Annotated in this window: 54 protein-coding genes and 4 pseudogenes (1 of these 58 running past the window's edge); 28 read left to right on the forward strand and 30 right to left on the reverse strand. The window is 66.1% G+C overall.

Features of this window, described 5'->3' with window-relative positions; translation table 11 throughout:
- Positions 1-48: 48 nt before the first annotated feature.
- Positions 49-234 carry a hypothetical protein gene (locus NS3_RS30575; protein WP_157101340.1) on the forward strand — a complete coding sequence of 62 codons (186 nt, stop codon included), beginning with the start codon at positions 49-51 and terminating at the stop codon, positions 232-234.
- Between the two features lie 38 nt (positions 235-272).
- Here the strand turns inward: NS3_RS30575 and NS3_RS14640 are convergent, their stop codons facing one another.
- Positions 273-1,319: a restriction endonuclease gene (locus NS3_RS14640; protein WP_157101341.1), complete on the reverse strand. Its 1,047-nt coding sequence runs from the start codon at positions 1,317-1,319 to the stop codon at positions 273-275.
- 324 nt (positions 1,320-1,643) lie between these two features.
- Here NS3_RS14640 and NS3_RS30350 point away from each other — a divergent pair, with 324 nt between their 5' ends.
- The 4 genes from NS3_RS30350 to NS3_RS29115 all read left to right on the forward strand — a co-directional run bounded on the left by NS3_RS30350 (position 1,644) and on the right by NS3_RS29115 (position 5,172).
- Positions 1,644-2,504, forward strand: coding sequence for an ISAs1 family transposase (locus tag NS3_RS30350; protein WP_281205608.1), 861 nt, complete (start codon positions 1,644-1,646; stop codon positions 2,502-2,504).
- Positions 2,501-2,902: an ISAs1 family transposase gene (locus NS3_RS30665; RefSeq protein ID WP_280491294.1), complete on the forward strand. Its 402-nt coding sequence runs from the start codon at positions 2,501-2,503 to the stop codon at positions 2,900-2,902. Before NS3_RS30350 ends, NS3_RS30665 begins: the two co-directional genes overlap by 4 nt.
- Before the next feature lie 213 nt (positions 2,903-3,115).
- Positions 3,116-4,288 (forward strand): hypothetical protein, encoded by a 1,173-nt coding sequence (locus NS3_RS29110; protein ID WP_157101342.1) that lies wholly within the window; start codon positions 3,116-3,118, stop codon positions 4,286-4,288.
- Positions 4,289-4,389: 101 nt separating this feature from the next.
- On the forward strand, positions 4,390-5,172 hold the full coding sequence (locus NS3_RS29115; protein ID WP_157101343.1) for a hypothetical protein: 783 nt from the start codon (positions 4,390-4,392) through the stop codon (positions 5,170-5,172).
- Positions 5,173-5,696: 524 nt separating this feature from the next.
- Here NS3_RS29115 and NS3_RS14655 read toward each other — a convergent pair.
- From NS3_RS14655 to NS3_RS14670, 5 genes are all read right to left on the reverse strand, one after another.
- Positions 5,697-6,128: an IS110 family transposase gene (locus NS3_RS14655; protein ID WP_084495534.1), complete on the reverse strand. Its 432-nt coding sequence runs from the start codon at positions 6,126-6,128 to the stop codon at positions 5,697-5,699.
- A gap of 509 nt (positions 6,129-6,637) precedes the next feature.
- Complete coding sequence (locus NS3_RS28485; RefSeq protein WP_084495536.1) at positions 6,638-7,189, reverse strand: hypothetical protein; 552 nt, start codon at positions 7,187-7,189, stop codon at positions 6,638-6,640.
- Between the two features lie 96 nt (positions 7,190-7,285).
- Positions 7,286-8,233, reverse strand: a complete 948-nt coding sequence (locus NS3_RS14660) for a BsuBI/PstI family type II restriction endonuclease (protein ID WP_218018238.1) — start codon at positions 8,231-8,233, stop codon at positions 7,286-7,288.
- Positions 8,230-9,729: an Eco57I restriction-modification methylase domain-containing protein gene (locus tag NS3_RS14665; protein ID WP_067859772.1), complete on the reverse strand. Its 1,500-nt coding sequence runs from the start codon at positions 9,727-9,729 to the stop codon at positions 8,230-8,232. The genes NS3_RS14660 and NS3_RS14665 overlap by 4 nt, the downstream gene beginning before the upstream one ends.
- A gap of 229 nt (positions 9,730-9,958) precedes the next feature.
- A protein-coding gene (locus tag NS3_RS14670) for an IS3 family transposase (protein ID WP_157101344.1) occupies positions 9,959-11,124 on the reverse strand; the annotation gives its coding sequence in 2 pieces (ribosomal slippage) (positions 9,959-10,837 and positions 10,840-11,124; 1,164 coding nt in all).
- Between the two features lie 204 nt (positions 11,125-11,328).
- Here NS3_RS14670 and NS3_RS29120 point away from each other — a divergent pair.
- Positions 11,329-11,937 carry a hypothetical protein gene (locus NS3_RS29120; protein ID WP_157101345.1) on the forward strand — a complete coding sequence of 203 codons (609 nt, stop codon included), beginning with the start codon at positions 11,329-11,331 and terminating at the stop codon, positions 11,935-11,937.
- 165 nt (positions 11,938-12,102) lie between these two features.
- Positions 12,103-12,297, forward strand: a complete 195-nt coding sequence (locus NS3_RS14680; RefSeq protein ID WP_067859779.1) for a hypothetical protein — start codon at positions 12,103-12,105, stop codon at positions 12,295-12,297.
- A 68-nt stretch (positions 12,298-12,365) separates the two neighbouring features.
- On the opposite strand, the gene NS3_RS14685 is transcribed toward NS3_RS14680, so the two are convergent.
- Positions 12,366-12,758, reverse strand: coding sequence for a hypothetical protein (locus NS3_RS14685; RefSeq protein WP_067859781.1), 393 nt, complete (start codon positions 12,756-12,758; stop codon positions 12,366-12,368).
- Positions 12,759-13,065: 307 nt separating this feature from the next.
- Between NS3_RS14685 and NS3_RS30070 the strand changes: the two genes are divergently transcribed.
- The 5 genes from NS3_RS30070 (at position 13,066) to NS3_RS14710 (ending at position 17,707) form a co-directional block, all read left to right on the forward strand.
- Positions 13,066-14,274 (forward strand): amidoligase family protein, encoded by a 1,209-nt coding sequence (locus NS3_RS30070; protein ID WP_245649626.1) that lies wholly within the window; start codon positions 13,066-13,068, stop codon positions 14,272-14,274.
- Positions 14,262-15,056, forward strand: coding sequence for a class II glutamine amidotransferase (locus tag NS3_RS14695; RefSeq protein WP_157101346.1), 795 nt, complete (start codon positions 14,262-14,264; stop codon positions 15,054-15,056). The genes NS3_RS30070 and NS3_RS14695 overlap by 13 nt, the downstream gene beginning before the upstream one ends.
- Positions 15,057-15,146: 90 nt before the next feature.
- Positions 15,147-16,376 (forward strand): hypothetical protein, encoded by a 1,230-nt coding sequence (locus NS3_RS14700; protein WP_245649627.1) that lies wholly within the window; start codon positions 15,147-15,149, stop codon positions 16,374-16,376.
- The gene (locus tag NS3_RS14705) at positions 16,364-17,137 is read left to right on the forward strand and encodes a class II glutamine amidotransferase domain-containing protein (RefSeq protein ID WP_067859783.1); all 774 of its coding nucleotides are present in this window, start codon (positions 16,364-16,366) and stop codon (positions 17,135-17,137) included. The genes NS3_RS14700 and NS3_RS14705 overlap by 13 nt, the downstream gene beginning before the upstream one ends.
- A gap of 156 nt (positions 17,138-17,293) precedes the next feature.
- Positions 17,294-17,707 carry a hypothetical protein gene (locus tag NS3_RS14710; protein WP_067859785.1) on the forward strand — a complete coding sequence of 138 codons (414 nt, stop codon included), beginning with the start codon at positions 17,294-17,296 and terminating at the stop codon, positions 17,705-17,707.
- An 86-nt stretch (positions 17,708-17,793) separates the two neighbouring features.
- On the opposite strand, the gene NS3_RS30360 is transcribed toward NS3_RS14710, so the two are convergent.
- On the reverse strand, positions 17,794-17,919 hold the full coding sequence (locus tag NS3_RS30360) for a hypothetical protein (protein ID WP_281205616.1): 126 nt from the start codon (positions 17,917-17,919) through the stop codon (positions 17,794-17,796).
- A 43-nt stretch (positions 17,920-17,962) separates the two neighbouring features.
- Between NS3_RS30360 and NS3_RS14720 the strand changes: the two genes are divergently transcribed.
- From NS3_RS14720 to NS3_RS14755, 8 genes and pseudogenes are all read left to right on the forward strand, one after another.
- Positions 17,963-18,469 carry a hypothetical protein gene (locus NS3_RS14720; RefSeq protein WP_157101347.1) on the forward strand — a complete coding sequence of 169 codons (507 nt, stop codon included), beginning with the start codon at positions 17,963-17,965 and terminating at the stop codon, positions 18,467-18,469.
- A gap of 125 nt (positions 18,470-18,594) precedes the next feature.
- On the forward strand, positions 18,595-19,272 hold the full coding sequence (locus tag NS3_RS14725) for a hypothetical protein (protein WP_067859793.1): 678 nt from the start codon (positions 18,595-18,597) through the stop codon (positions 19,270-19,272).
- A gap of 158 nt (positions 19,273-19,430) precedes the next feature.
- Entirely contained in the window at positions 19,431-20,447 is a 1,017-nt protein-coding gene (locus NS3_RS14730) for a DUF4192 family protein (RefSeq protein ID WP_067859796.1), read from the forward strand.
- A gap of 37 nt (positions 20,448-20,484) precedes the next feature.
- Complete coding sequence (gene dprA / locus NS3_RS14735; RefSeq protein ID WP_067859798.1) at positions 20,485-21,414, forward strand: DNA-processing protein DprA; 930 nt, start codon at positions 20,485-20,487, stop codon at positions 21,412-21,414.
- 83 nt (positions 21,415-21,497) lie between these two features.
- Entirely contained in the window at positions 21,498-21,731 is a 234-nt protein-coding gene (locus tag NS3_RS14740) for a hypothetical protein (protein ID WP_157101348.1), read from the forward strand.
- A 100-nt stretch (positions 21,732-21,831) separates the two neighbouring features.
- Positions 21,832-23,502, forward strand: a complete 1,671-nt coding sequence (locus NS3_RS14745) for a ParB/RepB/Spo0J family partition protein (protein ID WP_067859803.1) — start codon at positions 21,832-21,834, stop codon at positions 23,500-23,502.
- A 94-nt stretch (positions 23,503-23,596) separates the two neighbouring features.
- Positions 23,597-23,809 (forward strand): annotated as a pseudogene (locus NS3_RS14750) (single-stranded DNA-binding protein); the annotation flags it as partial.
- 146 nt (positions 23,810-23,955) lie between these two features.
- Complete coding sequence (locus NS3_RS14755; RefSeq protein WP_067859805.1) at positions 23,956-24,465, forward strand: single-stranded DNA-binding protein; 510 nt, start codon at positions 23,956-23,958, stop codon at positions 24,463-24,465.
- Positions 24,466-24,505: 40 nt separating this feature from the next.
- Here the strand turns inward: NS3_RS14755 and NS3_RS28490 are convergent, their stop codons facing one another.
- The 4 genes from NS3_RS28490 to NS3_RS14770 all read right to left on the reverse strand — a co-directional run bounded on the left by NS3_RS28490 (position 24,506) and on the right by NS3_RS14770 (position 29,001).
- The gene (locus tag NS3_RS28490; RefSeq protein ID WP_084495540.1) at positions 24,506-24,892 is read right to left on the reverse strand and encodes a DUF6262 family protein; all 387 of its coding nucleotides are present in this window, start codon (positions 24,890-24,892) and stop codon (positions 24,506-24,508) included.
- Entirely contained in the window at positions 24,879-27,155 is a 2,277-nt protein-coding gene (locus tag NS3_RS14760) for a tyrosine-type recombinase/integrase (RefSeq protein ID WP_218018239.1), read from the reverse strand. The genes NS3_RS28490 and NS3_RS14760 overlap by 14 nt, the downstream gene beginning before the upstream one ends.
- A complete protein-coding gene (locus tag NS3_RS14765) occupies positions 27,152-28,270 on the reverse strand; it encodes a tyrosine-type recombinase/integrase (protein WP_218018240.1) in 1,119 nt (372 codons plus the stop codon). Before NS3_RS14765 ends, NS3_RS14760 begins: the two co-directional genes overlap by 4 nt.
- A gap of 137 nt (positions 28,271-28,407) precedes the next feature.
- On the reverse strand, positions 28,408-29,001 hold the full coding sequence (locus tag NS3_RS14770; protein WP_169811645.1) for a TetR family transcriptional regulator: 594 nt from the start codon (positions 28,999-29,001) through the stop codon (positions 28,408-28,410).
- 122 nt (positions 29,002-29,123) lie between these two features.
- On the opposite strand from NS3_RS14770, the gene NS3_RS14775 reads away from it, so the two are divergent.
- From NS3_RS14775 to NS3_RS14795, 6 genes and pseudogenes are all read left to right on the forward strand, one after another.
- Complete coding sequence (locus NS3_RS14775; RefSeq protein WP_281205645.1) at positions 29,124-30,533, forward strand: DHA2 family efflux MFS transporter permease subunit; 1,410 nt, start codon at positions 29,124-29,126, stop codon at positions 30,531-30,533.
- Between the two features lie 246 nt (positions 30,534-30,779).
- A pseudogene (locus NS3_RS28495) lies at positions 30,780-30,983 on the forward strand (single-stranded DNA-binding protein); the annotation flags it as partial.
- A gap of 558 nt (positions 30,984-31,541) precedes the next feature.
- The gene (locus NS3_RS14780; protein WP_067859814.1) at positions 31,542-33,131 is read left to right on the forward strand and encodes a hypothetical protein; all 1,590 of its coding nucleotides are present in this window, start codon (positions 31,542-31,544) and stop codon (positions 33,129-33,131) included.
- Between the two features lie 106 nt (positions 33,132-33,237).
- Positions 33,238-33,438, forward strand: a complete 201-nt coding sequence (locus NS3_RS14785) for a hypothetical protein (protein WP_067859817.1) — start codon at positions 33,238-33,240, stop codon at positions 33,436-33,438.
- A gap of 601 nt (positions 33,439-34,039) precedes the next feature.
- Positions 34,040-40,072, forward strand: coding sequence for a MobF family relaxase (gene mobF / locus NS3_RS14790; protein ID WP_067859820.1), 6,033 nt, complete (start codon positions 34,040-34,042; stop codon positions 40,070-40,072).
- Between the two features lie 574 nt (positions 40,073-40,646).
- Positions 40,647-41,597, forward strand: a complete 951-nt coding sequence (locus NS3_RS14795) for a hypothetical protein (protein ID WP_157101349.1) — start codon at positions 40,647-40,649, stop codon at positions 41,595-41,597.
- 44 nt (positions 41,598-41,641) lie between these two features.
- Here NS3_RS14795 and NS3_RS14800 read toward each other — a convergent pair whose 3' ends face one another.
- The 3 genes from NS3_RS14800 to NS3_RS14810 all read right to left on the reverse strand — a co-directional run bounded on the left by NS3_RS14800 (position 41,642) and on the right by NS3_RS14810 (position 44,964).
- Positions 41,642-43,312 (reverse strand): DUF885 domain-containing protein, encoded by a 1,671-nt coding sequence (locus tag NS3_RS14800; protein WP_245649628.1) that lies wholly within the window; start codon positions 43,310-43,312, stop codon positions 41,642-41,644.
- Between the two features lie 28 nt (positions 43,313-43,340).
- Entirely contained in the window at positions 43,341-43,676 is a 336-nt protein-coding gene (locus NS3_RS14805; protein WP_067859827.1) for a hypothetical protein, read from the reverse strand.
- Between the two features lie 214 nt (positions 43,677-43,890).
- Positions 43,891-44,964, reverse strand: a complete 1,074-nt coding sequence (locus NS3_RS14810) for a DUF459 domain-containing protein (protein WP_067859829.1) — start codon at positions 44,962-44,964, stop codon at positions 43,891-43,893.
- A 33-nt stretch (positions 44,965-44,997) separates the two neighbouring features.
- Here NS3_RS14810 and NS3_RS14815 point away from each other — a divergent pair, with 33 nt between their 5' ends.
- Positions 44,998-45,282: a hypothetical protein gene (locus tag NS3_RS14815; protein WP_157101350.1), complete on the forward strand. Its 285-nt coding sequence runs from the start codon at positions 44,998-45,000 to the stop codon at positions 45,280-45,282.
- Here NS3_RS14815 and NS3_RS14820 read toward each other — a convergent pair.
- The 15 genes and pseudogenes from NS3_RS14820 to NS3_RS14880 form a co-directional block, all read right to left on the reverse strand.
- Positions 45,272-45,478, reverse strand: coding sequence for a hypothetical protein (locus NS3_RS14820; RefSeq protein WP_067859833.1), 207 nt, complete (start codon positions 45,476-45,478; stop codon positions 45,272-45,274). The two genes, NS3_RS14815 and NS3_RS14820, sit on opposite strands and share 11 nt — an antisense overlap.
- Before the next feature lie 129 nt (positions 45,479-45,607).
- Positions 45,608-46,462, reverse strand: coding sequence for a class I SAM-dependent methyltransferase (locus NS3_RS14825; RefSeq protein ID WP_067859835.1), 855 nt, complete (start codon positions 46,460-46,462; stop codon positions 45,608-45,610).
- 67 nt (positions 46,463-46,529) lie between these two features.
- Entirely contained in the window at positions 46,530-47,654 is a 1,125-nt protein-coding gene (locus NS3_RS14830) for a hypothetical protein (protein ID WP_067859837.1), read from the reverse strand.
- 16 nt (positions 47,655-47,670) lie between these two features.
- Complete coding sequence (locus NS3_RS14835) at positions 47,671-48,630, reverse strand: radical SAM protein (protein WP_067859839.1); 960 nt, start codon at positions 48,628-48,630, stop codon at positions 47,671-47,673.
- Complete coding sequence (locus NS3_RS14840) at positions 48,627-49,445, reverse strand: class I SAM-dependent methyltransferase (protein WP_067859842.1); 819 nt, start codon at positions 49,443-49,445, stop codon at positions 48,627-48,629. Before NS3_RS14840 ends, NS3_RS14835 begins: the two co-directional genes overlap by 4 nt.
- Positions 49,446-51,572, reverse strand: coding sequence for a phosphoketolase (locus NS3_RS14845; protein WP_067859845.1), 2,127 nt, complete (start codon positions 51,570-51,572; stop codon positions 49,446-49,448).
- Positions 51,569-52,036, reverse strand: a complete 468-nt coding sequence (locus tag NS3_RS14850; protein WP_067859848.1) for a hypothetical protein — start codon at positions 52,034-52,036, stop codon at positions 51,569-51,571. The genes NS3_RS14845 and NS3_RS14850 overlap by 4 nt, the downstream gene beginning before the upstream one ends.
- On the reverse strand, positions 52,026-52,652 hold the full coding sequence (locus NS3_RS14855) for a nucleotidyl cyclase domain-containing protein (RefSeq protein ID WP_067859850.1): 627 nt from the start codon (positions 52,650-52,652) through the stop codon (positions 52,026-52,028). Before NS3_RS14855 ends, NS3_RS14850 begins: the two co-directional genes overlap by 11 nt.
- A 12-nt stretch (positions 52,653-52,664) precedes the next feature.
- On the reverse strand, positions 52,665-53,315 hold the full coding sequence (locus NS3_RS14860; protein WP_067859853.1) for an HAD family hydrolase: 651 nt from the start codon (positions 53,313-53,315) through the stop codon (positions 52,665-52,667).
- Positions 53,302-54,435: a mandelate racemase/muconate lactonizing enzyme family protein gene (locus NS3_RS14865; protein WP_067859856.1), complete on the reverse strand. Its 1,134-nt coding sequence runs from the start codon at positions 54,433-54,435 to the stop codon at positions 53,302-53,304. The genes NS3_RS14860 and NS3_RS14865 overlap by 14 nt, the downstream gene beginning before the upstream one ends.
- Positions 54,436-54,437: 2 nt before the next feature.
- The gene (locus tag NS3_RS14870) at positions 54,438-55,502 is read right to left on the reverse strand and encodes a hypothetical protein (RefSeq protein ID WP_067859859.1); all 1,065 of its coding nucleotides are present in this window, start codon (positions 55,500-55,502) and stop codon (positions 54,438-54,440) included.
- Positions 55,503-55,733: 231 nt separating this feature from the next.
- Positions 55,734-55,862 (reverse strand): annotated as a pseudogene (locus NS3_RS30445) (SAM-dependent methyltransferase); the annotation flags it as partial.
- Positions 55,863-55,905: 43 nt separating this feature from the next.
- Positions 55,906-55,977, reverse strand: a pseudogene (locus NS3_RS30080) (hypothetical protein); the annotation flags it as partial.
- A gap of 86 nt (positions 55,978-56,063) precedes the next feature.
- The gene (locus NS3_RS14875; protein WP_067859862.1) at positions 56,064-56,267 is read right to left on the reverse strand and encodes a cold-shock protein; all 204 of its coding nucleotides are present in this window, start codon (positions 56,265-56,267) and stop codon (positions 56,064-56,066) included.
- Between the two features lie 105 nt (positions 56,268-56,372).
- A complete protein-coding gene (locus tag NS3_RS14880; protein ID WP_067859864.1) occupies positions 56,373-56,594 on the reverse strand; it encodes a hypothetical protein in 222 nt (73 codons plus the stop codon).
- A 406-nt stretch (positions 56,595-57,000) separates the two neighbouring features.
- On the opposite strand from NS3_RS14880, the gene NS3_RS14885 reads away from it, so the two are divergent.
- Positions 57,001-57,283 carry the 5' end (the start) of a GntR family transcriptional regulator gene (locus tag NS3_RS14885; protein WP_218018241.1) on the forward strand. 491 nt of this gene lie beyond the right edge of the window, so the window shows 283 of its 774 coding nt (coding positions 1-283); it begins with the start codon at positions 57,001-57,003; its stop codon lies beyond the right edge, outside the window.

A 57,283-nucleotide genomic window follows, 5' to 3' on the forward strand; every position in this document is an offset into this window, starting at 1 on the left:
CCGCGTTCACGAACTGCGGTAGCGTCGCATCACCGGCCACATTCCCCGATGCGGCACCCGCGACAAGGTGACAGTCGGCGGTGGATCGTCGAGCGGGCCTTCGCCCTGTTGCATCAGTACCGGTGTCTGGCCGTGCGCTGCGAGCGCCGCACCGACATCCACCTGGGATTCCTCGACCTCGCCGCAGCACTCATCTGCTCGCGAAGACTCGGCAACCTACCCGGTAGGAGCTGATAGGCGCACAGTCGAGCTGAAGTTCCGACCTTCGTCGGCTACGACCAGACCGATCCCTCTTCATACTCCAGCTTGAGTTTGCGGATAGCGTTCTGGTGACTTTCAGACAGCTGAACGAACTCCACCCCAACCTCCCTGCTTGACGGACTGAAGACGAAGGCGATCATCTGGCCTGGCCGCTCGCCCGGCGAAACCAGCGCCCCAGCGAATGCCTCACCATCTGACACCCGCTCGATAACGTAGGCGGGCGGCGTCTCGCCGAGTTCCCATCGCAGAAATCCGTTGATCGTCACCGTATCTATGCGACAGACGGCGTCGCCATTCTGAAAGTAGATCTCGTCGGCGGCAACATCGAGCGTATGTGTATGCGGCCACCGCGGGCCGCTGCGCACAGGACCGTTCGGAGCGTCGAGGGATGTCAGAGGAAACGTCCGCAAGACGGTGTTGGCAGGTTCGAGCTGATACAGAACCTCTGTTGACCGAAGAAGCAGCTCATCCCAGTAATCCGTGAATCTCCTATATTTCTTGTGCGATTTACCATTCTGATCCAACACTGCACCGCTGTCGTCGACCGCGAATGCAGTACGAGCCGCCGACGACACGAGGGCCAATTTGTAATCATTCCAGGTCAACAGCCTTTTCTGCCTCGGAAAACATTCGGCGACAGTGCCCGTCATCTCCAGCAGCGGAAACTGTTCTTGCAGCGGTCGTGTCCACTCCTTAAGCTGATACAGCTCGACGCCGTGGCGTGCCGCCTTCTTCTGCGCCGTCGGCGAGAATCCCGATGTCGAGACGATCGCACGGTGCGTGATCGACGGCATATCGTTCAGCTTCAGACAGAGGGCCTCCACCTTCCCAACATCCAGCGCCGGACCTTCATGCTTCACCTCGTAGGCCATGAACGCATCGGTCACTGAGTCAAAATCCTGAATCGTCACCGTCACGTCGACGTCGCGCGTTGACTCCGATGCCTCGTCCTCGACCATCTCACCGATGGTGATGTCGACCGCGTTGGGATTCCGCCTCAGACAACACAGTGCGGTCAGATACTGCACCAGCATGGGAGTTAGCGGGATCTTGGACACCCTGTCCTCCTGGTTCGAGTGGATCGTACAACGGCATCTCACCGAGAAGCCCTATGTCACCGCTTATTGACATTGAACTAGCGTCTGAAGCGTAAAGCATGTGTGGGGCTTTGAAGTAGCTGCGGACGTGGTCGGGAAACTTCTGGACGGCGCTGGAAGAACGACCGCACCTCCAGTTTCATCTGGTCTCGGGTGAGGATAGTTTTAGTCGGCGAGGGTACGTTTGAGGTCGGCGTTGACCAGTTCGTCGGGGTTTGAGATGGGAGCAGGCCCAGGGTGCCGTCAAAGTCATGAAATGACCGCTTGACCTGGCGACCTCGGGGTGTGTCGCTGGCGCGGACACAGCATCGCCTCGGTGATGATCATGGTTCCTACACTGATCGCCGAAAGCTGTTGCTGTGCCCGCATTGTCATCATCGCTGGCTGCGGCCGCCGACGCCACCCCGGGGTCCGCTCACCGCGGATCCGGCCGCCGATGCCGCCACGTCCATCGTTGCTTTCGGTTCGCTGGAAGTCCTGGCCGCCGTGCCCGATCCACGTCACAAACGCGGAGTCCGGCACCCGCTCGCCACGGTTCTGGCCGTCGCGGTCACAGCGACGATCGCCGGAGCCCGTTCCTACGCCGCGATCACGGACTGGGCCCACGGCGCCGGCACGGCAATGATGTCGCGCCTCGGCCATCACGACCCGGCACCGTCGGAGCCGACGATCCGACGGGTGTTGCAGCAGATCAGCGCCGATGGTCTCGACGAGCTCGTCGGCGCGTGGATGTGGTTATCGACCAGCATGATCGATGGCCGTCGCGTCATCGCTTTCGACGGCAAAACCCTGCGCGGAGCCCGCGACACCACCGGTGACCTGCCGCACCTACTCGCCGCGCTGTGTCAACGCACCGGTGTCGTTGTGGCCCAGATCGCGGTCGGTGCGAAAACCAACAAGATCTGCTGCCTGCGGAGACTGCTCACCGTTCTCGACCGGGCCGACGCCGTCGTCACCGCCGACGCCATGCACTGCCAGCGAGAAACCGCCGAATCGATCCGGGCAGGCGGCGGCCACTTCATCCTCACGATCAAAGGCAACCAAGCCCGGCTCCGGCAACGGGTGAAGCCTTGCCCTGGAAAGACATTCCCGCACTGGCCACCACGACCACGACCGCGCACGGCCGCCGCGACACCCGCACCATGAAGATCGCCGCCATCGGTGACGGCATCGGATTCCCCGGCGCCGAACAAGTCCTGCGGCTGCACCGCACCCGCACCCGCACCCACCGCAGCGGGAAACACACCCGGGAAACTGACTACGCGGTCACCAGCCTCACCGCACTGGATGCCACCGCCGAACAGATCGCCGGATGGTTGCAAGGCCACTGGCTGATCGAGAATCAACTGCACTGGGTCCGCGACGTTACCTATGACGAGGACCGCTGCCGGATCCGGACCGGCTCGGGCCCACAGGTCATGGCGACCCTCCGCAACACCGCCATCAGCCTGCCGCGCCTCGCCGGCCACACGAACATCGTCGCAGCGACTCGCCACTACGCTCGCGACATCAACCGGCCCGCCGAACTATTACCGACCTGCTAAAATCCGACTTTGACGGCACCCTGGGGCAGGCCAGGGCGGCGTCAAAGTCTTGAAGTGACTGTGTGAGCAGCGGTCTCGTGTGTCGTTGAGGGCGGGCACGGCCGCTTTCAGTGATGATCTTGGTTACCACACACAGGACCATCCGAAGCACACCTGCAACGTTTAGTTCTATGTCAATAGCTCCTTGTCGGCCCCCGGCGCTACAGTCGGCCCATGACGCCTCGACCGGGTGGGTTCCCAGAGGAAGAAGCTTTCGGCACGGACCAGGTGTGGCTTCCCGAGCAAGCCACTGGCAGACACGGAACAATTCGGTCCTCTCTGCCGCCAGGGCCTGAACGAGAAGCCCTGCTGCAAGAGATCATGGCATCCCTCAGAGAAAAGGCCAGCGACACGACTTCGCTGGTAGCCGAGCTTCGAGATCTTCTGGCGGGTAAGGATCTAACACAGCTGATCAATGCCGTAGCGGTGCCTGCAACTATGTCTCTCATCCCTGATGTGGGCTCTGGTGCACTCGATGACGGCCCCCATACGTGGAACTGGGCTGCCAAGATCGAATACCTTGTGGGTATTGCGCTGTCCGTGGATAGTTCGGGGACCGAAAATTCTCCCCACGCTGTCGTCGAGCAGGTCGTAACACTAGTTGGCGCCATCTTCGAGGCGGAAGAGGCTCGAATCTTTATAAATTCGATAGATGAAGCCGATCACGGTGAAGCCGAACTCGGGTTCGCTCGTATGCAGCTGCAAATGGAGCACCTGTCCGATCGAATGCCCGGGTACGCGATCCACATGGAGAAGATCGACACCGAGGTTTTCAGTCGGCACCGTCAGTATTATATCGATGCCTGGGGATTCAACCCGGCCGACGTAATGCGGATTACTAGACAGCATTCACAAGCAGTACGAGAGCGGTTTTCCACCGCGATAGCCACTCTTCGAGCAAGTATTGATGCGGGCGATGATGCGGATTTCTCGGCCATCGTTGATGGCTTGAACGCGGCAAGCATTTGGACGGCCGAAGCGATTGCAGAGACGACTGATTCTGAAATCGGCGAGATGCAGGCCGTGCTGGAATTCTTCTCCACAACCTACGGATGCCAGCCAGACTTCCGTTTGCCAGGTGATGACAATATCGTACGGAAGCGACCGTGCATCACCCTCGGCAACGGACAGTATCTGGTCCCAGATCCGTGGGCATTACCTACAGCACTCCATGACCGTTTGGCGACGGAGACCAAGACGGCAACCTATGATCCCGCCAAATACCATAAACATCGACAAGATGCGCATGAGCGGCTGGTGGAAGCTACGCTTACGCGCATTTTTGGTAGGGGAATGTCCATGCAGGTCAGCACTACACTTCAAAGACTCGCGGCGAAGGTGAGATAGATGTACTCGTCTCAGCCGAATGGCCGCTAGTCGTAGAAGCCAAAGCTCACAGTCTGACTGAGGCTGGTCGGCGAGGCAGGCGCGACAGGGTTATCTCGCGGGTGGATGACATGCTCGGGAAGGCCCTTGATCAAACCGACCGAGCGGCCACCTATATCCTTGATGAGGATGGTCGAGCATTTTCTTTGAAACAGCGTGGCAAAATGCGTGAGATTTTGCCAGCGGACGTTTCTGGCGTGACGTCAATCGTCGTGACGTTCGAGCGCATGGATCCAATCGCGACGTATGGTGCAGCTATTGCGGGTTCAGTCAAGCGTCCAACATGGGTTCTGGGGATAAGCGATCTTCTTATGGTCGCCGATCTCTTGCCGAATCCGGCAGCTTTTCATCATTATGCACGGCTACGAGCCGCGATGTCTGACGATGGCGTGATCGCGGCCTGTGAGTCGGATGTGCTTGGCAGCTACTTCTATGACCGCGTGCAACCCGTGCTCGCCCAGGAGAGTGACGGACAAGTCGTGCGTATAGTCGGTTATTCCAGCGGGCGAATAAATCGATACTATTCGAATCGCGAAATGGAAATAGCAGCCGCCGAAGCTCCGACAACTGGCGTGCCTTCCAATGTCGCCGTCGCATTGCGCGCAACCAGTGATAGCGCCGGTTGGGCTCAATGCGCAGAGGTGGTTATGTTGCTGGAACCAGCTACCTGGACCAAGTGGAAACGCTTCGCGCGCCGACACAAAGGCAAAGGAGAATTCAAAGCCAATGAAAGACTTACCATTATAGCCTGTGACGGCCAACCATTTATTGAGTCGGTCGATGGTGTCTCCCGGTTGGGAGTGAATCGGGCGGGTGAGTCGAGCGTAAAGGCGCAGCACGGGTGAACGGAACAGCTGCATGAGTAGGTGACGTCTTGACCTGATGCTCCTATTCGTGTCAACCGGCGGTGAGCCAGCGGCGATAGCGTGCTGCAAGGAGGGAGTCGGGCCGTTTGCCTCACCCGAGTTCGCTGAGCCTGGCGGGCTCGGCGCCGATACTCATAGCAGCATGGACGAGGGACGCCCCACGTTGATGTCGCAGCGCCCTGAGATCGGTTGCGCCGGGGACCGGTTGCGGGTGCGCGATGAGGTGGAACGCTTCTCTCGCGATCGCTCTCTTCAGACACCGCAGGATGTCCTTCTTCGATTTGCCAGTCGCGCGTAGCCGTTCGGCGTAGTCGCGGGTGCGGGGGGTCGTTGGACAGGCGGACGAGCGCGATCTGGTGCAGCGTCCAGTTCGCTTGGCGGTCGCCACCGCGGTTGAGCCGATAGCGGCGGGTTCTCCCCCCGATGATGCTGGGATCGGCGAGGTTCCGCAGAGAGCAGCGAACGACGCTTTAGAACGGAGCCGCTGCGGGTTCGCCCAGCGGTCACCAGCATTGTATGTCGTCGTCGAGTTCGGCGATTTCCATGCCGAGGTAGTGGTGACGACGGGCGAGCCGGCGAAGTGTTCGAGCGGTGGCGGCCGCGACGGAATCGGTCGCGGCTCTTGGGCGGGTTGCTGCCAGTGATGCGAGCAGTTCCCTATCCGGCAGGTGTGCCCAGCGCTGCTTGCGCGGCTCCGGGGCGGTGATCAGCAACGACTTGATCTGACGGATTGCAGCGACTCGCGCCTTGATCGCCCTGCGGCGGACCGTGAGCAGCACTCGGATCTGCTCGACCATTCCGTCGCCGGATTTGGCGATGGGCAAGCCGTCGGGATCGGCCAGGACCTGCTCGGCGGCCGCGTAGGCGTCGAGTGGGTCGGACTTTCCCTGGCGGCGCTGTCTCCGCCGTGGCCGGATGACCTCGCGGAATTCGATCGCTTGGCGTCGTCAGGAACCGGGCGCGCCCGGCGCCGTAGGAGCTGGTGCCCTCGACGCCGATCATCTGCACGACCCCCGAAGGTGGCGACGAAGTCGACGAGCGCTCGACACCCGGCCGGACTCGCGGGAATCTCGATGTCTCCCAGTCTGGTTCCGGTCAGTGAACACACCCGGGACCGCTGCACGAGTTGATGACCTTGTGGCCTCCGTTGTCTCCCTTACGATGCACTGCCAAGGTCAGAGGCCGTCGTCCCAGGAGCGCCGAGGAAGCCGGAACTCCGCGGTCGGCAGCCTGGCGCTCCCGCCCATCGCTACCGGCCTGGCGTGTACGCCGCGGTGCGCGGGGGGGCGGCCCAGCAACGCGCATCCATCGACCGCATTCCGCAGGCGATGGCGACTGCGTCCACCCGAGTAGGCGGACGCAGCCTGGCCTCACCACCTGAGCAATTATTACGCGGTCAGAGTAGCCCGATGGGAGTCAGGATTTCGATCTGAGTAACAACAATTCAGGCCGGTCTACCGAGAGAGGACAACCATACTCGCGGTGGGGTTAGCTTGCCTATTTCTATATTGTATATCTCATGCCCTTCGCGCACAGTGTAGTTCTCGTGCACTCTATCTCCCGCTGGATGATATTTCGCATGTAGCAGAAATTCATCTTTGGCGATTCCACCGAGGAGAAAGAGTCGTTGCAGCGGGAATTCATAGGAGGCGAAGAAGTAGTGTTCCACAGGCTCTTCGGCGTGCTTGGCGGTGATCTGAGCCGTATATCCCATCCGAGGAGGACCCTTCCGCTTCACAGTCTTCATACCAATCGGGGTATTGCCGATCAAGAAGTCTGCATTTCCAGCGACTCCTTCTTGTATCCACTCGATCGGGAGGGTCGTATTCCTTATAGCCCAGCCATAGAAGCACAGTTCCCCAACTTCTCCAACCCACCTGAGGTCACTGGCTCTCTCGCTGTATATGTTCCCGTAAAGCCTATCCCGTTCCGCTCGGATACTCTTAGCCCTGGAAATAAACTCTTCACTAACATCGCCGACCACAAATCGATCCACCTGCCGACTCCGACTCCAATTCAGCTACCGAGTTGCGGGCCGCCCTTATGAATACCCATCTCGACTCATACGCACATTGAGACGTGCGATCGAAACTTACGCGTACGGCCCCAGGAAGCGCTCACCGTTGAAATGGATCAGGTGGGTCGGATCCTCTGCACACCAAACTTCCGTTTCCCATGCGATCTGAGTCAGATACTTCCTCATCTCTTTGCGGTCAGGGAAGCAGGAAACAAAGACCAAGCCGGGGGTTGCGGAGCAGAACAGGGCAGCTAGCTCAGCGTGCCGCTTGGAGTCGACTGGCCCGTGCGAATTAGCGGCCTCCATCAAAACAAGCCATTGCTTGTCCGCTAGATAGACGACCAGATCCGGCATTTTGCCGTGCGCATCGAAAGTTACGCCGAGTTCAGCGAACCGATCCTTCTCGAAGACGACGAATTTGTCACCAGAGTCCCCGACGTACAGCAGTTCCGCCCCGGGGGTAAAGAGCGAACAGAATTCTTCCGTCATCAGCTTGATGAGCGGATTCTGGCCACCCGGCGTCAAAAAGAATTCCCTACCATCCGTGCTAACAACCGGGATCCGGTTCATCTCTCGGGCCGCTGCGTATTGCTTCTTCAGCCCAGGGACTTGCTGACGGTAGGCGTCGAGACAAGAATCAAACTCCGGGGTTCCGAAGGCCCAGATCACCTTGAGCGCTTCGGTGGTTACCTGATAATTCCATTTTGGCGAGTTGATCGGCCTGTCAGGCCGGTCTGCGTTCTCCACCACAAGCAGCGCCTGTACAAACTGGTGAAGCGTTTGTCGACGGACCGTTTCCCTGGTGTTTGCCGCATAGTCACGGTCGTACTCATCGCGCATCCAGTCCATGATTGCTCGGGTACCGAGCATCGGGTTACTGGCCGCGTGCCACGGATCGGAGGCCCGAAGACGGAGTAATGCCAGCAAAGTCAGTGCTGACCGCTCATTAGAACGCTCGTCATCCATACCAAGGGCATCGAGGAGCATCCTTGCTTCACTGACCCTGTCAGAGATGCTGTTCACACAGCACTGTGTACCACATCGAGGGCCTTCTGGACGAGCGCATCGATTTCACCTTGCTCTGGGAGCCGTTGCGGGGCAAGGGAACCCAGCCATGACAGCACCTCGCAGTCCGGAAACCTAAGAGTTCGCAGGTCAGTTGCGTTCACCTGCGTGTGTCCAGAGAAGGTTCGAAAGAACTTGTCGACGAGCGAGGAGTTGAGCCACATGGAAAGGCCGAATGCCGTGTCTCGGTCCACGCCCGCGCCGTCACGGTGGAAGACGTTGACGTGGTTCTCAAACGCAACCGGGCCAGGGTTCTGTTCCGGCGACCACACCGCAGCCACGATGCGGCGGCGCTCTTCCTTGGAGGAGAACCGCTTGACGATGCAGTACCAACCCTCCGGGACCAATAATCTTTCATCCTTGTCGGTCATCGGCGAGAACCACTGAGGCTTCCGGATCTCACGCGGCCAGCTGACCATTCCGTCACGGATGTTGCCTGGGTAGATCAGAGGAGTCGCTGACTCGCACGGTTCGGTGCGCAAACATTCCTTTGAGCGAAAATCGACAACACGACCAGTCGACACAGTCATCCCGAGGGTGCTCAAACTATCAGGAAATGACAACATCTGCTCAGCGACTTCGGTGTCTTCGTCGTTGGCGGCAATGCGAATAAAGCGATGGGGGTCGCTGGGATGCACGACTTCCGAGTATGAAACATCGCGGTGCGCAGCGTCGTCTTCATGTCCGTTGCTGGTAGACAGCGTCACGCGGCCACGAGAGCCACCCTTTGTGCCGGAGAAGATAACATTCTCCTGCAGAACACCTGTATCTGCGAAAACAGTCGATCGAGACTCGAAGACATGAACTCTATTAAGCGCGAGCTCATCAAGGAGAAACCTGCGAAAATCGCCGAAATACGGGCCGTTACAGAACGATCGCGGAGTAATCGCGACAAGCTGGCCCCTTGGGTTGAGTGCGGCAGTTGCGAGCGCTAGGAACGCTGCGTACAAATTGGGTGCGTCCACACCCACACTCCGCACGGCAGCACGAGCCGATGATGATGCGGCCAGCTTCGCGTACGGCGGGTTTTGTATCACTAAGTCAAATCCGGTGAGCCTTTGGTCAGCATCCAGTCCGGTGGATTCTGCGATGTAGTCACCGACAATGAAGTCGGCGCTGACTCGGCCACGGCCAGCGTCCCTGCAAATATCAAGCGTGTTCGCCAGGTAGGGTGCCACTGTGGAGTCACGCTCAACTGCAACAATATGGACCGATAAACCCGGACATTCTTGAAGTATCCGTGCCACAAGCGCAGCGGTCAGCATTCCCGAGCCAGCACCGGGATCAAGGACACGGATGTGTCCACTGCCCGGCAGTGCGGGCATCTTTGCGATCAACGATGCTGCCCGAGACGGGGTGAAGAACTGACCGAGCGCCTCCTGACTCTTCGGGTCCAGCCCGGAGAGCGCGGCTACTCGGTTCCGTTCAGCGATGGCCAGGATGTCGCGGGACATCCGCTCATCATGCCCGACCCTAGACGATGGGTCCAAGCCCAGGGCATCGGGCACACCCCCAAAGACAATTGCATCAGTCCGAGGGCCGGGACCGATCCGAGGTCGGTTAACTCCTGATCTCAGACTGTCAGGTCCGCTCTGCGAGAAGATGCACCACCGCGCCCAGCCGCCACGGCCCCGTCCCGGGTGCGGGGAACGACGGGGCTGCTGCACGATGAGGTGACAGTGGTTACGCAGCCTGTCGGGCTGCTGTGGTCATGATCGTTTCGAACTCCACCGGGGTCAACCGGCCGAGTCGGGTTTGACGTCGGCGGCGGTGGTAGGTGCGTTCGATCCAGGTCACGATCGCGATCCGGAGTTGTTCGCGGGTGTTCCAGCTGCAGCGGTCCAGGACGTTGCGTTGCAGCAGGCTGAAGAAGCTTTCCATCGCCGCGTTGTCCCCGGCCGCACCGACCCGGCCCATCGATCCGACCAGGTCGTGCCGGTTCAACGCGTGGACGAAGCGCCGGGAACGAAATTGCGACCCGCGGTCGGTGTGGACGATGCAGCCGGCGACCTCACCACGACGGGCGACAGCATTGTTCAACGCCGTCACCGCCAGCCTGGACTTCATGCGCGAGTCGATCGAGTAGCCCACGATCCGCCCGGAAAACACGTCCTTGACCGCGCAAATATAGAGCTTGCCTTCGCTCGTCCGATGCTCGCTGATGTCGCTGAGCCACAACGCATTCGGCCGGTCTGCGGTGAAGTTGCGGTTGACGAGGTCATCGTGGACCGGCGGTCCCGGTCTTGTGGTTTTGCTGCGGCGGGGTTTGCCGAACACGCTCCACCACCGGTTGGCCGAGCAGATCCGCCAGGCGGTCCGCCCGGTCATCGATTCCCCCGCCTCGGCGGCTTCATCGGCCAGGAATCGGTATCCGAACTCGGGGTCGTCGCGGTGAGCGTCGAACAAGGCGTTGGATCGATAGGCCTCGGTCAGTTCGCTGTCGGTGATCGGCGCGGCCAGCCAGCGGTAATAGGGTTGGCGAGCCAGTTTCAACACCCGGCACGTGACCGCCACCGCAACACCCTCGGCGGCAAGTTCTTTCACGAGCGGGTAGAGCCTTTTCCCGGCAGGTTCGCCTGCGACAGATACGCTGCCGCCCGGCGCAAAACCTCGTTCTCCTGCTCGAGCAACCGGATCCGGCGCCGGGCCTCACGCAGTTCAGCGGACTCGCTGGTGGTGGTCCCGGGCTTCACGCCGTCGTCGATGTCGGCTTGACGCAACCATTTGGTCAACGTCATCGGATGGACTCCGAAATCGGCCGCGATCTGTTCCAGGGTCACGCCGTCTTCACGGTTACGGGCGACGCGAACCACGTCGTCACGGAACTCACGCGGGTAGGGCTTGGGCACGATGACATCCTTCCAGGCATACCCTCCGGTAAGCCAGATCGATGTCACCTATCAGTGCAGCAGCCCCGACGGATGACATCCACTGAGGCTGGCGATAAACCCGCTCGACAACGCGCGGCAGACGGTGTTGGATATTCTGCGGAGTTCTCTGCACGCACCAGCACAAGCACGCCGTAAGAGCGACTTTGGGAGGCGGATCCCAGCGTGACCATCGACATCAACTGCCCCGATTGTGGTCTGCTCGACTGCGTCCAGAGCGTGCCCGCATTATGTGCGGGTGGTACCTCGACCTCTCTCGCGGCGGGCTCGTACTCGGGTGTCGCTTTTTCGTCGGCTGGGTTCATGCCGGCCGTCGGGACCATGACCGTCGACCGCACGCACACGTCCTCCCTGGCGGCCAGCTTCGCCCTCGCTCCGGCCATGCGTGCGACGAGTCGGTTGACGCGGGTGGGTTGGTTGTTGATGATTCCGGCGGTGCTGGCGTTGCCGCCGTCGATCGGGTCTGTGGTCATGGAGGACCCTGATGTTCCTCGCTGGGCAGCGGTAGTCGTTGCACTGTTCTTCGTAGGTGCGCTCGCCTGCCCCGGACTGCTGACATTGGCCGTAGCCAGCGGTCGACGTCGCATCAATCGTCGGATCGCGCGCGGCCGCGGGCGTGCGCGCCCGGTGTGGCAGGCCGGGTTCTATTGCCATCGATGCGGCTCCGGATTCTGGCCGCACTCGCCCGCTCCGGGTATCCCTGCCCGTCAGGCGCTCACGCCTCAGCACTTTCGGTGGCATGTGTGGCAGGCCGGTGGCTACGCCGCGTACTGATCTCCTCGTTCCGCCGTTGGCTTACTCACGCTGATCAGCGGGTGGGGCACCCCTGAACTTCAGGCACATGGCCGACCGCGTATTGCCCGTCGTAGCCGCCGCGATACTTGCAGCTCACCGATAGCAAATACATACCGACCGGTGTGATCGGCTAGTGTTCAACAGGTGCATTTCGAGGTCGGGTCGTTGATCAAGGTCGTCGCTGGCGGCGTCAGCGTGTTCCGGGTACTCGAGATCGGTGTCGACGGCAACCCGGATATGGCGTTGGTGCAGTCCGTGGAAGATCAGCCCGGCGTCTACCCGTGGCGAACCGATTTGTCTCTGGCGGTGCCCGCCGATCTTCCACCCTCTCCGAGATAGTCCGGCGAGCCGCCAGCGAAACCGCTGGGAACGAGTCAACCTTGTCCGCCGCCGTCCGTGTGTGTGGGTCACTCGCTGTTCTGCTGGGGTACTCCTGGTTCGTCGGGCAGGTCCTCGCGATCGGATACTGCGATCGCTGTTCGAGGGTGCGCTGCCGGTGACTGCGACGGCTCGGTCCGCGCGAGGGTGAGGAGTTGTCGGGCCTGCTTGGGGGTGATTTCGAGCAGGTTGGCGACATCGTCGTCGGTGTGGCCGGGTTGGTCTCGAATGGTTCTGGCCGCGGCGGCTTGCTCTGCGCGCAGCGCCGCGATGCGCGCGTCGGCCTCGTCTTGGACGACGCCGATGCGGCGGCGTAGCTCCGCGGTCTCGTCATCGCGTTCGGTCTCGCACAGGGTGATCGATTGCCACGCCGCGAGATAGCGCCGCACCGCGGCCGTGGTGGCGCGTTCTCGCTCGCGCATTTGCTCACGGCGCTGGCGCACGCGCGCTCGTGATCGTTCCAGTCGTTGAAGGAGTTCTGGTGATCGATCGGCTCGTGGTCGTGATGTGCGTGGCGGGCGGCGTGAAGTCATAGCTGACCTCCAAGGGCGTTCGGCCAGCCCGCTCGATCCTCCCTCGGCGATCTTACCCCGCTCGATGCTTGAGCACCGCCCCTTGATTGCCGTCCCCGCTACCTCGTCTACCTCGTCCTGCTTCCTCGTCCCCTTCGAACGCCGGCCCGGAGTCCTGCTCCGGGTCGGCGTTCTGTCATTTCTGGAAGGTGCTGTCATGCCTCATCCCGTTCTCGTGGTGAATCCGACATGCGTGGTGTGTCGCCGCGCCCGCGCCGGCGACTTGTACGTGCTCGACGAAATCGCTGGTCAGTGGCTGTGCCCGAGTTGTGTGTTCGAGGTGCCGCGCTGTGATCGCTGCCGCGGATTGACGCGCGAGCCGATCACCACCTCGGAGGATCAGCGGCTGTGCCGGTCGTGCGCGGCGGGGCTGGTGGGGTGTGTGTCGTGCCGGGCGTTGACCGCCCCGTCGTTGCGCACCGACACCGGCGAGTTCGTGTGCGCCCGGTGCGCGATGGTCTTCTTCGATCGCTGCTTCAGCTGCGCGCGCTACAGCGACGCCAGCCGCTACCTCTCCGGTGGCCAGCGGGTGTGCCGACGGTGCGTGACCGGGTTCGAGTCCTGCCCGGACTGCCGAACCTTGCTTCGTGCTGGCCGGGCGTGTGATTTGTGCGCGCGCCCGGATCGGGTGTGGAACTACAGCTTCAAGCCAGATCCCCGCTTCCACGGCGACGGGCCGCTGTTCCTGGGGTTGGAGCTCGAGATCATCGTGCCAGAGCACTCCTACGCCGAGTGCGTTGCCCTGGCGGCCGAAGAGCTGGGTGGTCTGGGCTATTTGAAGCAGGATTCCTCGATCCGGCCCACCGGGTTCGAGCTGGTCACCCATCCGATGTCCTACGGGTACGCGATCGAGCGTTTCCCGTGGTCGCTGCTGGACGCTCTGGCCGAGCGCGGGTGTGAGACCGACTCCACGGTCGGGTTGCACGTGCATGCCAGCCGCGCCGGGTTCGCCTCACCTGCCCATATCTATCGCTGGTTGAAGCTGTTGTACCGCAACGAATCCGCTGTCGCCCGGCTGGCCCGGCGGCGTTCGCATTACGCGCCGTTCGACGTGCTCGCCCGGGCGAAGGCCCGCGATACCGCCAAGAGCCATCAGCATGCACTGGGGTTGGACCGGTATCAGGCGATCAACCCCTACCCCCGTCACACCCTCGAGCTGCGGGTGTTCGCCAGCTCGCTGGACGTGCAGTGCGTGCAGGCAGCGCTGGCGTTCACGACCGCCTCGATCCACTACACCCGCGATCTGCGGGTCACCGATGTGCGTGCCGGGGCCTGGGAGTGGACGCGGTTCGCCGCCTGGGCCGCCGCGCAACCCGCCTATCGGCCGCTGGTCGCGGAGATGGAGGACTTGGCATGTGCCTGCTGACCTACTACCCGCCCACCGTCGTCCCGGATCCGATCGCCTTGTTCTACGGCGCGGGCGCGAACCCGCACGGGCACGGCTACGCCGTCCTCACCGGCACCGAGATCATCGTCGGTCACGGTATGGCAGCCGAGTCGGTGATCGAGGAGTTCGTCGCCGTGCGGGCACGTCACCGCCACGGTGCGGCGTTGTTCCATTCCCGCTACGCCACCCAAGGCGCCCGGGAGCTCGGCAACTGTCACCCCTTCCCGCTCGGCGGGGATCGGCGGACAGTGTTGGCGCACAACGGGACGCTGCCCAAGCGGGTGCATCCCCGGGCCTACGATCCGCGCTCGGATACCCGGATCGCGGCCGAGGATTATCTGCCTGGTTCCCCGTTCGGGTCGATCGACACCCGACGTGGGGCGCGGGGGCTGTCGCAATGGCTGGGCCGCAGCAAGCTGGTGATCCTGACCGTCGATCCCGCCTACCAGCAACAGGCATACGTGTTCGGTGAGCAGGCCGGCATCTGGGAGGACGGGATCTGGTACTCCAACACCAGTTACCTCCCGCCGGCCCGGCGCTGGCCGGGAAAGTACCGATACCTGTGCGGATACTGCTGGCGTTTCGACGTCTACCGCACCAGCCGGTACTGCGGTGACTGCGGCTGGTGCTTCGCCTGCCGCACCCCGGTCCCCGACTGCTCCTGTCGTCCGCCGCGGCCCTGCGAACCCGGCGCAGACATCTCCGGCCCGACTGTCGGACGGCATCGTCACGCAGCTGTCTCCTCACTGACCCGCCCCTGATTCTGCCAATTCCCGCAGAGCCCCGCACCAGCTGATTCCCGTCGGTGCGGGGCTTTTCTGTCCCCTTTGTCCGAAAGGTCGTGATCATTCATGCCTGCTGCCATCCTGGCCGACACCGCATGTGAGGAGTGCTCCCTTCCCGTTGCGGCGATCGCGCTGACCGAGACGGTCGAAGGCGACCGATTGTGCGTGTCCTGCCTGTCCGAGGTCGCGTGCTGTGACGAGTGCGCCACTCCTGCCCGGGAGCGGCGTCTGACAGTGGACGGCACGTGGTTGTGCGGTGAATGCCGTATCGGCTGGCACCGCTGTCAGGACTGCGACCACCACACCCGCGACATCACCGCGATCATCAGCGGCAACGACGTGTGCGAGGACTGCCGCGACCGCTACAGCACCTGCGACGACTGCGGCGCCTACGCCGCGAACACGGTCTACGTCGATGACGGCGACCAGGTGTGCTCGACCTGCGAATACGACAACTACCACGAGTGCGCCGACTGCACCACGCTCATTCTTCGCACCGATTCCTACTGCAGCTCGTGCGAGCACTCCTCCAGCGGACATCCCCATATCCACGACTACGACTACAAGCCCGCCCCCGTCTTCCATGGGGATGGCCCGCTGTTCCTGGGGCTCGAGCTGGAACTGCAGGCCCCCCGCCATGTTCTCGACGAGGCCGCCGACACCGCCGTCGAGCACCTCCGAGGGCTCGGCTACCTGAAGGAAGACGGATCGATCCGGCCGTGCGGGTTCGAACTCGTCACCCACCCGATGTCGTATGCCTTCGCTCGCGAGCAGTTCCCGTGGTCGCTGCTGACCCGGCTGCGGCTGCTCGGCGCTTACACCGACGACGGTGTCGGCATCCACATCCACCTCTCCCGAGCGGGGTTCACCTCGCCCGGGCACATCTATCGGTGGCTGAAGTTCGTTTACCGCAACGAAACGCCTGTCACCGCCTTGGCTCGGCGCAGTTCCAGCCAGTGGGCCGAGTTCAGTCCCGACGCCCGGGCACGTGCGGCCGACGACGCGAAACGCACCTATCGACGCGATATCTACATTCCGCGCTACGAGGCGGTCAACGTCCGCCCCACCACCACTTTCGAGCTGCGGATATTCGCCAGCTCGCTCAAACCACAGCAGGTCAAGGCCGCGCTCGCCTTCGCCGCCGCGTCGGTGGAGTACACCCGCCACCTCACCGCAGCTCAGATCGCGCGGCGTCGCGGCTGGGAATGGCCCGCGTTCTGCGCCTGGGTCGCCAACCGACGTCCTGCCTACGCCCCGCTGCTCGCCGAAATGGAGGCCCTGCGTTGTGCATCCTGACCTTCCTCAAACCCGGCCACGCCCCTGACCTCGACGCCCTGCACCAGGGAGCGCTGGCCAACCCGCACGGCCACGGCTACGCCGTCATCACCGGCGCAACCATCACCGTCGGACGCGGTATGGACGCCGCCAGCGTGCTCACCGAATTCGCCGCCGTCCGTGAGCATTTCCCAGAGGGCCCGGCATTGTTCCACTCGCGGCTGGCCACCCACGGCGTGCGCACGATCGACAACTGCCACCCGTTCACAGTCGGTGGTGATGCGCGAACCGTGCTCGCCCACAACGGGATCCTGCCGGCCCACGTGCACCCGGCCCCGGGAGACGACCGCTCCGATACCCGGATCACCGCCGAGGACTATCTGCCGGGCCGGCCGTTCGGGTCGCTGGACTCCTGGGCCGGACGCGAACGGCTCGAACGCTGGCTGGGCAGCGACAAGATGGTGCTGCTCACCACCGATCCCGCCTACAAGCACTCGGCGTACATCTTCAACGAACACGCCGGCATCTGGGACCAGGGCTCCTGGTACTCCAACACCAGCTACCTGCCCTACCAGCACGATGGCTGGTACGACCTCGCGGGCTACTGCCTCAACTGCGGAGAACCCACCGACATCGCAGAGGACGACTCGGAGATCACCGGCCCGCACTGCCCCTGGTGCGGATTCTGCGCCGACTGCAGCCTCATCTTCCCCCGATGCGTCTGCCCCGCCGTCGACGGCACCCACCGCTACGCCGACATCCTCGACCTCGAACACACCTGATCTCCTTCCTGGCCACCACGCACGAGACAGCCATGGCTGGATAGCGCCGCCACCGGATGCGTACTTCGCTGCTTGGTGTGCCCCGCCTCGCGCCCCGCCAGCCGTTCGCTATCCGGCCGCCAGGTTCTCTCGTTTCCCCGACTCCAGGAGTAGACGATGACCGACCCCCTTCAGCCTGATCCCACAGTCGTTGCGGAGGGCCCCGAACAGCGGTTCCTGCAGCAGGTTCTGCATCACCTCGACCGCGAGTTCGGCGACGACACCCACCTCGAGCACCTCGGACACGCCCGCGACCTGCTGCGCCGAAGGAACACCGTCCTGGCCGAGACCGATGCCGACACCGTGCGGGAGTCGCCGATGGCGGTCCTCGGGGCCGAACTGCATCGCGCGCGACGCACCGGCGCACTGATTTCGATCCGCACACGCGGCGGCCACCGCTACCGGGCGGTGCGGGTCGAGGCCGTGCACCGCCACCACGCCCGTCTGACCAGCCACACCCATCAGGGTGTGTTGCTGCCGCTGGCGTTCATCGAGTCCCTCCATCACCTCGACCAGGAACTCCCGCAGTGAACGCGGGTCCGCAGGATGGCGCTGCACCCCTGCCCCGAGCGGAAGTCCCGACCGTGCTGCTGGAAAGCCTCACCGGCTATTTCGCGTCAGTGCAGCAGCTGCTGGGCGCCGGACAGGTGATGGCTCGCCTCCTCGGCGGCGACCACCTGGTCGTGTTCGCGCAGATGCTGGCCGAGCACGAACGCCACGACCGCGCTGTGCGGCTCACTCACCGCGCTCTGCTCCAGCACGCCGAGCCCAGGAACAGGGGCGACGGTGAACACTGACGCCGACCGCTACCTCGCCCGGGTAACACTCGCCCCGGCCTACGCCCGCTACACGCCCGAAACCGCCGCGCCGAGTAGGCCGGTCATGATCGTCGGCTACCACGCCGCGTTCGCCTTCCACCCCGCCCCAGGCACCGCTCTGGCCGCCTTTCCCGGCATCGACCTCGCCGGCATGACCGCGAGCAGGTTGGCGCTGATGGGGCTGGTGCGCATCGAACACGCCACCGAAATCCTCACAGTGCACCGCGACGGCAGTACCTCCACCGAATGGAACGACACCCTGTTCAACCGGCTGCCGCACGGAATCACCTGGTATCTGACGCCCGCCGAACCCGACCCGATCACCGGACGGCCCCGCACAACGGCCCGACGCTGGGCCGCCGGAAGGCACCGAGCATTGCTGCCGCGCTCGGTCACCACCCAGGTCCCCGGAGCACCCGCCACCGTGACCATCCATGACCACGACCCCCACACCGGCCGCCGCTGGTCACCCTGACCCTCACCTGCGTCCCGCTCGCGGTCCCCGGCACCTGAGCGGCGCCCGCCGGTTCCGGCGACCGGCCGGTTGTGACGCACAGCCGTCGCCGTCATCCCTTCAGGCTCTATCGATTCGAGGTGGTCATGACCGATCCGAACACCCGAGCACACCGCATCGACCGGATGCCGATTCCGATCCGGCTGGTCGATGCTCCTACCTCCCAGGGCATGGTCGTGCCGTTCGTGACCTTGGCCCACCGTGACCGGTCCCGCCCGGTCTGGGGCAAGCTCGACCCGACCCGGCTGCGGGAAGTGTGGCAGCACAAGCTGTGCCAGATCTGCGGGGAGCCGCTCACCGACCCGGCCGTGCTGTACCTGCGGCCCGCGGACTATCTGCGGGGCATCGCGGTGGAGCCGGGCCTGCACCCCGAATGCGGTCTCTATTCCAGGCGGGTCTGTCCGATGTTGTCCGGGGCAGTGGACCGCTACAACCCCCACCCCACCTATCACCGCTGCACCGATCCCGCCTGCACATGTGCCCGCTGGATCGAACCCGAACCTGCGCCCGGTGAAGCTGTACGCGACGGACAACCCGCCGAAGCCTGGTACGAGGCATGGATCGCCCTCGCTGATTACGCGATCGTCTCCGACCCCGGCACCGAGAACACCGCACCGGCCACCGGCATCGATCTGCAGCCCTCGTCGCGGATCCGCCGATTACGCCGCATCCGCGATGCCGCCCCCGGTGCGCACACCCTCGACCTGCTCGCCGCGCTCATCGCCACCCGAGCCCTGTTCACGAGCGTGGATGAACCGGAATGAACACCGCCGGGCAATGGCTACCGGCGGTTCAGTGGCAGTCGTCGAATCGGCACGGCACCGCCTCGCGCGCTTCCCCACCCTCCGTGCACCGATGCGTCGGGTCTGCCCGGATTCCGCGTCTTCTTGTCGTGCCCTTGTCCCCCTTCGAGGAGGCTTTCATGCCGCTGTTGCATGCCCCGGGCCGGTTCATCGCCGAAACACTGACCTGGCTGCCGACGCCGCCGTACCGATCGCTGGTGTTGCTGCGACTCCACGAGATCGATTGCCAGCCGGACCCGTATGTCGCTGTCGAGGCGATCCGCCGCCACGACCTGTATCTGGTGCTGGACTACCCGGCCACGGTCGCGATCGTGACCAGCGCATTGCAGATCAGCGACCGGTATCGGCCCGACGCGATGGCCGCGATCGTCATCGACGACGACCGAGACGACGACCGTACCGATCCCGTCGCGGTGCATCGTGAGCTGACCGGGCTGCTGCGCGGCAGGCTCGCCGAGAACGGAACCGACCTCATCGCAGCGTGGTCGGTCTTCGGCACCGCCCCGGGCAGCGCCTGGATCAGCTTGTTCGATAACGACCACGGCACACTGCCTTCCCTTCCCCCGACCGCTACCTCCAGCGACATCCCAGCGTCGACCGGCGGGATCCGCCCTCACAGCGCGACCGCCGAACAAGTCGAAGCCGAACTCGCCCGCCACGCGCCGCCACCGAGCTACACACTCGAGCCGGACGGGGATCGCGATCGTTCACAACACCGGGTGCGACTGATGCTGGGCTGGGCGCGTCAGGTTCACAACGGCGCGACAGTGACCATTCCCGGGCTGGTAGCGATGGCAGAAGCGTTGCAGGACAGCGATGTCCGCGATGTCTTGTTCGCGTTCGCCTGCGGCCCGCACGGCGAGGCGGCGAGCCCGTTGTGGACGGTGCTGGCGCGGAGTCTGCCCGCGAGCCATCGCGGGCGTCCCGCGTTGCTGCTCGCGGTCACCACCTACCTGTCGGGCCGACGCGACCGCGCGATGACCGAACTGCGCTACGGGCTCGCCGACACCCCCGACGATCCCACGCTGCTGGCGATGGCACGCGCCTTCGCCGACCGCATTCCCGCCGAGGTCCTGCACGCGGTGGCTCGCAGTGGCCGCGCCACCGCCGCCGATCTCGGCATCGACCTCGATTGACCACCCCCGACACGTCCGTCTCCACTAGGGAGGATCCATGCCCACTGACGCCGGCCCGCTCACTCCCGTCTGCTCGAGTCCGGATCGCCGCCTCGCGTGGGCGGTCCTGGCCCGCGCCGCGTTGACCGCCCCGACCGCTGTGGAGCGATTGTTGGCCACCACCGACGTCGAGGACGCCGCCCACCAACTGGTCGACGGGTACGAGACGTTCTCGGTCTCCGCCGACCTGCGTGAGCGCGCGGTTCGCGATCTCGACCGGGCCGACGCTGTGGCTGCCCGTCTGTTGACTCGGGAGGAGTTCGAGTGGCCCGCCGCGCGGCTGGCCGGACTGGGCACACCGGGAGTCGGTGGCAGGATGCCGGTGGCGTTGTGGCTGCGCGGCCCCGCCCGGCTCAACGCATTCTCCGGCCACAGTGTCGCGGTCATCGGGGCACGCGCGTCCACCCAGTACGGCAATACCGTCGCCCACGACTTCGCCGGGCACTTCGCGCAACGCGGATGGACCGTGCTCAGTGGTGGCGCGTTCGGCATCGACGCCGCCGCCCACCACGCCGCCCTCGCCCAGGACGGCGCCACGGTGGCGGTGATGGCGACCGGCATCGACCGCTACTACCCGGCCGGCAATCAGAAGTTGTTGACCCGCATCGCCGAACACGGTCTGCTCGTCTCGGAATACCCGCCCGGCGAAACGGCGAGCCGGGACCGGTTCCTGGAACGCAATCGTCTCGTCGCCGCACTCGCCGCCGGCGTGGTCGTCATCGAGGCCGGACGCCGCAGCGGCACCCTCGACACCGCCCGGTGGGCCCACCGGCTCACCCGGCCGGTGTTCGCCACTCCCGGTTCCATCTATTCCGCCGCCTCGGACGGCGTCCACGACCTGCTACGGCAGCACAAGGCGACGGCGGTCACCCATCCCGACCATGTCATCGACGCCATCACCCGCCCCGAGCCGACCGACCATCACTGACCTGCGCGGTCCCTGCGCGATTCCTGCCCGCTTTGGTTCGCGCAGCCCGCGCCATATCCCCCTGCTGCGAAGGAGATTTCGTCGTGTCCCCATCCATTCCCACCGTGCAGAGCCTGACCCGCGTCGAGTTCGACCAGCTCGAACGCCGCGGCGCCGCCGGCGCCACCCCCGCCCTCGCCGAAGCGACGGTGCTCGACCGGTGGCGCACCGAATACCGCGGGTGGCGCGGTCGTCACTGGGCGTTTCTCGATGACGTCCACGGTGTGCTGCGCCTGCATCCGGTCAACGTCACCCGCACCCAGACCGTCGCCGCCTGACCACCGGCCCCACCCACAAACCCGCCAAACATGGCTGGCGCGGCCGCATTGCCCTTGCTGGTGATCCGGCCGCGCCGCTGTCCGCCACGAGGAGGCACCAATGACCGCCACCACACTGAGCGTCGTCACCGACAACACCGATCCCCCGACCGATTCCATCGTCGTCTGCTCCGAGACCGATGCGGGCGAGTTCTCGACCGACAACGCGGACGAGTCGGAGACCGCCACGGCGCGGCCGGCGAAGGCCCGCGCACAGTATCTGGATCCGAACGACCTCGTGATTGGTGAGAACGTGCGCGTCAGCTTCGCCCTCGACGACCACCCCGCAGAAGCCGAGTCGATCCGCCGGTTCGGGGTGCGTAACCCGATCCTGGCCGAACGCCACCCCGACGGGAGCATCGAGGTCGTCGACGGGCAGGTCCGCGCTCTCATCGCCCGGGCGGTCGGCGCCACCCAGGTCCCGGTGTGGGTCACCGATGCCCCTACCGGTGTCGCCGACAACGAACGCCGCATCGCGCGGACGTTGGATCAGATCAATCTCAACGACCGCCGCATCCCCCTGTCGGAGGCCGACCGCGCCGCCGGTGTGGCGCTGATGCTCGACCTCGGCGCGTCGGCCACCCGCGTCGCGAACGGGCTGCAGCGCACCCGCTCCGAGATCCGTCAGGCCGCCACGATCGGCCGCTCCGCCACCGCCAAGCAGTTGCTCGACGACGGCCAGTACACCCTCGAGCAGTTGGCGGTCATCGCCGACTACGAAGCCGCCGGCGACACCGACGCCGTCCAGGAATTGACCCGCGCCACCCGCTACCAATTCGGCTACGTCGCCCGCCGCATCGCCGCCGACCGCACCGAAACCCGCGACCGCCTCCACGCCGCCCTCCCCTACGCCGCCACCGGCTTCGGGACCCTCACCCACGAACCCGACCTCAGCAGCGAGCCGACGGCGTTCATCCCAGCCGCCGACCTCACCACCACCGACGGCAGCCCGGTCGGTGAACATCAGATCTACGCCGACCCCGCCCGCTGGGTGGTGTTCCTCGAGGTCGAGGAGAACGCCGAACTCGTCGACGCCAGCAGTGGGGAACTCGTCGACCCCGGCACCGTCAGCTGGGACACCGACCCTGATGCCGCGCCGGGCGAGGGACTGCGCCATGCCGACACCGTGCGGTGGCGGGACCGGTGGACACCGACCTACTACCTGCTCGCCGAGCACTTGTCCGACAGCGGCCTCACCCTGGTGACCTCGCCCGACATCAACGACGAGCAGGCACGTGCGTCGATCGCTGCCGAAGCCGCCGCGCGCGAGACCTCCCGCCAGGAGTACCGGCGGGTGCGGGAGCTGAACAAGCGAGGCGTGGCGGCCAAGCAGCGACGCGAGGAATTCCTCACCGAATACCTCACCCGACGCAAACCCCCCGCCCAGGCCGCCGGGTTCATCGCCACCTACCTGGCGGGTCAGCTCGACGCCTCGACGGTGCAGCTGGTGACCAAGATCCTCGGCATCGGCCACTCGCGGCAGGAGTTGCAGACCGCGATCACCGAGTCCCCGGTGAACCGGGTGTGGGTCATCGTGCTGGCAATGGTGCTCGCGACGTATGAAGCACCGATCGACAAGAGCTTCTGGCGAGCCCGGTCGAGCGCGACGACCGACTACCTGCATCTGCTCGCCGAACTCGCCGCCGACTCCGGATCGGACTTCGCACTCGTCGACGTCGAACACGCTGCCGCCGGCGACATCGACCACCACGACATCGACCTCGCCGCCTGACATCAGTATCTCAGCCCGTGCCGCCCACCGGCTTCCCTTGGGCGGCACGGCTATCCACATCTGTTATCCACAATCTGTGAAAGGAGGGCGAATCATGGCCGGGGACACCGTCGTTACCGTCACGGGGAACGTGACGGACTCGCTCGACCTGAGATTCACCCCCGCAGGCGTCGCGGTGGCCAACTTCACCGTCGCCTCGACCCCGCGGTACTTCGATCAGCAGTCCAACGAATGGAAGGACGCCGACCCTCTGTTCCTGCCCTGCACCCTGTGGCGCGAACATGCCGAAAACGCCGCCGAATCGCTGATTATCTAGATGCGGGCTGACGGAATGCCTTTGCAACAGGGATTTTGCGGCGTGGACATGTCCAGGTCGAGTGGGTTCGACGCACCGATTAACCGGTGGCGATCCTTTAGCAACCAATCATCGATCGCATCAAGAAGGAGTCCGTCATGACTGGAGAGCCGGTCATCACCGTCATCGGAAATCTGACCTCCGACCCGGAGTTGAGGTTCACCCCGGCAGGTGTTGCCGTTGCGAACATCACTGTCGCCTCGACGCCTCGCGTGTTCGACCGCAACAGCAATGAATGGAAGGACAGCGACGCACTGTTCCTGCGCTGCAATATTTGGAGAGAGGCCGCCGAGAACGTCGCCGAGAGCCTGACCAGGGGCTCGCGTGTCATAGTGAGTGGGCGTTTGAAGCAGCGTTCGTATGAGGCGCGCGACGGCGAGAAGCGGGTGGTCTTTGAGCTCGACGTCGAGGAGATGGGCCCTTCGCTGCGCTTTGCAAAGGCGAAAGTCACGCGGGTCGGTCGCAACGGTAGCGGCAACGTCATCGTGAGTGCCCGCAGCAACAGACCCGGCGGCGGCAGCGCTGGTGATCCTTGGGGATCCGCAGAGACAGCCTCAGCGTTCGTGGGTGCCGAGGCAGGGGTGGGCGGCGGCGAGCCCGGGTTCTGACGCCAGCGGGGTGTCGCGCGCGGTCTTCGATCGGATCAAGTCATGGTCGCTGCGCTGTGCGTAGAGCGCGAATCTCACCGTAGGCGATTTCGAGTCGTTCGGTCAGCTGGGTGATCTGCTGGCGCAGTTGCTTGTTGCGCTTGTCGGCCGCTTCGAGCCGGGTTCGCAGCGATTCTTCCGATGCGCGCCCTTGGTATCTGGGTCCTGTATTCCGTGGTCGGAGGGTGTCTATGGCCCCGACGAGGTCGGGTTGGGTGTAGATCCATGATCGTGAAACGCCAGCAGTCCTGGCGATGCCTGCAACTGTTGCGGTCCCATCGTTGCGGCGTGCGGCGGAGGTGATCGCAGCTTTGGTGCGGCGGCGGGCGTCTTCGTGGCGGCGGCGGGTCGCTTCCAGGAGGTATCGGGTGTTGTCAGCCGGCGGCATCGAGGTCTTGGACCTTTCCGCCGGCCAGGATCTGGCCGGTCTCGACGGATTTGAGCGCGCCGATGATGGCGTCGAGTTTGCTCAGGGTGCGGGTGTTCTTCTCCACCACTCGAGCGAGGCCAGCGGACTGGGCGTCGCCGATCATGCGTTGGGTGTCGTGGCGTTGACGACGGTGCTGTTCCAAGAACTCGGTGGTGGTGATGAAGAACCGGCAGTCCAGACAGGGGTTGGCGTATTCGCAGTCGGTTTGGACCGGGGCACCGCAATATCCGTTTGGCAGAGTTACTTTCGCGCGCACCATGCTCAGCTTTGCCCATGCCGCCTCGGCGAGCGGGTGATCGGAGGCTATGGTCGCGGGTCGGCCTTGGGCGTCGATCTTGACGGCTTTGAGCCAGTGCTCGCGCAGTGTGTCGTTGTGCAGTCGGGCATAGACCGCGGTCATGGTCGGTGACATGTGATCGAGCAGCGCCTGGACTACCGGTTGGGGGACGTCGGCGTTGATCAACCTGGTGCCCAGGGTGTGTCGGAACTGGTGGAAGGTCACCCGGACCGGTCGCTGGTGTTCATCGACGAGTGCCAACTGTTGCAACCAGCGTTCCAGCTGTTGGCGTAGTCGGGTGCTGCTGGCGTGGCGGCTGCCGTCGATGTTGCGGTGGACCGCGGGGAACAACCACGGAGACCCGCCCGGGAACCGGTCGAGTACCGCCCGCTGCTGCGCGAGGATCTTTCCCGCGAGTTCCTCGGAGAGGGGGAAGAAGGCGGGCCGATCCGACATCTTGCGGTTAAGCCAGGCCAGGTAGGGGTTGTTGTCCTCGTCGCGGACAATACACTCGAATGGCAGGGTGCGCACGTCCTTGAGCCGGAGCCCGCAGTTGATGAGGATCTCCACGATCAGACGGCCGTCCGGTGAGGGGAACTGAGCCAGGGACTGCGGGGATTCGATCTGGCGCATGAGGTGCTCGGCGATGAATCGTGGCTTGGCGTGGGGGCGTTCGGGCAGGTCGTCGTAGATGACCGCATTGCGCGGCAGCTCCGTCTGCCATTCGTGGCGGTGGACGTCGGTGAGGAAGGTGCTGATGGAGACGATCATCGCTTTGCGTGTCACCGGATCGGGGACACTTGTCTGCAGTTGGGCCAGCCAGCCCTCGATGCGGACACGTGTGAGTTGCGCCGGTGCTGCCTCGGTCCCGATCGTCGCGGCGAGGTATTCCGATAGCAGTTGGCACGCTCGGATGTTGATCGCGACCGTCGCGGGGTTCAGCTCACGGCTCAGCCGCCATCGGCACCAGCGGCGAACCAGTTCGTTGAGCCAGGGCTGGGTGATGCCGCCGAAGCGAAGGCGCCGGACGGCCTCGGTGTTCAAGCCAAGGTGCTTGAGGTCCCAGAGCTGGCGGGGGTACTGATCGGCCCATGGGTCAGCCTCGATCAGCAACGCTCGCAACTCGAATCGGGTATCGGTGATGAACGCCAGCGACAAGGTGTCGTAGTTGGCCGGCTTCGGGCGGCAGAACGCCTTCCACTGCGCATCATCCCAGTCCAGCAGGCTGTGCACGCCAGCCGACCGGATCCAGGTCACCGCTTTGGTCACGACTCGCGGTGCTGTGTGCTGGTGGCCTTGCTCATGTCGACGCTGCAGCCCGTAGCCGATCTCGAGCCGCAGCGCTCCGTTCAGATCGTGCAGACGGACATGCGGGTGACGGCTTCGCTCGATGTGGACGAACCACTCGTGCAATGGCATGCGCCCGCCGTAGCGCCAGCTCTCGTAGTGAGCACGACAGAGTTCCATGCTCGGGCCGTCGGTCCATCGCTCACAGCCCGGGAACCGGCATTCCGACTCGATCGACGCCCGCGGCGGCGAGTAGAGCGTGTGTGCAACCCATGCTTGCAGATCGGGGCTGCCGTGACGCATCCACGTCTCGGCATGTCGGTGGCACAGACCTTTCGACTTCGCCGCCCGGTTGCACTGCCCGATCAGGCAGTCGGGCACGATTCGCCGCGCCCGGGTGGCCAGATCCTCGCCGCCTACCCACTGCTCGATCTCAGGGGAGCCGTCCTTCTTCCACCGCTGATAGTGCCCCTGACACAACCGGCGAGACGCGAAGCTCAGCGCGATGCCGCACGACGGGATCCGGCAGACCCCCTGGACGAAGACCAGGCTTTCAGGTGGCGGGTAGAACACTTCCCCGCGAAACGGTGGCGTGACCGTTTGCATCAGCCGCTCGAGCAACCCCGCAGCGGTATCGGACCTCAGCGGTGTGGTCACTCCTGGTTCGTTCCTTCCCGCAGCACCCCTGCCCCGACGAGGGCGGTGCGATGGTCTTCGGCACTCAGATGTGAATATGTCATCTCGGTGGTCTGCGAATTCGTATGCCCCAGCAGTTCCGCCACGATCTCCACACGCATCCCCGCTCGCAGCAACCGGGTCGCGTAGGTGTGGCGTGCGATGTGCGGGGTGAAGAACTTCACTCCCGACCGGGCACGCAGTCGCGCCGCCAATTTCTCAACGTTGGCATCGGTCATCGGAGATCCGATCGGCGGCCGGAACAGGTTGACGAACACGTAGTCACTGTCCAGGGCACCGTATTCGACCTCCATGTACTCCGCGTAGAGATCGAACACTGTGTCCGCGGCCGGTACCATCCGCGGCTTGAGTCGTTTGACCCGCGCGTCGTTGGCGTTGTCCTCACGGGCCACGACGTGGACCTCACCGGAGCGCAGTTTCAGATCATGATGGCGCAGCCCCAGCGCCTCACCGAGCCGCAGTCCCGTCTCGAACAGCAACACGATCAAGAAGCGGTCCCGCAGCCGCGAGCACGCATCCTGCACCGCCCTCTGCTGCTCGGCGGTGACCGTCTTGGGCACCGTGCGATGCGCATGGATCCGGATCGGGCTGAACTCCTTTCCGCCGCGACGCCTGGTATGCACGAGCAGTGGTACGTAGCCGCCAGTAGGGCGCGGACCCATCAACTCCCCGAGCAACGCCGGCACCGAATCGTCCCGCCGAGAATGGAATCGATAGAACGAGGCCACCGCAGCACGCTTACGCACCAGAGTTGTTCGCTCCACCGCTGACGGGCCGCCCGGGAGAACGAGGATCCCCGGACGTCGAGCATCCTTCGGCCGCTGTAGCCAGTTGAAGAACTCCGACAGCTGCTCCACACTCAGCTCCCGATAGTCCCACTCGCGCTGGCCGAGCCACTCGAACAGATCCCGCAGATCGTAGGCGTACCCCTCCACGGTGTTCGGAGCCTTACCCACCGCCACCAGGTGCGACAAGAACTCCTCGACCGGCCACACCGGCACCCCGGCCCCATCGACCACCGTGAACGAACGCCGCCCCGTACCCGGCGACCGCAACCGCTGTACCCGAAGCAGCAACCCTCCCCCTCTCCCCCGAACGACACCATATTGATGAGATGACTATGTAGCAGAGACCGCCGTGTCACTCCAAACTTATTGAGCGTCAATCACATTCAGCTGGTGAGTCCAGACCGGCGACGGGCCCCGGGTCCTGATCAGATGACTGTTCCCGCCAAGATCGCCTCGATGCCCGCACGGAACCGCCGGTCGCGGTCGCTGCCGAGAATGGCGATAGCGTCGGAGGCGCCGGCGGGTTCGGCTCCGCCGGGGCTGGGAGGGTTTCGGACGAGGTCGTCCCATTCGCCGGTGGCGACCAGGCCGAGATATGCCTGTTCCTCGATGACGAATCCGACGGTGTAGTTGCGCAGCACGTAGGCGAGGTCTCCAGCGTCGAAGGACGGTAACGCGACAGCGTGCAGGAGCGTGCGCAGTGTGGTGCCGAGAGCGACCGTCGCGGCGAACGGCGAGTACGAACCCGCGACGATGCGGCCGCCGTCGCGGAATTGCAGCATCGCGGCCCGCAGGCGTACGCAGCAGGTGATCACCTGCTCGACCGTGGGTGCGGTGATGTCGATGTCGGACAGGTCGATGGTGTCGTAGACGGCGTCGGCCATCGCGCGGCGCAGGTCGCGTTGGTTCCGAAAGTGCTTGTAGAGAGCGCCAGGTGTCACGTCGGCAGCGACAGCGAGCCGCCGCACGGTCAGCGCATCCAGGCCGTGCTCGGCCACGTACTCATGGGCAATCGCCACGAGTCGATCCCGGTTCAGTCCACCACGTGCCGCCACGACCACCGAGCCTACGGCGGGCATTGACGCCGACCGCGACGGACTCTAACCTCAGTGAGGTGAACAATGTTTACCTCGCTGGTTCGGTGACGAAATCCCGACCCCGACTGGTTGCGGTACTCGCTTTGGCTTGCGGAGCGCAACTGATGGTGGTCCTCGACGGACTCGTGGTGAACGTGGCGCTACCCCAGATACGCCTGGATCTGGACATGACGGCCTCAGCGCTGCAGTGGGTCGTCAACGGATATCTGGTCACCTTCGGCGGCCTGCTGCTACTGGCCGCCCGCGCCGCCGACCTCATCGGCCACCGCCGAATCTTCCTCGGCGGCATCGCAGTGTTCACTCTTGCCAGCCTCGCCGGCGGCCTGGCGCACGACCCGACGACCTTGATCGCAGCGCGTGTGCTGCAGGGTGTCGGCGCAGCGGCGCTGGCACCGGGCAGCCTGAGCCTGCTCACTGCCACGCACACCGGAGAACACCGCGCTCGCGCACTGGCGATCTGGAGCGCAACCTCCAGCGCAGCCGGTGCACTCGGCCTGGTGCTGGGCGGTGTCGTCACCGATCTCCTGGGATGGCGCTGGGTGCTGCTCATCAACGTCCCGATCGGTGTGCTGCTCTGGTTACTGACGGCGATGACCCTCACGACCGAGCAGGTACGCGGCAAGCAAGCCCTCGATGTGCCCGGCGCGGTGACCATCACCCTCGGCGTCGGCGTCCTGACCTACGCAATATCCCAAACCGGTTCCCTGGGATGGACCTCCAGTCACGTCATCGGCCCCCTGATCGCCGCCATCGCCCTGCTCGGATTGTTCGCTCTCACCGAACAGCGCAGCCCACAACCACTGGTGCCACTACCGATCCTGCGTCGACGCAACATCGTGGTCGCCAACACGATCATCGCCGGACTCGGCGCGATCATGACCGCCACGATGTACTTTCTGTCGCTCTACCTCCAGCAGATTCTCGGGAACAGCCCGTTGCGCACCGGTCTTGCCCTCGTCCCGATGAGCATCGTGCTCACCGGCGGTGCCCTCGCCTCGAAATCGCTGCTTCCCAGAATCGGGATACGCCGACTCATCGCAGCAGGCGGCATCCTCATGACCTGCGGACTCGCTTGGCTGGCCACCATCACCCCACACAGCGGCTACCTGCATATCCTCGGACCCACACTCGTCTGGGCGGCCGGCGCCAGCATCGTGCTCATGCCCTGTGTCGCCCTGGCCACCACAGGTATCGACGCCGAACATGCAGGCCTGGCCTCCGGACTGATCAATACCGCTCGAACGATCAGCGGCGCGATCGGGCTCGCCGTTCTGGCCACCATTGCCAGCACCGTGACCACCCACTCGACGGCCACCGACGCACTACAGCGAACAGCACACGGATACAGCGCCGCCATCGTCGCCGCAGCGATCATCGCCGGACTCGTGACCGTCCTCGCCGTTCTGGCCCCAGCGACAAGCACCCCGATTCCCGGTTCTAAGCGAGACGCATAAAGAGACACCGAGCGAGTTTCAGTCGTCGCAGCCGCCGCGCGTAGGCGGCTGCTGCGACATCACCCGGCACTCCTCTGACTCGCGACCCCGTGCGACGAGGACTTTCGGCCCGAACCGCCATTCACGTCGTCTGAGGCGGCAGGCGGGAACTTCGCTGTCATCTCTACCCGAGGCAGCAACCCTCCCCTCCACCACAACGACACCATGAGACGAGATGTCTAGGTAGCAGAGACTCCCGCGCCATTCCACGCTGCTTGGACGTCAAGGACATCCGAGCAGCAACTCCAGATAACGCTGACCCGAGGCGCGAGGGTGATCGTCACCGGACGGCTCAAACAGCGAACCTATGACACCCGCGAAGGCCAGACGCGGACGGTTGTCGAACTCGCCGTCGACGAACTCGGCGCGTCCCTGCGGTATGCCACCGCGACCATCTCGAGAGCCAACCGCGCGGCGGCGTAACGAGCAGCTCGAACACCAACGCCGGCCAGACACACGGGAGGAACGGCATCCCGGTGAATCGGCGTTGGCCGGGACCAGATTCGGGAAAGCGGATCAACCGCCGTTCTGACGTTGCGGCCGAACCCGGGTCCTCCCCATCGAGGTACCGGCGAGAGGACACAGCCGGTATGCCGGGCCGTTCGGCGCGGCTCAGCGGATCAGGTTGGTGTCGGTGGTGAGGGCTGTTCGTCCGGCCATCTGCCCCGCCTGCCCGAGTGCTACCAGGGCGTGCTCCCGCCACACTGCGGGCCCGCGCCCGGCCGTCACCGACTTCGCACCGGCGCGCCGCCCCTGACGCTCGCGGCGGTCGGCCGGTCTGGCGCAGCGAATTCGCCGCCGCCCGCATCGGCGCGTTCCCTCCGTCGTGTCGGGTGCCCGCCCCGGTCGAGTCGCACTCAGGCGGGTCAGACGACCCGCCGCCCAGCCCCGTGCCGGAGTTGCCTGCCTCGTGCGCGCGTCCGGTGCGGGGCCGAGCTGTTGTCCATCGACAGAACAGGAATCCTGCTGATGACCGCTACATTGAACACACCCGACACCACCGTCCCTGCCAAGGCCGCTGATGTGGTCTCGCCGTTCGCCGCCGCGCTCGGCGAAATCGAATACCTGCTCGAGGTCGACCCCGATACCGCGCGTGAGCGTTTCACCGCGGTGCTGGCTCTGGCCTCCCCTGATGAGCGGGAGTTCCTCGACCGCGCCGCCGACATCATGGCCCGCTCCCCGTGGAAGGTCGCCGCCCGCCGCCTCGGGTGGATGGCCAAGAGCCGCCCCGAACTGCGCGCGATGATCATCGACCATACCGCCGACGGCGACCCCGGCCTCTACCGCCCCGAACTGCCCACCCCATCCGACACCTCCCTCGAAGCCGCCGAATGGGTCCGCCGCTCCATCCGCGACCGCCGCCACCGCGACCGACTCACCGCCACCCCCACCCCCGCGACCGACAAAGCCCGCTACCGCGCCGAAGCGATCGACGCCCGCCGCGCCCGCATCCCCGCACCCACGACCGGGAGGGTGAGCCTGCGCCACCGCGACCGCGATCTGCGGGTGGCCGAACGCCGCGAACGCGAGTACGCCGGCTATGCCGCCGACCGGCTGTTCGCGATCGACACCCCGGTCGACGAGGACCGCACCGCGCCGGTGCCCGACCCGAGGAAGGCAGCCGATCAGGTGTGGGCGCACGTGCAGGCTGAGCTGTGGGACCGCAGCTACTTCCTGCACGTCGCCGACTGCTACACCGAAACCGACCGCCACCTGCTCGCCCCGACGATCCCCGAACGCCACACCGGACACAACGACCGCCACACCGGTCTCGACGACCAAGCGCGAGAGTTCCTGCACGAGCACGACACCAGGGGCGGGGCCGGGGCCGAGCCGTCCTCGCACCCGCGACGCCCACGTGTCCGCCGCAATCGGCCGCAGCTGCCGCCGCGGATCACTCCCGCCGATCAGAGCCGCTTCGCCGAACGCCGGACCGGGATCTCGGTTCCTTCCGACTACGACATCCTGCTGCCCTACAGCGAGCTCGACACACCCGAATCGACCTGGCAGGGCTCCGGGCTGGACTACGACCTCGCCGCCATGACTTCCTACCTCGGATGGCCGTGCGTCGGCTGCTGGATCGACCGCCCCGCACGCGACCGCCGCCCCCTCCACGACCGCAACGGCGCCCCGGTCAGCGACGACGGACTCTGCGACGTCTGCCGCGCCGACGGCCGCCCCGGTATCCCGGCCCTTCCGGAAGGTTTCGGGCTGCGCTCCTACGTCGCGTCCCGCTGCGCCCACATCACCGCCACCCACCCACGACAGGCCCGCGCCTTGCTCGACCGCGTCCGTGACGCCGCCGCGAACACCGGACCGACCTGGCGGCTGATCACCCGGTGGATGGCCGCCAACCTCGACCAGCCCGCCGCCTCCACACGCCGCCCGGCCCCCGCGCCGCGACGCCCGCGTCGCAGCTCCGCGCTCGGGGCCGGGCAGCGCATCGGACGCTGCGACGCCTGCGCCCGCAACGGCATCGTCCACGCCGACAACTACTGCACCGGCTGCCGCATCGACCTCGGGCTCGTCCCCACCAGCGGCCGCACGACAGCAGCCTGACCTCCGCTCAGCATTCTCTGCCCCCTTGTTCGCTGGTCCGCCGCGGTGCCTACTCCCCGCGGCGGACCGGTCCACCAATCCCTCTCGCCGACAGGAACACACCTCCATGCCCCACCGACCGAGCCCGGCACGCCGCTTCGGCCCAGCGCTGCACCGCCAGCGACGCGCACGACCGACCACGATCCAGATTCGGGTCTACCTCAACGCCGACCCGACCGCACTCCGCAACGGCCACCAGTCGGGAGCCCCGCTGATGCTCGCCTACACCTACCGAATCCGCACCGACACCGACGACGCCTTGGCTTGAACGCGTCTTCTCGACATTCAACGACCACCCCAGCCACCACGACGACCACGAACACGCCCGCGCCTGGTATGCCCTCAGGCACCGGTCGCTTTCGGTCGGAGACGTCGTGGGCCTCGATGACCGCCACTACGCCTGCCAGTCCGCGGGCTGGACACCAGTCCCCGCGCCACCGACCTGACGCGATCGCCTCGTGGGCAGCTCGGTTCGGCTCGGTCGCTATGACCGGGTCCGGGCCGAGCGTGCACGGCCCGGCCGGCCGGCGCGAGCGCCGAGCCCACCGGCGAGAACACACGCGGATCCCTACGGCAACCCTCAACTCGTTCGAACCGGCTCCCGTACCTCTGCCACCGCTCGTTCATCAATCGCTGCTCCCGCCCTCTTCTGCTGTTCCAGCCTTGCGCGCCTCGCTCCAACGCCCTCCGCATCGCCTCATCCCTCGCGCTCTGCCCACCTTTTCTCAAGCACACCTCTTGCATCCAGGCGTGAAACACCGACTCTTCAGATACCGATCCGGTAACGTGCAGGCATTTTTCCCGAAGTGCCGATAACTGCATAACTCGAAACCCTCGACTTTCTCCGGTTCGGAGCGCTCGATGGAGTTATGACCGCGACGATTCACAAAGCCGTCGCAGGCAATGGCTACCAGTATTACCTGCGAAATGTTGCCGCGCATGACACCGACTCCCGCGGCCGGTCCGATCTGTCGGATTACTATTCCGCCCACGGGGAGTCTCCCGGCATCTGGCGGGGCACCGGCATGGCATCGCTGGACATCGAGATCGGCGCGGAAGTGACCGAGTCGCAGATGAAGTCGCTGTTCGGACTTGGTCGCCATCCAGACGCCGACCTGATCGAAGACCGCGTCTACAACAACGAGATTGCGGCCGGTTCGACACCGAAGCAGGCCGACGAAGCGGCCGATAAGGCGTCACGCTTGGGTAGCCCATTTCGCGTTTACGCGATCAATTCCGATTTCCGAAACCGATGCTTGGAGGAATACAGGGAACACAACATCGCACACGGCAGACCGGTTGACGACATCATCGCTGATGCCGATCGCGAGCGGATCCGTACCCGGGTCGCGTTCGACACGTTCATCGACGAGTACTCCCGGCCGCCGAATGATGCGCGGGAGTTGTCGGGGTGGATTGCGAAGAACTCACGCCCATCCACGACGGCGGTGGCGGGTTTCGACATCACCTTCAGTCCGGTCAAGTCGGTTTCCGCGTTGTGGGCGTTGGCGCCGTTGTCGGTGTCGGCGGAGATCGAGGCCGCCCACCAGGATGCGGTAGCGGATGCGTTGGCGTGGTTGGAGCAGCACGGGATCTACACGAGGTTGGGCCGAAATGGTGTCCGGCAGGTCGATGTCGAGGGCATTATCGCGGCCTGTTTCACCCATCGCGACAGTCGTGCCGGTGACCCTGATCTGCACACCCACGTCCTTATCGCCAACCGGGCACGCACGCTCGATGGCCGCTGGCGCACCCTCGACGGCGCCGCTGTCTATCGGGTGGTGGTCACGGTGTCGGAGATCTACAACACCCGCCTCGAACACCACCTCGAAGACAGCATCGGTGTCGAGTTCGCCGAACGCGCCGGAACCGACCCGGCCAAACGCCCGATTCGTGAAATCGTCGGCATCCCCATGCGGTTGATTGAGGCGTGGTCGCGGCGAGAAACCGCGATCCGCTCGCGTGTCGGTGAACTGGCCGCGGACTTCCAACACCTCCACGGGCGCGAACCCATCCCGATCGAGCTACGGCGTCTGGCTCAACAAGCCACCCTGGAAACCCGCCCCATCAAACACCGATCACGCTCCCATGCCGAACAGCGACGCGGCTGGCGTGGTGAAGCCATCACACTGCTCGGTTCCCGGCAGGCCGTCGCGGCCACGGTGTCAGCGGCGTTGAATCCGGCGCGTTCACCGCGGACCCAGATCACTCGCGAGTGGATCGCACGGACCGCCGACCGGGTCCTCGAGGTCGTGGCCGAACACCGCTCGACCTGGCGGCCGGCGAACGTACGCGCCGAGATCGAACGCCACATCCGGGGCCGAGTACATGGCCGAGACTGGGGTTCTGCTGCCGGGGCGGTACTCGCCGCTGCCCTCGACCCCGCCCGCTCGATCGCACTCGACGACCCCGATATCACCGCCGAACCCGAACTCGCCACCGTCCCCGAGGCGCTGCAACGGCGCGATCATTCCAGCGTCTACACCCCGGCCGGCGCCCGCATCTACACCTCGACCCGGATCCTTGCCGCCGAGGACGCGTTGATCGAGTTGTCGGTGCAGCCTGGCGCGCGTCGACTCGCGCCGGAGGTGGTGGCCACGGCCATCCGCGACCACAATGCCGCTCACCCCGATCGAGCGTTGAACGCCGGGCAGCGCAGCGTGATCGAGGGATTCGCCGCCTCGGGCTTGCGCGTGCATACCGCCAACGCACCCGCCGGAACCGGGAAAACCACCGGTATGTCGGTGCTCACCGCGGCCTGGCGAAACAGTCGCGGCGCCGTGCTCGGGCTCGCGCCCACCGCAGCAGCAGCCGCGGTCCTCGGTGAATCGATCCAGGCGCGCTGCGAAACGGTCGACAAGCTCCTCACCGTCATCGACCTGCACCGACCCAACCCGACCAACCCAGTATCCGAGCAAGATCACCCGCCGCCGCTGCCGCAGTGGGTCCTCGACATCGACTTCACCACCCTCGTGATCGTCGACGAACACGTCAAAATCGGCACCGTCAAGCGCCTGAAACTCCTGCGATTCCTCGCCGATCGCGGTGCGACGATCCGCTGCCTCGGCGATGACCATCAACTGCCTGCTATCGACGCCGGTGGCGTCGATGCCGATATGACCGCCGCCGCACCGGAGCACGCTCTCACCCTCACTCATGTCGTGCGGTTCGCCTCCACCGCCGAAGCGTCGGCCAGTTTGATGCTGCGCGAGGGCGACCCGGCCGCTTTGGGCTGGTACCTCGACAACGATCGTGTGCACGGCGGCCATGTCGGCGCGACCCATGACGACGCCTACACCGCGTGGGCAGCAGATCACGCCGCAGGGCTTGAGGCGATCATGCTGGCTGCCAACCACGACACCGTCACAGCCCTCAACACCCGAGCGCGGGCCGACCGCCTCACCCGCGACAGCGGCATCGACGGACTGGAAGTGGCACTCGCCGACGGCACATCAGCATCGGTGGGCGACACCATCCGCACCCGCCGCAACAATGCGAAACTGCGACTCGGCGACCGTGACTGGGTGCGCAACGGCTACGCCTGGACCGTCACCACAGTGCACACCGACGGCAGTCTCAGCGCCCGCCACCACAGTCGATCCGCGGAAAGTGTCCGGCTTCCGGCCGACTACGTCGCACGGTACGTGCGTCTGGGATACGCGGCAACGATCGACTCCGCGCAAGGAATCACCGCCGACACCTGCCATGTCGCGCTCACCGGCGGCGAAACCCGGCAGCAGTTGTATGTCGCGATGACCCGCGGTGTGCACGCCAACCACGCCTACATCCCCTCGGCATTGAGCGGAGACGAAGGCTCCTTCTACACCGAACCCGCGATCGACCCACGCACCGCCGTCGAGAACCTCATCCAGATCCTCGCGCGTGACGGCGCGCAGAAGTCCGCGACCACCCAACTGCGCGACGCACTCGACCCGCATCGAAGAATCGGCCGCGCACTCGACATCTACCACGACAGCATCGCCCTGGCCGCCGAACACGCCCTCGGCCCGACCACGCTCGCGCGTCTGCACACCGCCGCCGAAACCCTGCACCCCGGCCTCACAGACAGCCCCGCCTACCCGACACTACGCGGGCACCTCGCGACAATCGCCGCCACCGGCACCGACCCCATAGCAGTACTTCGTGCCGCCATCGCCGAACGCGAACTCGACACCGCCGCCGATCCCGCCGCCGTCTTGGACTGGCGCATCGACCCCACCGGCACGCACTCCACCGGAACCGGCCCCCTGCCGTGGACACCGGCCATCCCACCCGGGCTCGACACGACAACTACCCAGGCCGATGCCCGCGCCCGCATCCTCACCGAACTCGCCGCACACATCCGCCGCGACACCATCGCCTGGAGCCCCCTGACCGCACCCGCATGGGCGCGGCCCTTACTCGGCGCCGACCCTGTCCTACTCGCCGATCTCGCCGTCTGGCGCGCGAGCCTGCACATCCCCGACGCCGATCTGCGACCGACCGGCCCCCGCCGGTACCCCGTCCGCGAACACAACCACCAAGACCTTCTCGACACCCGCATCCAAGCAGCACTCGGCGATCCCGCGCGCCCCATTCACCAGTGGGCCGAAACCGTGCGCGCCATCGAACCCCGGATCCTCACCGACCCGCACTGGCCAGCGATCGCCGAACGCATCGACCTCGCCGCCCGCGCAGGCATCGACATCGCCACCCGCCTGCGCACCGCCACCGAAGCACGGCCGTTACCGGACGAGATGCCCGCCGCCGCGTTGTGGTCGCGCCTGGAACTGGCCCCCTCCGCACTCGACGGCCGCGACCGCAACCTGCGCCCGGACTGGATCACCGACCTCCACGACATCCTCGGCCCCGACACCGCAGACCGCGCCATCGACGACCCCGCCTGGCCCAGGGTCGTCGCCGCCGTCGACCGCGCCGCCGGCACCGGATGGACACCCCGACAACTCCTGACCACCGCACACGAACTCCTCACCGCCGCAACCCCCGACGACCCCACCGGACTACGCCCCGACCAAATCGCCGCCGCCCTCGCCTGGCGCGCCGACGCACTCCTACACCACACACCCACCCCACCCACCCAGAGCACCCCCATGAACAAACAACCCACCACACCCTTGCCCGACCCCAACAGCCGCGAACACCCACCCGACACCGAAACGCCTCACCACAGGAACGACGCCCCTGCACCAGCGACGCCGACGCAGTCACCACACAACGCACGGCCACCCCAAGCGGGCGCGGAGATCGATATCGTCGCCGAGTTGCTTCGTCAAGGGCGCGTTCGTGCGGCAGTGCGGCGGTTCCGCGAGTTCGAGAACCGCCTCACCGAGGAACAACGCTGGGTCCTCGGCGCCGTCGCCGACACCCTCTACCGCTACCCCTATCCCGTCGCCACCGCACACCTACGCCACGCCGGACAACGCTTCCCCCAACATCAAGCGCTCATCGACGCCTGCACCCCCACCAGCGACCCCGGCATCTACCAGAGCCGCCCCGACCACGCCCCCACACCACCGACGTTCGAGCGCCGACACCGCGAGCGAGCACCACGCGACCACGCACCTCAGCACGATCCGGAACTGATCCACGATCCACTACCGGACCCGCAGGTCCGCGCCCGCCGCCACGAGCAGGACTATCACGACACCCGCGCCGGCATCGACGACCAACCCTGGGCACGACCCGACGCCCACGAAGTCCGCCGCCTGACCGACGACCCCGACCTACCCCACTCCCACCTGCCTCCACTACCGCGGCCTCCCGAAGCGCCGCCCCGAGAATCGGATCCGCTTTCCGCTCGCGGATACCGTCGCGACGAAGCCAAAGACCCAACCCCAGCCGCCTACGCACTCGACTACGACAAAGCCGCAACCCACCGCGCACGCGGCCTGGAATGCGTCGCATGCAACATCGAACGCCGCCCCACCGACGCCACACCCATCCCGCCCCGCCGATCAGACGACGGCCTCTGCCACGACTGCCGCGACACCCACCAACCCGGCGTCCCCGACCACGACCCCGCCCACCATCCGACCGCCCGCGCGAACCACCTCGCCGCCACCAAACCCCTCACCACCGTCCACGCCATCCTGCGCCGCGACTGGAAAGCCACACCCAACCCAGCCCACCGCGCCCAGATCGAAGCCTGGGTCCGAGAGCACCCCCTCGCCAAAACCCCACCCGCCTACACCCCGCCGGTCGACAATCCGCTGTTCACGCTCACCGACACCGAACTCGCCGACCGGATCACCGAACTCCACCAACAACTCGCCCTCAACGACACCTACACCGCCGCCTATGCCCCGGCACCACCCGAACCCGACGACCAACCCGGGATCGACCAACTCGTCGCCCGCCACCGCACCGCCCAAGACGCGATCCGAACAGCACTCCACGCCGACGAACTCCTCCACCACGCGACCCGCGCGCTCCACGCCACCCGCAGCGAACTCGCCACCCACCGTCGGCGACTCGACCAAACGCCCACCCGGCAACGCCGCACCCGCCACATCCTCAGCACCCGCATAAACGAACTCGTCAGTCGACAAGCCGCCAACGAACGCGACCTCACACGCACCCGCACCGACGCCCGCGAAGCCCGACGCAACGCCATCAATTACGCAGGAAAACCCGAACATTGGGATGAGCTCCTCAGAAGAGACCAGCCCGATCCGCCCCTGAACCCTGCCGCAGGCACCCAGGCGATGTCCGAACAGTTCGTCGTCGACACCCGAACCGAGATCGAACAACTCCACGGCGAGCAGCGACGACGACACGAACTCAGTCCTGCGGAACACCAACACGAACACGAACTACGGCACGCCGTCCGAACCGACCTGCCCGACGAACAGCCCGCACCCGACCACACCACACCCACCCACGACCCGGACATGGACCTCTAACAGACTCCTCGGCCACGCGACCGCCCAAGGGCCCGTGGAATCGAGATTCGACACGGTCGCCGTTCTCACCTCGCGGATCTTCCTCCGTCAGCGTCCGCGCGCTTCCCGCCCTCACTCGCGTTCCTGGGCCCGAGCTTCTCGCCCGGCGCGAGTCATGCCGCTGCCCGGCGCCACGGGCTCACAATCCAATTCCCGTTCCAGTGGCGGCATACTCACCTCGAGTACCCGCGCGACATCGGGCGGTAGCCGTGCCAACACCTGTTTCCGCGCAGCCTGGATGCGCGCGAGTTCGTGCCGGCGTGCCTGCTCCGCTGCTTTCTGAGCCTGCTGTCGTGCAATCGCCCGCATCGCCGCTTCCTGCGAATTCGAGACCGTCTCGGGTCGGGCAGTTATGCTGGAGCCCGGAGTCAGGACGCGCACGCTCCCCGCCGGAGTCGAACCGCCCACGCCGGTTCACGACGATGATGGCCAAGGTCCTCACCAGGGGCCCGCGAAGCTTCATACCCCTATGCCCACGAACGTGTTTCGTCATCGGCGGGGTGGCGTGGGCACCTGCGCTGGACAGGACGAGACCATGCCCAAGAGCAGCAGCGCACGCCGACGCCGACGCACCCGTCGCATCGCCGAAGAAGCTGGGCTCAGCTTCGCCGCAGCCCAGCGCCGCGGCGACGAACTCGCCGAGCACGCACGCCTGAAGGCTTGGCTGCGCCCGCACAAGATCGAAATCGACGGAGTGCTGCGATACGTGCGTCGGCGCGATGCCGCGCACCTCGATCCGGCTGGTCTGCACGACCCCACCGAAGCCGACGTCGTAGCCGCTGCGGAGGTATTGTCGCCGCGTGTACGCAGACTGAGTTCAGCTCGACTGCGGCCGGTGACCGTGCCCGGACCCGACGGCCAACCCCACCGGCTCGTGCAGTGCGAGGATCCCGGCAGGTTCCATACGAGTGTCCGTCAGGTGATCGAGCATCTGACGCACGTGCGGGAAGACGCCGAGATCGCCTACATCGAATGGCACACCGTGGCCCGCGCCTTCTACGAAATCACCGTGCCTCTGCGGGGGCTGCTCCGGATCACCGACGGGCCGTTGCGGGATCAGCTCGGGCTTGCCGTGAAAGCGGCCGAGGTCCTATCGACATCGGCGGAGGCCGTCCACAGCCGCGGCTGCCTGCTCGGCGCCGGGGAAAACAGATCCCGCCGCGGCGAGGGATACTCTCCCTGCGGTGGCGGCCCGGTCCGGGTCCGGGTGCGGATCCACGACGACGAGACCATCGTCACCGATCCGGGATGTCCTCGCCACGCCGCCGAAGAGATCGCCTACCACGACTATGACGTCGAGGAAGGATACTCCGACGTCGAGATCCTCGGCGGGACCGATGCCGATCTGGACACCATCTACGACCTCGCCGCCGCCGTCCGCCGCGAACGCCAACAGCGGCAGCGCGAACGAAACCTTTCCCCCGGGGTATTCGTCCTGGTGTCACCGCCGTGGATGCAGCGTAGGACTCCCGGTGATCACCGGTGAAGTACGCATCACTCGACGCTGTGTACACGGCGCCGAGGGCGCGGTCAGAGTGTGTCGGCAATAGCAGCGAGCGTCGGCAGGGTCAGCGCGCCCGCGGCCAATACGGCGTCGTGGAATGCGCGTAGATCGAAGCGACGCCCGAGGCGCTCACTGGCTCGAGCACGTTGACGCTGAATCTCGAGTTGCCCGAGTTTGTATCCGAGGGCTTGGCCGGGGATGTCGATGTACCGGTCGACTTCGACGGTGATCTCCTCAATGCTGTTCGGTGTGTGGGCGGACATGAAGTCGATCGCCTGCTGGCGCGACCACCCCTTGGCGTGTAGTCCTGTGTCGACAACCAGGCGACAGCTACGCAGGGAATCGCCGGCAAGCATGCCCAGCAGGTCGAGATCATCGTCGTAGAGGCCCATTTCGTGGGCGAGCCGTTCCGCGTAGAGGGCCCACCCCTCGACAAACGCGGTGTTTGCCCACGACTGCCGCTGGAAACGTGGGAGGTCGGTGGACTCTGCAGCCAGGGCAAGCTGCAGATGATGGCCGGGCACGGCTTCGTGGAAGACTACCGCCGCGGTCTCGTAGCGCGCCTGACCTTCCGCGTTGTGCAGGTTGACGTAATAGGTGCCGGGACTGCTCCCGTCGGCGGCGGGCGGATAGTAGTAGGCGGCGGGTGAATCCGCGGCCAGGTAGTCCGGAACCGCGACGATCTCACAGGGGTGGGTAGGCAGCCGACCGAACCAATCAGCTGCGGCCGCCGCTGCGGCATCGAAATACCTGCGGGTGCGGGCGAGGATTTCCGCACCGTCGCGATATCGCAGATCAGGGTCCTGGCGCAGGCGGGCGAAGATGAGCTCTGTGTCGGTGGTTCCGAACTGTCGATGCCCGACCCGTGCATATTCCTCGCGGAGCCGGTCGAGTTCGGCCGAACCAATCCGATGGATATCGTCGGCGTCGAGTCCCAGCATGGTGGTGTGGCAGCGGATCAGGCGGTGATAGATCTCGGCGCCGTCGTCGCCGAGCCAGCACAGACCTGCCCGCTCCCCCGGTCTGCTGTACGGGAGGAGTTCGGTGGCCAGCATGTCGCGATAGCGGTGAAACGCCGGCCGAACCACCTCCTGAGCGATCTCGGCCAACTCGTTGCGCCACGCCGGTTCCCCCATCCAGCCCTCGGGGCCTGTCACGGTGACGAACGGGTCGGCCGACAACTCCGATGCCAGATACGAATCAATCTGGTTGATGGAACGCTCGATGGTGACACGGGCCGGGGCGCGGCCGACGCCGAGCCCGTCCCGGAAGCGACGTGCCGCCTCATCGAGCAGGGCGCCGATCTGCCTGTGCCGCTGCGCCAAGGCTTCAGCAGCGATCGCGTGCGGGGCCGTGATCTGAGACAAGCTGGTCAACAGGCGAGCATGCACCCCACCCATTTGTCCGGCGCTCATCTCGACCGGCCGCCACTCCAGTTCGGTGACAGCTCGAGCGATATCAGCAAGCAGAAGGTCGCGAGCGAGATGATCGGCGGGATCGAGGCGGGAGGCATCGATCGCTACAACCTGCTGCTGTATCCGCCGCCAAGCCTGCATCGTGCGCTGTTCCGCCTCGACGGAGACATCCTCGATACGGTCGTCGAATCGGTGATCACCCAGCATCGTCGCCGTGGTGGGCGCGAACTCCAGCACGGTATCCCAGTAGTGCTCGGCCAACCGCCATAGCTCCCGATCCATAGCCATAATCCTCGCGGACACGGAGGCATCACCGGCCCGGGTTTTCGAATTTGAGAACACCAGAGTCGCTCGAGCTGACGATGTCATCGGACACTGCCACCGTGCGGCGTCGCCCCACTGCGGAGCGCTCGCCAGAGTGGTGCACGGCGGTACGGAAGCCTGTCGTGAACTCCGCGATGTTGTCGGTGGCGAGAACGATCGTGGCCGAGGATTGCGCGCGTCGTAGAGCCGCGAGCAATTGCTGATCAGCGGTCAAGTCGGAGAAGCCGGCGAGCAACTGGACCAGAAGCTGGTCGGTGTCGAGCTGCGGGTGGTGGGCAGACAGGGCTGTGAGGATCGCGCGTGAGCCGAGTGCCCCGCACATCCCGTCGCGGCCTTCCTGTTGCCGGGGGTGAACAGCCTGTCGAGCTCTCTGGTGAGGATCGCATACGCCGGGTGATCGGAGTCTTCGGTGATGCTGTGCCAGAAAGGTTTCCGGCACAGCACGCCGTTCCAATCACAGAAGATGACCTGAGGGCGGCTGCGGGGCCGCGCAATCAGGTCCTCGAGCAGGGCGATCGTGGCGTGCGGTGGGCGCATCACATGTAGACGCGGGCGGCGGTGGCCCGGTCGAGCCGATCGCGAGTGAGCAGGTCCTCGATGATCCGGTGGTCGGCGATGTAGCCGATGACGACTTGGCGAACCAGTTCGTCGCCGAGTTCGGAGAGGTGGACGCCATCGCTCCATATGCTGGGGCCGCCGGGAGCTGGTGTGGACGGCGCGGTGGGTGACCATCCGTAGCAGGTGGCTGCGTAGACGATGGTGTCCCACAGGTCGATGTAGTGCGCGCCGGTATCTTCGGCGGCACGGCGGGCACGGTGGTTGTAGGCGATCAGGTCGGTGTTGGCGGCGGGAACGTCGATGCCGAGGGCCCAGCCCATGGGTGGTTCGCCGATAACGACGACGCGGCGGGCACGGCCGGTGAGCAGGTCCAGTGCGGTGTGCAGGTTGGTGTCGTATTCGTCGATGTCGACAGCTTCGCTGTGGCGGCCTTGATGGTTGCGCCAGACGTCGTTGATGCCGACGCCGAGTACGGCGAGATCCCATCGACTGCCGACCTCGATGGCGGTACGCAGGTTGGTGAGGACCCGTCGGGAGGTTGCGCCGCCTTCGCCGTGGTTGTCGGTGCTGATGGTGATCCATGGGTAGGTGGCCTGCCAGCCGGTGGTCACGGCGTGGACGTAGCCGCGGTTGCGCCACTGGGTGACTTCGATCTGCTCGCCGATCGCGGGCAGGTCGGCTTGGGTGGACAGGCGCGGGTTGTGGGCTTCGTAGTGTTCCATCAGGCTGGTGCCGAACCAGCCGATATGCAGCTCACGGCGGGGCTCGTCGGAGACGAGCGGGCCGATATGACGGCTGCTGACGCGGGCCGGGGCGCCGAGTGCGGTGGTGTTGGGTGGGATCGAGGCGGTCACGACGGCGTTGGCGCCGATGCGTGCGTTCTGGCCGATGGCGACTCCGGCGGTGATGGAGACCTTGTTCGAGACGATCGCGCCGACTTCGACGGTGACGGGTGCGGTCTCGAATGCGCTGGCCCACGAGGTGAGCGCGTCGTCGGAGGTGACAGTGTGGTGGGTGCGGGCGCGGTGGTTGTGGTCTTGAATGTCGACCATGTTGCGACGCCGCGGCCGATGCGAATGTGGGTCATGGCGGAGATGACGACGTTCTCGCCGATCGCGGCGTCGTCGCCGATGGTGATGTGGCCGCCGGTGTTGGCTTGCAGGGTGGTGCCGCGGCAGAGGCTGACGCGATTGCCGAGGGTGATGGTGGCGTCGGGATCGATGAGGAAGTCGACGTCGGCGGCGATGTCGCAGTCGGCGCGGATGCGCACGGCGTCGCCGTGGCGTACGCGGATGCCGTCGATGATCATGCTCGGGTCGGTGTCGGTCACGCTGGTCATGTTCCTTTCTCTTGGTCGGGTCATCGGATGAGCTTCGCTGCTGGTTTGTCGATCAGGTAGTCGCCGATCACCAAGGCGTCGAGTCCGAGGCGAGCGACGTTTGGACGCCAGAGCTTGTTATGGAACGCGACCTCGACGACCGCGCTGACACCACCACGGGCCAGCATGGCCAGCACGTCGAAGTACACGTTGAGGACGGAAATGCTGAGATTGTCGCGGTCGCGCACCGGCGCGGTGGCTGCGACCAGGCTCTATTTGATCTCGTCGCGGATGATCGTCGGCATGCCGACACGCCTTGGCCAAGGCTTGGGCGGGGTGGACTCACCCGAACCCCGGAGGACCGCTTACAACGGCGATTAGCTGCGCGTTGGGTCTGGGCTTCGGCCGAGGATGTAGTAGTGCGCGATCGACTCCCGCAGTTGGCCGGACGGCTCGCGTTCGAGCAACTGTGCTCGAAGGTCGTTCTCGAATCCTTCTGCGCGATTGGGTTCCTGGCGAATCCGAGCGGTGTAGGAGGTCGACCACAAGAATCCGAGAAACTCATCCACCGTCCAAGCGTGTGGCGTCGGGAACCGGTACTCGGTGACGTCGAGGAACCCTGCTTCTTCCAGGATCTCTTCGTGGGTGCGCCGCGTTGGAGCGTTCTCGGCCGTCGCTGGCGACGCACTCGCAGGGCGGCCCGGTTCGCCGGACCATCGGGCTACGACATCGACGGCGACGGTTTGCCACGGTTCGGTCCCGCTCCAGGGTGTGCTGCTGCCCAGGATGGCCAGGCAGCCGCCGGGGGCCAGCCACTGGCGGGCGCGCTCGGCGATCAGCGGTCGGTCCAGGCGGTGGAACGCGTTGCCGATCGTGACCAGCTGCGCCGGGTCGGTGATGGCCAATTCTTCGGCCGGGCCGGTGCTCCAGGTGATGTTGGCGGCGCCGGCCCGCTCGGCCTTGGCGCGTCCGACCTCGATCATGTCGGGTTCGAGGTCCACGGCGTGCACGTGGGTGAATCGGGTGTGCAGGGGAATCGCGATTTCTCCAGTGCCGCAGGCGAGGTCGATCAGGACGCCGCCCTCTCCAGCTCGGTTGAGGAGGTCGTCGAGCAGCGGCTGGGGGTAGGCCGGGCGGTACCGGCTGTAGTACTCGGCTGCGCCTCGGAAGAGGCCTTCGCGGTAGCTGGGTTGCACGGGCCAGCTCGGTGGGGTCGACGGGGTCTTGGTCATTCGGGGTGGCGCTCCTTGGTCTCGCGGTTCAGTGCGATGCGGCTTGATTTGCTGGGCTTGATCATGGTCAGGGGACCAGGTCAGGGCGGGCGAACTGACGCCGGTAGGCGCTGAACCCCTCCCCGCAAACCCGCGAGCACACTTTGAGTTTCCCGCCCGCGATGGTGTCGGTGCTCCAGCTGTGTTCCACGGCCGTGAAGAATTCGCTGACGAGGATTTCATCGAGCGCGCGCTTGGCGGCATCGAGGGTGGTGGCTCCGCCGGAGGCGGTGAGCAGGTTGTGGACCTGAGCGTCGGTGGCGGCTTGTCCACGATACAGCTGGGGCAGGGTCGCTTGGACGTAGAGCCAGCAGCACGGGTAGACGTGTCCGGTCGCGGAGATGAAGATGGCGTGGGAGTCCAAGGCCTGGCATTGGATGGTGCAGGTGTCGAAGAACTGGTCGAAGTATTCGGCGCGGGCTTCGATGCTGCGCGCCCAGAGCACGACCTCGTTGACGAGTCGTTCGTCGGCCGGTGGGCGCAGTTCTCCGACGACCGCGCCGGTGCGGTCGTAGATCGGGGCGGCGTCGATGCCCTCACTGGGACGCAGTTCGGGTGCGGGTTCATACAGCGGTCGCAGGAAGCGGGCGGTCTTCTTGACGCTGAACTCGGCGAATCCGAGTTCGGTCGCGCGGGCGCGGGCGGTGTCGATCTCATGTTCGTTGTGGGCGAAGGCGATGTAGTCCCACTGGGCGCGGCCGCCGGCATCGATGAACGCGGCGGCGTTGGCCAAGACTCTGCCGATGTCGACCTTGCGGCGGTAGACGCCGTTGGTGGCCAGGCCGTCGATGGCGAAGATCGTGGTGATGCCCGGGATTTCGGCCAGCCGTGCCCACCAGGTCGGGGTCCGCAGGCCGCCGTTGGAGTAGATGCGGATGAAGGTGGCCGGGTTGGTGGCGTGGATGTGGTGGCAGATGGCGAGCAGCTCGGGAGCGATGGCAGGGTCACCGTAGGCGCCGCAGATGTCGACGATCTCGAGTTGGGCCAGGACGTGTTCGGGCAGGCAGGTGCGGAACTGGTCCAATGTCATCGAGGTTTCGGTGAGGCCGGGGGCGGGGGCACCGAAGAGGTTACGGGCGCACATGGGGCATTCGGCGTTGCAGCGGGTGGAGACCTCGAGGTGGAGTTGGCGCAGGTCGGAAACGGTGTACATGCTTCTCACCTCGGGTTCAGTGGTGGATGGCGGTCGGGGCGGTCTTGGTGGCCTTGATTCCGGCGATGCAGTTGCAGGATCCGGCGGTGCAGGTGATGCCCGCGGTGGGCAGGGGCAGGTTGTGGTCAAAGATCGATCCGATACGGCCGCCCTCGCGACAGGACGCCGGCCAGATCTCGTCGAATCGGATGAACAGGGATTCGGCGCCGACATTGCAGGTCCAGCCGGGCCACCGGTTGGACCCGGTGTCGATGATCTGCGACGGCGTCAGGACTTGGTGGGTGCCGTCGAGGTATTCGACGTCGAGGTCACCTTTGAGCAGGGCGGTTTCGCGGGAGCCGGGCTGGTCGACCTCGGTGGCGAGGGCGTCGGTGAGCGTGGCGTGCTGGTCGGGGCTGTAGTCGGCGGGGCGGGCCCAGCCGTCGAGGAACATGATCTTGCGGTGCACTGGTGCCTTGCCGTCGGCCTGAATGGTCGCGGCAAGGTTCATGGTGGTGTCGAAGGCGGCGGGGTCGATCACCACGTTCACATCGACGCTGGTCTCGGGGGCGAGTGTGTTGACGACGGCGCGGAAGTGGTGGGGTTCGGCGCGTTCGTGGTGGTAGCTGAGCAGCACGTGGTCGAAGGCGGGTGCGTGGGTGGCCCACCAGGGCAGGGGGCGGGTGCCGTTGGACAGGACCGCGATGTCGATGCCGAGGGCGCGCAGGTCGGCGGCCATGCGTAGCAGTTGTGGCCACAGGGTGATCTCGCCGCCGCTGAGCAGGAAGGTGATGTCGCGCCCGTGGTAGTGCTCGGCGACGGTGCGGGTGAATCGGTTCACGGAGTCGTAGTCGGGCCAGCGGACCCGGTTGTCGTGCAGGTAGATCGGGCAGTAGTGGCAGGCGTAGTTGCAGACGCTGCTCATGATCCATTCGACGACGACGCGGCGGGTGTCGGCGGTGGTGGCCGGGGTGATCCGGAGCGGGATGGGGGTCATGCCCCTCCGTTCGGGCGGGTGGCGATGATCAGCTCGGTGGTGAGGTGTTCGGTGAGCACGGCGTCGGCTCCGAACCGGTCGACCAGCGCGGTTCGCAGGTCGTGCTCGAATGCCACGCGGGCGGACTCGTCGCTGAATTGGCCTGGCGCGCTGTAGGAGAAGGAGAACTGGAGCCCGATCACGGAGTCGATGTTGCGGTGCAGGTCCCAGTGCCAGGTCGTGATGTCGATGTCGGAGAACGCCGAGGTGGCCAGGACTTCGGTATGGGTGAGGCGAGGATGGGTGTAGGTGCTGGTGCCGGCGCGGCGCTGCGAGCCGAGGTGGGCGGTGCGTACCTGGGTGACGATGTCGTGCCAAGGCGGTTCGGTGGCGGTGGCCGGGGGCCCGCCGCTGGCCAGCGCGACCGCGCCGGTAGGGGTGAGGCGGCGGTCGAGGTCGGCCAGCAGTGCGGGGCGGTCGGTCCAGTGGAAGCTGGCGCCCATGGTGACCAGGTCGAGCTCGGGCAGATCGAGGGCATCGAGGTGGTAGGAGTCGCCCTCGAGCCAGCTGATGTTGTCGATTTCGGCTGTGGTGGCGAGTTTCGCGCCTTCGTGCAGCATCTGGGGATCGGGGTCGACGGCGTACACGTGGGCGACCAGCGGTGCCAGATGGAGCGCGATCTGGCCGGTGCCGCACCCGAGGTCGAGCGCCTGCTGGGTGCCGTCGAGACCGAGGCGGTCGCGCAAGGTGGTGAACAGCGCGGCCGGGTAGCCGGGCCGGTACCGGGCGTAGAAGGGGGCGGCGCCGGTGAACAGGCCGCGCGGGTCGTAGGTCATTCAGTGGACTCCTTGCCGGATGAGGGTGCCACCGACGGTGTTGTCGAGCAGCGCGAGGGCGGCGTCGTGCAGCGATGCTGTTGTGATCCCGGTGTGGTGGAGTAGTTCGTCGTGGGTCATCGGGCGGGGCGGATTGGTCCACCCACGTACGACGACCGTGCGCGATGCGCCGCGTTCCCCGAGCAGCGCATGGACCGCGGCCGGGTGGCAGGTGGTGGCGATGAGGATTCCGACCCCGGGTGGGAACAGCCGCTCGAAGTCGGCGGCCGAGATGGCGGCGTCGCGGCGGCCGGGTGCGCCGAGGCTGGTCAGGTCGTGGATGTGCAGGTACCGCAGGCGGGTTGCGGGCCGGGTGGCGGTGACTGCTGCTGCCGCTCGGGTGAGTTCGCGGGCGGCGATGTCGCCGATCGATACCAGCATCATCTCGGGATCGGGGTCGTCGGCGATGTGCGTCCAGACGGCGTATCCGTCCCGGAGCTCTGCGTCGACGGTGGTGTGCGGATGCGTGGGCATAGGGTGTTTGGAGGCGATGATCAGGCTGGCGCGGCCGAGTTTGCGCACGGCGAAGGTGAGCGCGGCCGCGGTGCGGGCGGCGTCGGCGGGCATGTAGACGTGCACGCTCGGGTCGGCCGCGGCGATGGCGATGTCGATGAGTCCGGGGTTGGCGTGGGTGATGGTGTTGTGCCAGCCGAGGCTGGTCAGCAGGTACACCAGGCTCGGGGTGGGTGGGCGTCCGGCGGCTGCGGCGAGCCGGTGGGCGAGGAGCTGCTGGGCCAGCAGCGATGCGGTGATCGGGGCGAACGCCTCGTAGCCGATGACCACCCCGCGGCGGCCGGTGGCCTGGTATCCCTGGGCCCAGGCGTGGCACAGTTCCTCGTTGAGCACTTCGATCGTCCAGCCGGAGTCGGTGGCGTCCAGCTCGATTCGGTTGGAGGTCAGTTCATCCGGGCTGAACACCCTCAGCCCGTAGACGGTGTTCAGCTGGCGCAGGCTGCGGGTGATCGCGGTACCGAAGTCGAGTCCGGCGACCTGGTCGGCGACCGCACGGGCGGTGGCCACGCAGCCGCGCGGTGCGTTGAGTTCGACTCGGTTGGGTGCGGCCGGCGCGAGAACCCGCCGTACGGTCCCGGTCGGTGCCCCGCCAGTGAACAGCTCTCCAGGGCGGTAGCCCGACAGCCAGCTCGCTAGCGCAGCGAATTCTGCACTGTCCTCGCGCGGGTTGCGCAGGGGAACCTTGTGCACTCGTGGTGTGCGCGCAAGCTGTTGCCCAGCAACGGATTTCGGTACGCCGTGTCCCTTGTCGACGGTGACGACGACAACGGTGGACGGCCCGTACTGCAAGGGCCGCAGCCCGGTCAGGGCGCGGGCCACGGCGGCGATGATCTCATGGGTGTCCGGTCCGGCGGTGATCACCTGGTAGCCCAGGCCGCCGAAGTGACGTGCGAGATCGGAGGGGTCGAGGCCGGCCAGCAACGATGCCGATCCCATGCGCAGGCCGTTGGCGAGGATGACCGGCAGCACGCGGCCGTGGGTGCCGGTGCCGATCATGGCGCGTGCGCCCAGCCAGGCTGCTGCGGTGGCGCCGGTTTCGCACTCTCCGTCGCCGATCAACGCGACAACGAGCCGGTCGGGGGCGTCCAAGCCCATGCCGTGGGCGATTGCCAGAGCGGGCCCGAGTTGGCCGCCGAGGTGGTCGTGGCCGGGGATGAGCGGGGTGATTTCCCCGCCGAACCGGGTGTGTGGGAACTGCGCGCACAGCCGCTGAAGGTCGGGCTCGGTGTGACCGAACGCATCTGCGCCGGTGTCGAGGGCGCCGGTGACCCAGGCGTGCGCGAGCGCCGATGGTCCGGCGTGACCGCCTCCGTGCACGACCCGCACGTCCATGCCGGGCATGCGCCTGTAGGGGCCCAGCGCGGCGAGTACGGCGTTGACCGGTGGGCACACTCCCCAGTGCCCTGCCGGGGCCGGTTTGACGTGGCTGGGCTGCAACGGCGCGGACAGGGTGACGTTGTCACGCAGATACAGCTGTGCCAGGCACAGGTAGTCCAGGGCGCGCCGCGCGGTGTCGACCTCGGCGGCGGTCACCGATGCTGCGGCCGCTGCGACGTGGGTAGTCCAGTCGGTCATTCCCGGGCCTTCCGGTGGGTGCCGGCCTGGGCGATCGAGTGCACGGCGACGGCGATGCGGTCGGCGCGAACCTGCTCGTTCCCGGATTCGACGATCATCTCGAGGATCTGGGCCAGCTCGGGCTCGGTGATGTGGTCCAGGTCGAGATCAGCTGCGGCCAGGGCCTGTTGCAGGTCCGGGGGGATGCGATGGTGGCGGCGATCCGGGAGTGGGCGCAACCGCAGCTTCACCGCTCCGCTGGTTTGCTGGGCGGCCCAGGGCGGTGGACGCAGGGCGGCGCGGCCGTCGATGTTGAACACCACTCGTGAACAGCCGCCGGGCCCGTGGTGGTGCTCGACGCGGTAGCGGCGCCCGCGGTGGGGGCCTCTGGGCGCGGCGAAGTCGAGCACCACCACGGTGCGGCCAGGCAACCGGCGAAGGGTGCCTTCGGTGGAGACCGGGATTGCGGGCAGCTCAGGCAGCATCACACATCACCCGGGCGAGATCGACGGTGACGAGGGCCCCGGCGGGACCGCCCGCGTGGCGGCGTGCCGCTTTGGCCGCGAACAGGGCTCGATCCACCGCGGCGAGCAGGAACTTCGCGCGCACTGCCGGGTCTGGGCTCGGCCACGCCAGACCGGGCCCGACGACTGTCGCGGCGAAGGACACGCTGCACGGCAGTGCGGCGCAGCAGCGGTCACGCAGATCGGTGACCGAGGCGGTGAAACCTGCCTCAGTGACGCCGGTCGCGGCCACGATCACCTCGTCACCACCGAAAGTCGATACACATCCAGCGGGAAATGCGGTGTCGGCGAACCACTCTCGGCACACCGAACCCAACTGCGTCATCAGCGCGTTGCCCGCCAAGTGCCCGAAGCTGTCGGGATCGGTGGCGTTGCTGTGCTCGACGTGGCCCTTGAGGTCATCGACGTCACCGATGGCCAGACCGAGCAGGGTGTGCTCGGCGACGACACGGGCCAGAGCCTCGGCAACGGCGTGCGGGTAGAGGTCGGGGAAGGCCACCAGGCCGGTGATCGGGTCGGAGCGGGCTCCTGTAAGCCACTCGGCTCGGCAGGGCAGCTCATCGAGAATGTTGTTCACGGACAGGGCCTTTCAGCTCAGCAGAGGTGCCAGATCGGTCAGGGCCCCGATGCGGGCAACATCGGGGTGCGCCGGGGCGGCGCTGTTGCGGGCGAGGTGGATGGCAGACCAGCCCGCGGCCAGTGCGCCGTCGATGTCGAAGCGGGCGCTGTCGCCGACGTTGAGCAGGTGGTGCGGCGCCAGGTCCATCGCAGACTCGATCGCACGGAAGGCGGCCGGCTGCGGTTTGCACGCGCCGATCTGCCAGCTGTGCAGCACCACTTCGGCCAGGGCGAAGTACGGCGGCCGCGCGGGCCCGGTGTCGGGGTCAGGGCCGATCGCGTTCGACAGCAGGCAGATGCGGAAGCCGAGCCCGGCGAGGTGTTCCAGGGTGGGGACCGCATCGGGATACAGCGGCGGATCGGCCATGTCGGCGACCCGCAGGCGCAGCCGGTCAGCCACCGCGGCGGCTGCGTGCGGGCGGCCGCATGCGGTGGCGAGGATGGCCGCCAGTTCACCGGCCGGTGTCCGGCGGGTCTTGGCGTGTTCGATCAGCAGGTCGCGGAGGTGCTCGACGTCGGCGTCGAGCAGTTCGGCCAGTTCGGCCGCGAGGACTCCACGGGGCATCTGCACCAGGACCCCGCCGATGTCGAAGCAGATCGCCCGGATCTCACGCTGCGGCACCGGCGTCTCCTTCGGCGAAGCGGTAGCCGCTGGTCAACCCCGCGACCGTGCGGGCGTCCAGGTGCCCGGCGACAGGCACCAGCGGCTCGAGCTGATGGTCTTGGCGCAACGGTTCCAACGTCAGGTGGTACTCGATCGCGGGAACAGCCTCGGCGGGTGCGCTGGCGGCCAGCGCCAGCGCGACCGCCAGGCCGGAGCCGTGCGGCAGACTGCGGATGCCCAGCCGCGCGGCCAGTTCCACCATCGACAGGGTGTGGGCGAGCCCGCCGCACCAGGTCGGGTCCGGTTGCCAGATCTGGATATCGCCGCCGAGGGTCCGCAGCTGGTCGGTGGGCTCGTAGTCGTGTTCACCGGCGGCGCGCGCCAGCCCGTGCCGGGCCAAGTCCGCATCCGAGATCAGGCCGGGCTCCTCGACCCAGCACACCGCCACGTCGGCCAACACCGGCAGCAGCTGGCGGGCGTAGTCGGCAGGCCACCGGCCGCCGACGTCGACACAGAGGCGGGCCAGCGGCCCGGCCGCCTCGCGCAGGCGTCGCAGCCGGGCGGCGTCCGCACGCGGTGTCTCGCCTCGGGCCGCGCCGGGCAGTCCCCATTTCTGGGCCCAGAAGCCCTCGCCGACGAGCCATGCGGCGATGTCGGGTGCCAGCGGGTGGTCGATGTCGATGCCCAGCGCCGTGGCATACACCGGGATGCGATCGCGTCGCTCACCAGCGAGCAGCGCGCCGACCGGGATACCGGTGGCGTGGCTGCGCAGATCCCACGCCGCCAGCTCGACCGTCGACACCGCCAAGCGCAGGTGCCCGCCCTGGCGGTGCCGGCCGTGCGGCACCAGCGATGCCATCGCCCGCCAGGCGGCGAGGTCGCGGCCGATCACGGCGGGAGCGACCTGATCGAGAGCCAGTCGGGCAACCGACGCCGCCACCGGCCCGAACCAGCCTGTCGCGCCGGTGTTGTCGACGACTCCAACCGCCACGCGAGTCAGGTTCTCCGGCCACGGCTGGGCCGCCGGGTGGCGCCGCGCGGGCCCAGCCCAGTCGGGCAGGACCTCGGCCGCCACAGCGGCGGCAGGCAGCGGGGGCAACATCCGGGTGATCACGTCGGTGATCGTGCGAGCCGTCATCTTCAGATCCTGGTCCCGGCCAGTGGCTCGTCGGCGAAGCTGAAATACCACAGCGGCCGGTAGTTCTCCCAGGACTGCGGACGCAGCCCGGTCGGCCCGAACAGCTCCTCGATGCTGCGGCGCGCGGCCAGGTAGAACTCGATGTCGCGGGCCCCGTCGGCGAGGAACACGTCCATCATCGGGGTGTGGGACTGATACACCTGGAATCGCGGGAAAGTCGTGGTCACCTCGACGAAGTCGGTGAGATGGCGCGCCGCGACATCGAGCGGATCCAGGCCGATGATGTAGGTGAAGTCGGTGCGGATCCCCGCGGCGACGGCGTCGCCCAGTACCCGCACCATCTCGGTGGGGGTGAGCGCGGCCTTGGATTCTTTGAGGATCAGGTCGCGCTTGGTGAAGGCTTCGGCGGTCAGCGTCAGGTGGAACGGTCCGATCGCGGCGGCCTCGGCCAGCCCCTCGGGGCTGGTCAGCACGCTGGACAGAAAGTGGATCTCCCCGCCGCAGTGGTGCGTGGTCATCGCTTCGCGGACCTGACGCAGATGCGTCAGCGCGAGCTGCTCGAACCGGAAACACCCGGTGCACACGGTCACCTTCTCAACGCTCGACAGACCCCCGCCAGTGTGGTCGTCGACCAGGGTGGAGAAGTAGGCGTTGACGTCATCGAGGGCCAAGCGGGGATCGTTGGCTTCCTCGAGAGTGTTCGGGCAGAACACGCAGCCGGTGCACGCGCTGCGCGCGTTGGAGTTCAACGTCAGGACCCGGCCCTCGTTGCGCCAATACCCGAGCACTGCATCGTCGGCCTCGGCGACATCGATAACCGCGACCTGCTCACCCCCCAGCAGGACCTTCGTGTCGACCAGCTTGAACGGTGACCGGCGCCTGCCCAGCGACAAGATCATGTACAGCTGATCGTCCGGGCGGGAGTTCAGCCGCAGCCGAAACCGCAACCGCGACACCCCGATGTCGGCGTCCAGACCACACGCATTGAGCGCGATCAACATGATGTCGTCGGCGTCGATGCCCCACCGAGTGGCGAGTCGTTCGGCGTCGCCTCTGGTCCCCAGCATGTTGTACCTACCCCTTATGGCCGGTGTCAGTGGATATTTGTGCCTGGCAGGGTTTCGTCGACGTAGAACAGGTCCGAACCAGGTCGCTGTACCCGAGCTCGAACTCGGCAAGCTGTCTCCACGCCCGATGCATCCGCTCCGTGAGCGCTTCGGACATTGTGGAAGTCGGCATCGAAGGCAGGAGGTAGCCCCTTCGGGGGTGGTGCCGGCGAGCGGTGCCCGCGCGTGGGTCAGGACCAGTGGGTCGTTGTCGACGTAGACGACCTTCGACCCCGACGCGACGGTTTGCGCGATCTCGTGGGTGTTGACCACGGCCGGTGGGCCGACACCGATATCGAGGAACCTGCTGGATACCTGCACGCTCGGTGAGGTATCCGACCGTGCGGTGAAGGAGCTGGCGGGACTGCACGGCCATCATGGTGATGGCGGCGTCGCCGGCGATCTGGTCGATGCTGTAGTAGTCCTTGCCGCCCATCCAGTAGTTCCAGACGCGTGCCGAATGCGGAATGTCGGTGCGGATGATCAGCGAGCGCGCCGCGCCCGCAAGGGCTGTCGGGGCGGTCACAGGGTCTTGACCTGTTTGGCGACCGGGCCCTTGGGGCCGGTGCCGGGCCGGAATTCGACGCGCTGGCCGTCGGTCAGGACGCGGAATCCTTCCGCCTGGATCTCGGAGTGGTGGACGAAGATGTCTTTGTCACCGTGGTCGGGGGTGATGAACCCGAACCCCTTTTCGGCGTCGAACCATTGAACGGTTCCGTGTTCCATGAGCGAGCCTCCTCGGCTGGGGCAAAAGGGTTGGAGTGCGCGAAGGTGTCGCGGTTGGTCGCAGACGCGCCCGGTGTGGATGGCGGGCTGGTCGCTGGTCGCCGATCAGCGCGGCAGGAAAAGTCGCTGGTAAGGAAGCTGCTGTAGGTCGTCGGTCACCAGGTCGTCGACCGTGACGCGGGCCAAACCCTGACGCAGAGCGTTCTCGGCGAAGGCCTCGGCTGCGCATCCGGGCGCCCGGTAGTGCTGAATCGGGACACCCGCGACGCCGAAATCGACGATCACGCGGCGCTCCCCGATCACCGCAACGGCGGTCGGCCGGTCCATCCGGGGAGCCGCTCGAGGATGCGCCGTAGGGTCTGTTCATCACGGCGATACCGCGAACTCCGCTCACCAGGACCGGGCCGATACGTCGAGCACCGGATCGGGATGTCGCCCTTGCCGGCACCTGTGAACAGTGCAGCGCCTGGAACACGCTGCGGTAGAGAGTGATCCATTCGACCTTCCTCCCTGTACAGGTCATCGAATCCCCCAGAACCCGAAGGGTCGAACTCGTCGCATCGACGCGGACCGCCGAAAAGCCCATCGAGAGGCCGACGGGGGCCGTCCCCAGCTGCGATGCCCGAGTTCGGGGAGACCCATCGAATGTAAGCTCCGACACACAAACAGTCAACCACTTTGCTAGCAAAGTGCTGTGCCATTGGTGATGTCTGCTGCTGATACCGTGAAGGTCGTGGCTAGCGAGATCACCGACGAACGGTCCATCCAGACGCGGATTGCCGACGACATCCGGGCGCGCATCGAACTCGGCGAGTACGCCGCGGGCGACCAGCTGCCCACCTACGACGAGCTGCGCCAGACCTACCTGTGCAGCACCGGTGTGGCCCGCAAAGCCATCGACCTGCTGCGCCAGCAAGGCCTGATCATCTCCCGGCAGGGCAAAGGGGTGTTCGTCCGCGAGCGAGCCCAGCCGAAACGGCACGGCATCGAGCGCTACGCCCGCAGCCGCTGGAAGA

Source organism: Nocardia shimofusensis NBRC 100134, from assembly GCF_001613125.1.
GTDB lineage: Bacteria > Actinomycetota > Actinomycetes > Mycobacteriales > Mycobacteriaceae > Nocardia > Nocardia shimofusensis.

What these genes read in the sequence shown, in the direction of transcription:
- NS3_RS14830 (WP_067859837.1), bottom strand. Translation starts at nt 47,654, where the DNA reads ATGTACACCGTTTCCGACCTGCGCCAACTCCACCTCGAGGTCTCCACC.
- NS3_RS30665 (WP_280491294.1), top strand. Translation starts at nt 2,501, where the DNA reads ATGAAGATCGCCGCCATCGGTGACGGCATCGGATTCCCCGGCGCCGAA.
- NS3_RS14865 (WP_067859856.1), bottom strand. Translation starts at nt 54,435, where the DNA reads ATGACGGCTCGCACGATCACCGACGTGATCACCCGGATGTTGCCCCCG.
- NS3_RS14685 (WP_067859781.1), bottom strand. Translation starts at nt 12,758, where the DNA reads ATGCGCGAGCGAGAACGCGCCACCACGGCCGCGGTGCGGCGCTATCTC.
- NS3_RS14845 (WP_067859845.1), bottom strand. Translation starts at nt 51,572, where the DNA reads ATGACCGACTGGACTACCCACGTCGCAGCGGCCGCAGCATCGGTGACC.
- NS3_RS14695 (WP_157101346.1), top strand. Translation starts at nt 14,262, where the DNA reads ATGTGCCTGCTGACCTACTACCCGCCCACCGTCGTCCCGGATCCGATC.
- NS3_RS14780 (WP_067859814.1), top strand. Translation starts at nt 31,542, where the DNA reads ATGACCGCTACATTGAACACACCCGACACCACCGTCCCTGCCAAGGCC.
- NS3_RS14785 (WP_067859817.1), top strand. Translation starts at nt 33,238, where the DNA reads ATGCCCCACCGACCGAGCCCGGCACGCCGCTTCGGCCCAGCGCTGCAC.
- NS3_RS14710 (WP_067859785.1), top strand. Translation starts at nt 17,294, where the DNA reads ATGACCGACCCCCTTCAGCCTGATCCCACAGTCGTTGCGGAGGGCCCC.
- NS3_RS14730 (WP_067859796.1), top strand. Translation starts at nt 19,431, where the DNA reads ATGCCGCTGTTGCATGCCCCGGGCCGGTTCATCGCCGAAACACTGACC.
- NS3_RS14755 (WP_067859805.1), top strand. Translation starts at nt 23,956, where the DNA reads ATGACTGGAGAGCCGGTCATCACCGTCATCGGAAATCTGACCTCCGAC.
- NS3_RS29110 (WP_157101342.1), top strand. Translation starts at nt 3,116, where the DNA reads ATGACGCCTCGACCGGGTGGGTTCCCAGAGGAAGAAGCTTTCGGCACG.
- NS3_RS14665 (WP_067859772.1), bottom strand. Translation starts at nt 9,729, where the DNA reads ATGTCCCGCGACATCCTGGCCATCGCTGAACGGAACCGAGTAGCCGCG.
- NS3_RS14800 (WP_245649628.1), bottom strand. Translation starts at nt 43,312, where the DNA reads ATGGATCGGGAGCTATGGCGGTTGGCCGAGCACTACTGGGATACCGTG.
- NS3_RS14725 (WP_067859793.1), top strand. Translation starts at nt 18,595, where the DNA reads ATGACCGATCCGAACACCCGAGCACACCGCATCGACCGGATGCCGATT.
- NS3_RS14835 (WP_067859839.1), bottom strand. Translation starts at nt 48,630, where the DNA reads ATGACCCCCATCCCGCTCCGGATCACCCCGGCCACCACCGCCGACACC.
- NS3_RS14870 (WP_067859859.1), bottom strand. Translation starts at nt 55,502, where the DNA reads ATGCTGGGGACCAGAGGCGACGCCGAACGACTCGCCACTCGGTGGGGC.
- NS3_RS30070 (WP_245649626.1), top strand. Translation starts at nt 13,066, where the DNA reads ATGCCTCATCCCGTTCTCGTGGTGAATCCGACATGCGTGGTGTGTCGC.
- NS3_RS14805 (WP_067859827.1), bottom strand. Translation starts at nt 43,676, where the DNA reads ATGTGCGGGGCACTCGGCTCACGCGCGATCCTCACAGCCCTGTCTGCC.
- NS3_RS14880 (WP_067859864.1), bottom strand. Translation starts at nt 56,594, where the DNA reads ATGGACCGGCCGACCGCCGTTGCGGTGATCGGGGAGCGCCGCGTGATC.
- NS3_RS14745 (WP_067859803.1), top strand. Translation starts at nt 21,832, where the DNA reads ATGACCGCCACCACACTGAGCGTCGTCACCGACAACACCGATCCCCCG.
- NS3_RS14810 (WP_067859829.1), bottom strand. Translation starts at nt 44,964, where the DNA reads ATGGTCGACATTCAAGACCACAACCACCGCGCCCGCACCCACCACACT.
- NS3_RS14795 (WP_157101349.1), top strand. Translation starts at nt 40,647, where the DNA reads ATGCCCAAGAGCAGCAGCGCACGCCGACGCCGACGCACCCGTCGCATC.
- NS3_RS30575 (WP_157101340.1), top strand. Translation starts at nt 49, where the DNA reads ATGCGGCACCCGCGACAAGGTGACAGTCGGCGGTGGATCGTCGAGCGG.
- NS3_RS14875 (WP_067859862.1), bottom strand. Translation starts at nt 56,267, where the DNA reads ATGGAACACGGAACCGTTCAATGGTTCGACGCCGAAAAGGGGTTCGGG.
- mobF (WP_067859820.1), top strand. Translation starts at nt 34,040, where the DNA reads ATGACCGCGACGATTCACAAAGCCGTCGCAGGCAATGGCTACCAGTAT.
- NS3_RS14840 (WP_067859842.1), bottom strand. Translation starts at nt 49,445, where the DNA reads ATGACCTACGACCCGCGCGGCCTGTTCACCGGCGCCGCCCCCTTCTAC.
- NS3_RS14700 (WP_245649627.1), top strand. Translation starts at nt 15,147, where the DNA reads ATGCCTGCTGCCATCCTGGCCGACACCGCATGTGAGGAGTGCTCCCTT.
- NS3_RS14815 (WP_157101350.1), top strand. Translation starts at nt 44,998, where the DNA reads ATGGCGGAGATGACGACGTTCTCGCCGATCGCGGCGTCGTCGCCGATG.
- dprA (WP_067859798.1), top strand. Translation starts at nt 20,485, where the DNA reads ATGCCCACTGACGCCGGCCCGCTCACTCCCGTCTGCTCGAGTCCGGAT.
- NS3_RS14825 (WP_067859835.1), bottom strand. Translation starts at nt 46,462, where the DNA reads ATGACCAAGACCCCGTCGACCCCACCGAGCTGGCCCGTGCAACCCAGC.
- NS3_RS14850 (WP_067859848.1), bottom strand. Translation starts at nt 52,036, where the DNA reads ATGCTGCCTGAGCTGCCCGCAATCCCGGTCTCCACCGAAGGCACCCTT.
- NS3_RS28490 (WP_084495540.1), bottom strand. Translation starts at nt 24,892, where the DNA reads ATGCCGCCGGCTGACAACACCCGATACCTCCTGGAAGCGACCCGCCGC.